A 44,751-nucleotide genomic window follows, 5' to 3' on the forward strand; every position below is an offset into this window, starting at 1 on the left:
TGATCAGCCGCAGATAAAGGGGAGCCGCTTCGGCCCGGCGTTCCAGCAGACGCAGCAGATCCGCCCGCAGCAACTGTGCCTGGGCGGAGTCGTCGGTCAGACCATCCAGGCTGGCCAGGGCCGAGTAATATTTTTCTTCATTCAGCAAGCGCCGGATCAGCGACAACTGCACCTGGGCCACATCCCGCTCCGGCTGGCACTGCTGTGCCGTAACCGGCGGTATGGACTCACCGGCGCCACAGCCCGCCAGCACCCCGCACAACAACAAGCCGCATACCTCTTTCATCCATCACCCCATGTTGCCCAGCGCCCTGGTCAGGGCCAGAAATCCCGGCCCCGCCAAGACGATCAGCAGCGCCGGGAACAAAAAAATCATCATCACCGCCGACATCCTGCCGGACAGCTTGCTTACCTTTTCCTGCAGTTGGGTACGCCGGCGGTCCTGCAACAACCGGCCGAGCCGTTGCAGCGCCTCGCTCATACCGCCGCCGCTGGCGGACACCTGCGCCAGCAGGCGCAGCATGTCCTGCCAGCCATCCGAAGGCACGATGGCCGCCAGCTCAAGCAGGGTCTGCTCCCGATCCTCGCCCGCTTCGATCCGCGCCAGCAGAATGGCGAGCTCCCTGGTACTTTCCGGCGCCATCTGGGCGAGCTCCCGGGTCAGGACCCGTAGCAGGCTTTCCATCGACATGCCGACCTCCCAGAGGATGCGCATCACCTGCAGCACCAGCAGCAACTCTTCGTCGAGGCGGGCGCGCCGGCGCTGCACCCGCAGGCGCAGTCCGATCACCACGCCATAGCCGCTGGTGCTGGCGAGCACCAGCACCAGCAGCAGGACTCGGGCCGGAGGCAGCGTCGAGAAGAAGAACATTCCACCCGCTCCCATCAGGATCAACAGCAGGCAGCCGCCCCCCGCCACACAGAGGAACCGCAGCTGCTGGTGGCTGCCGGCCATGCCCGCCCGGCGCAGCAACAGCGCAAGTTCGTTCAGGCGCCGACCCGGCCGCTTGGCCTGCAGCCAGAATGAGCGCCCCCGGTACCAGAGCCGCTGGTGATACGAATCCTGCAAGGCCCGATCGAGGTGCGCCAGCGCCTGCTGCCGCAGCTGACGCCGGGCCCGATACCACAGCAGGCCGGCCGCGAGCACCACCAGTACCAGTATCGCCGCCAGTATCTCCATACACGACTCCTAGACCGAACGCAGCATGCGCCACAGGGCCAGCATGCCGGTCAACTGCATCAGGCCGCCAGCGTACAGCAGCCGTCGTCCTCCCTCATCCAGCCAGAGGCCAAGGATGTAATCCGGGTTGATCACCAGCATGTAACACACCATCAGCAGCGGCATGGCACCCATCACCCAGGCGGTCACCCGGGTTTCCCCGGTCATGGCCCTGAGCTCCCGCTGGCTGCGCTCGCGCTGCTCAAGCAGGGTAACCAGGCCGTTGAGCGCCTCCCGCACGCTCCCGCCAAACTGGTGATTGACCGAAAACATGGTCGCCAGCAGACCGAATTCGGGCACCCCGGTCAGCCGGGCCTCCCGGCTGAAGGAATCGGCCAGCTCTTCGCCCAGCTGGATCCGCTGCACCGCCCGTTCCAGCACCAGTCCCAGGGGAGCCTGGCTGGCGGCGGCAGACTGTTGCACCGCCTTCTCCAGGGTGATGCCCACCTCAATCCGCCGGTTGACCTGGCCGATAAAACCGGGCAGTTGCCGCAACAGCTGTCGCTTGCGCGCTCCACGCTTTAGCTGGCCCAGCACTATCCTCAACATCAACCAGGCACCCGGCCCCAGCAGGGCCCAGAGTGGCTTTCCCATCAGCCAGCCCGGCAACGACGCCGAGCACATCAGGGCCAGCTCGAGCGCCACACCGCGGCGCCCGCCAGCAAACCCCAAACGAATCCACCCCTCCTGCACGGCCTCCCAGACGGCGGCAGGGCCGTCATCGCTTTCCTGCTCGCGCCGGGCGGCCACCAGCAGCAGCAGGGCGCCGGCGAGCAGCAGGGCAACGGCCAGCCAGATCATCGGGCAGCGCCTTCATCTAGCCGCGCCAAAAGCCGCTTGGACGGCTGGTCCACCAGCATGAAGTCTCCCCGCTCGGGGGCGAAGGCGTAGAGTTCGCGGGTCCGGATCACCCCGTCGGCGATCCCTTCCACCTCCAGGATGTGCGTGATCAGCCGGCGGCCATCGGGCAGGCGGCTGACCTGCACGATCAGATCGAGGGCGGTGGCGATGATTTGCTTGATCAGCAGCTCGGTGGCGCTGAAACCGGACAGGGTCACCATCATCTCCACCCGCACCAGGGCATCCCGTGCCGAGTTGGCATGCACCGTGCTCATCGAGCCCTGGTGCCCGGTATTCATCGCCTGCAGCATGTCCAGCACCTCCGCGCCCCGGCTTTCGCCGAGCACGATACGGTCAGGCCGCATCCGCAAGGCGTTTTTCACCAACTCCCGCGGCGTGACTTCGCCCCGCCCCTCGCTGTTGGGAGGCCGGGTCTCCAGCCTGACCACATGGCCGTTGCGCAGCTGCAGCTCGGCCGCATCCTCGATGGTCACCACCCGCTCCCGGTTACCGATAAACTGGCTCAGTACGTTCAGCAGGGTGGTTTTGCCGGCGCCGGTGGCACCGCTGATCAGCAGGTTGCAACGGGATCCGACGGCGCGGGACAGAAATGACAGCATGGCCGGGCTGAGGGCGCCGCCGTTGAGCAGATCCTCGGCCTTGAGGGCATCCCGCTTGAATTTGCGGATCGACAGGCAGGGGCCGTCCACCGCCAGGGGCGGGATGATGGCATTGATCCGGCTGCCGTCGGCCAGGCGGGCGTCGACGATGGGGTTGGCTTCATCAATGCGCCGCCCCAGCGGTGCCAGCATGCGCCGGATCACCCGCAGTATGTGCTGATCGTTGAAGAAACGCAGCGGTACCTGCTCCAGCCGGCCGCCCCGCTCCACGAAGATGCGATGAGCGCCGTTGATCAGGATGTCGTCGATTTCCGCATCATCCAGCAACGGCTGCAACGGTCCAAAGCCCACCATTTCATCCAGCAGATCCCGTACCAGATGCCCGGTGTCGATACCGGCAACCGGCTCCCGCTGCTCCAGCAGGTAGGCCTGCATATATTTATGGACCATCGGGGCCAGTTCGCTTCGCTCCATCTCGAACATCAGGCCGTCTTCTTCCAGTCGTTCGACGATAAAATGATGCAACCTGACCTTGAGCGCCGCCAGGCTCTCATCGGTCGCCAGTTCGAGTCGCCGCCCGGGGCGGCCGAAATCAGTCATGCCCATCCTGCCGTCCTCCCCATCAGCCGCTGCCACCAGGAGACCGGGGCCGCCCGCCCCACCATGGCCTCTATCGCCCTGAGCAAGGGCTCCAACGGGGGCCTGGGCGGCAGCAGTTGGCCGGCATTGAGCAGGGTTACCAGATCGTGGATATCGGGCAGGCAGGCCAGCACCGGCACCTCGAGACGCTCGCTGATGGCCGGCGCATCGGGGATCTGCTGTGGGTAATAGGGCGCCAGCACCAGACCCAGTGCAGCCGGCCGTATCCCCAGACGCAACAGATAATCCGCCAGCACGGCGGCGCTCCTGAGACTGATGTTCTTTTGATCTGCCAGCAGCCAGAGGTGGCTGCAATGGGCGGCCACCAGGGACACCAGGCCCGACAGACCCTGACCGGTAAGATTGAAGACGAGGTGATCATAGTGCTGCTCGAGCTGCATCAGGATCTCCCGGAAGTCCGTGCTGCCCAGTGCCGCCAGTTCCTCCCCCGGCGGCAGCGTCAGCAGATGGATGCCGCTGGCCGTCGCCAGCCGCTGCTGCAGCCAGCTACTGTCGAGCTCGTGACGATGGTGAATCAGTTCACTCAGGCTGTATTCGGCAGACACCTCCAGATAAGCCCCGACATCGCACTGGGGCAGTCCGAAGTCGAGGATCAGTACCCGACGTTCGTGCCGGGCGGTCAGGACCCAGGCGGTGACAATGGCCAGAATGGCGCCATCATAGTCATTGCGCTGGGCCAGGATGGCCAGGGCGCCGCCTTCGACCACCGGCTCGGGCTTCAGCAGCCAGCTCAGGGTGTCACCCAGCCGGTCGGTGTCGGTCAGGTGCAATGACCCCTGGCCGCCGTAACCTTGCCACTGTCCTTCCTGCGTCATGTCGAGCAGCACCACCGGCTTGGGTTGGAAGCCCTTCAGCAGGTGGTCTAGCCGGGAATCGGGCCAGCCGGTGGCGATCAGCACCAGGGCGCGCGCCTGTTGCCAGCCGGCGCCGGCGGCCAGCTCGGTGGGCCCGTCCACCCACAACAGGCGTTCCCCGGCTGGCAGGGCCCGGGCCACCTGGTGCCGGTAGCGGGGCTCCGGGCTGTAGGCCAGTATGGTCATCGCGCTCCTCCTTGTACAAACCCCATGCCCGCCGGCAGTGCCTCGCCACCGGGATCCCGGTCGAGGAACAGCAGCTCGAAAAAGGCGGGCCGATAGCTCCGATAGGCCTCTCCCGGCAGCGCCGGCAACGCGGCATCGGCCGCCAGCGGCCGTACCAGGTGGGGGGTGACTATCATCAGCAGCTCCTTGTCGCTGCTGTCGAAACGGGAGGAGCGAAAGAAGGCGCCCAGCACGGGAATGTCGCCCAGCAGCGGCAGCCGATCGGCATTGCGCTGGGTATTGCTGCTGACCAGGCCGCTGATCACGAAGCTCTCGCCGTGGCCGAGCTGTACCGTGGTATCGGTACGGCGGATCCGCAGGGAAGGCACCATGGTGCCGGCGGTTTCCACCCCGTTGGCGAAATCCAGCTCGCTGACCTCGGGGGCCACCTTGAGCAGTATCCGCTCATCGTCCAGCACCGTCGGGGTCAGATGTAACCGAACCCCGAACTCCTTGAATTCAATCCTGACCTCGCCATCGTCGTTCGAACTCGGATAGGGAAACTCCCCGCCGGCGAGAAAGGTAGCGGTTTGTCCCGACATGGTGACCAGGCTGGGTTCGGCCAGGGTGTAAGCGTAGCCGCTTTGGTTGAGCGCACTGATGGCTCCAAACAGGCCCCTGGCGGCATTGCCGGCAAAGATGTTCAGGGTACTTTCCGCCAGATTGGGGTTGTCGCCCGGGGTAAAATTAGACAGCAGGCCGCTGCCGGCATTGATGGTGGTGTTGCCCCGCACCGATAGCTTGAACAGGCCGGTACCGATGGCACGCAGGGCACTACGGCTGACCTCCACCACCTTGATGTCGGCCTGAACCTGGATATTGCCCTCGGCGATCCCGGCCGCCCTCACCCGAATGAGGCGCCGTTCGGGCTCTCCCGTCCCTCGCTGCCAGAGCAGGAGCCGGGTTTGCCCCGCCGCCTTGCCGGTGATCAGCAGGGTCCGGCTGGACAGCACCTGTACGCCCGCCACCTCCGGATCCCCCATGGCGGCTCGCACCACGGGAGCTGCCGTGGTCAACTGGTGCTGCTCTCCCTGGCGCAGTACCAGATCCTGGGCCCAGGCGCCACCGGCCAGGCCACACAACCAGAAAAACCAAAACCATGTTATTTTCATCATCCAGCTCCTAGCGCGCCGTTGTCACCACGGCTTTCTGTTCCCCGTAAAATACCTCGACCCTGGCCCCACCTGCCTGCCGTACCAGACGCGGCCGGGGCTGTGGTGTTGGCGCCGGCGCCTGCTGCATGGCCGCCAGTTCTTTCAGCCGGACCGGCATGGCCGATGGCCGAAGTTCGACCTCCTCCTGGCGGCCGACCACCGCCAGTCGCAGGCTGCCACTGCTTTCCGCCAGCAGCAGCGCCGCCGTGTCCTGCTCCGGCACCGCCAGCACCACCGATTTGGCCCGCTCCTGCCGCGCCGCCTCGTCGGTCTCCTGCCCGATCAGCTCACTACCGTGGGCCAGCACCACCACATTGGCCAGCAAGCGCCGGGCCGTGCTGTCTTGGCCGCTCTCCCGGTTCGCCTTCAGATAGAACAGCACGTCCACCCGATCACCGGTATGCAGATAGCCCCCGACCGCCGATACTTCGTCGACCCGGAGCGCCAGGGCCCGGAAACCGGGAGAGAGCGCGTCCAGCAGGGGTTGGGGATAGGCCAGCAGCCCTTCATTCAGTTCGCTCCCGGCGGCCACGTCTTCTTTCAGTATCCGGCCACTGAGTTGCCGTGGGTCAACCTGCACCAAAGGCGCCGGACCGGCTCGCCGCCGGGGCACCAGCATGCCACTGTCGAGCACCGCTCCCGCCGCCACCGGGTCCTTGAATACCCACACCTCATGGGATTCGGCCTCGGCGGGAGCCGCCGCCTCGGAGGCCGGCTCGGTGCCCCGGCTCAGGCCGTAGGCGCCGACCAATACCGCCAGGCCGAGCAGGATAAAGGCCAACAGATACAGACTCTTTCCTTTCATCTCTCTGTCCTTAATAAGCGCGGCTACAGCCGAAGGCCGGCGGTGGAAACAATCACGTCCGGTACCGGCAGCAAGGGAGGAATAAAGGGGTAATCCTGGTAGTTGTATCGAAACTGCAGCGTGCAGCAGTCTCCGGCCACGGCGGTCACCTCCAGTGCCTCCGCCCTCGGCTGGCCGAGAATCCGCGCCGGATCCGCCAGAAAGTCGCCAAACAACAGCTCCACTTCCTGATTGACATGATTTTTCAGCGCCAGCTCCGTACAACCCGGGTTGTCGGCGACGATCAGGCAGGATTCATTGACGTAGGAAACACTGCGCCGCAGTGCCTCGGCCCCGATGTGGTTGAACAGGTAGTGGATATAAAAGATAAGGCCGTAGGTCACGATGGCGTAAAAAACCAGCATGATTACGGGCAGCACCAATACGGCTTCAATACCGGCGGTACCCCGCTCTTTTATCTTACGTTTTGTTAAGCAACAACCCCGTGCATCCATAACGACACCCCAAACCCCAAGGTCAGAAAGGGGATAAAAGGATATTCCCGGCGATCCCTGTCTTTTATCAGCCACCACAACACCACACCACCAAAGGCCAGCACCAGGGCGTGCAGCAACAGGGTAAAGGGGCTGATCAAGGCCAGGATCAGGATGATTTTTATATCCGCCGCCCCCATGACCCTCAGCAGGAAGCCTGGCAACAACAGTAAAAACCAGAACACCACCAGTAGTAGCTGTTGCCAGTGCCAATCGCTGCCATCGACCCTTTTTGCTGTCAATGCAGAGACAAAGGAAACTCCCAGCAATAGCACCACAAGCCATGAAGACACTCTTCTTCCATTAATGTCTTCAATAGAAGATATTATAAGAAGAGATACGCCAAGCAGTACGATAAATGCTGACAAGTCTGGCTAAGATAGTGCGGTTTGTATACTAGTCATAATTGAAGTGACCGCTGTAGCTATTGGTCCAGAGAAAGCTGTTAAAACCACAGCCACCATTACCGCAATCAATACATATTCGATACCGCTGGCCGCCTTATCTTCCTTTATAAAGCGCAGGGAATGACTTTTGGCGCAGAGCCAAAAAGAGATGAATTTGCCCATGTTCCGATCTCCTGAGAGTGTGTTCTTTTGTTTATTTTTATTGTTCAGTTTGAGTCTAGATAAAGATTGCCTTAATGCAAGTCAGAACGTGGCCGTTTTCTCCGACGTTTTCGACATGGCGGCAGAAATAGATTCGTTAGAATCCCCAGCCCACATATAGCACCCCTTGCCCGCCCGCTTGGCCCGGTACATGGCCTGATCGGCCAGCCGCAACAGGGCCTCGGGCGTTCCGGCGTCGGCCGGATAGAGGGCGATGCCCAGGCTGGTGGAAATGCAGCAACGCTGCCCGTCCAGCCCGAAAGGCTCTTCCAGCCGATCGATAATCAGCGCCGCCACCCGGGCGGCAGCGAGCCGAGGATCCTCGTCGACCGCCAGCCAGACCACGAATTCATCTCCTCCCAGCCGGTAGACCCGGTCACATAACCGCAGGGAGTGACTCAGCCGCTCGGCCACCGCCAGCAGCAGGGCATCCCCCGCATCGTGGCCGAAATGGTCGTTGACCGCCTTGAAGCCGTCCAGATCGAGAAAAATCAGCGCCCCCGGCTGGGCCTGCCGGCAGTAGGCGGCCAGTTGTTCGGTCATGGCGCCGCGATTGGGCAGGCCGGTCAGGCGATCCTGGTATGCCTGGCGGGACATCCGGCGCAGATGACCATGCACCTTGGTCCTGTCCTGCTGCAGGCCGATCAGTCGCCAGCATCGCTGTTCGTACACCCAGGTGCCGGTGACTTCCAGTCGGCGGGAAAGTGGGGCCGGCAGGCCGAGCTCAAGCTGTACTTCCGTCGCCATACCCCGGCGCAGCAAGGCATCGAGATGTTCTCGGTCTTCGGGCATCAGACAGGCTTTCCATTGTTCGGCATCGATAGCTGTACCCGGTTCCAGTCCATAGAGTTCATAAAGGCTGGGGCTCCAGTACAGCTTACCGGTGGCCGGCAGCCATTCCCACAGCCCCAGCCCGGCCTTCGATACCGCCAGCCCGAGCCGCCTGGCCTGCCAGCCCTGACGCCGCCGGTAATGAGTAAACCGCCGCCGGTACAACGCCAATGCCAACAGCAGCAGCACGACCGACAACAGCAATAGGGCAACTATCCACTGCCAGACCCGTGCAGAGACCGTCATGTCCATATTTTCCCCCGGTACCCGCCCTGCAGGCAAAAATGTCCAGCCAGGGTGGGCGTCCCTATACTGGAGTCATTGTAGTCCTAGCAAGTAAAGATGCTTTCGGCAGGCTTTTCCAGCCCACCCAACAATGACACCAGCGGGGCAGCAGAGGGAAAAACGGTGTGGCGGTTTGTGGGAGGCGGCCATCGCCGGTATGGAAAAACGCAAAAAAAAGGCCCGACAAACGTCAGGCCTTTTCATTTTCAGCCAATGTTACTTGGTGTAACGGCCCATCTGGTCCAGACGAGAGTTAGCGCGGTCGGCAGAAGCACGAGCTTCGGCAACGTCGGCAGCCAGACGATCGATCTTGGCAGAGTTCATTTGCTGACCTTGCTGAACTGCTTGAACGTCCTGAGCCAGGCTGTCCAGTTTGCTCTCCAGAGCGGTAGTAGAGCTACAGCCAGCCAGCAACAGAGCACTAACAACACCACCTACTAACATCATTTTATTACGCATTACCTGCTCCTTATTTTTGGGAGTCAAAAAGACCACATTAGGCGCCATAAGTATGGACGAAGTTCCTCAGTTATCGCAAATTATTTTATAGGGCATGACATTCGGAATTTTTGCTTAACGTTATGATTTAGCGTTTGTTTGCTGGTTTTTTGCGCACATAGAGGGTGCGCTCTACCTCCGCGATCAACTCGCCGCTTGCATCAAGAATATTAATGCGGAAATGAGGGAAGTATTTGTCACCGTTGTCGGTAGCGCGACGGATCTCGTCGAGCCGCTCCCGACTCAAATAGATATCGGCATAGACCCTGCCCCGCCCCGGCTTGAGGAAGGTAATTTTGGCGGCCCTGTCCCACACATAATACTGTGGCCCCAGCACGGCCATCAGCAGCATGGCATAGATGGGATCCGTCATCGAGAACAGGCTGCCGCCGTATTGGGTGCGATTGGCGTTTTTATTCCACCAGCGTAACACCAGCCCGACCCGGCAGTGGCTGTAGTCGCCGCTGATGTGTTCGATACGGATACCGGCCCCCCAGAATGGCGGCCAGCAGTTGAGCAGGCGGCGCAACAGCCAGGGGCGGGAAAATACCAGCTTCATTCATCTCATCCGACCAGTTGTAGTACAAAGATACTAACAAAGATCGATCCCGATGGGCAGTCTCCTCGCCATGGGAGTGCCGGCGGTGCCTCTGCCCAGATTCGGGTTGCCTTTACCGGCGGGAACAAGCACAATAAAAGCAATACCCAAACGAAATGCGAACCTTTATTTTTATGGCTGATAACAATCAAGCACTGAAAAAAGCGGGCCTCAAGGTCACCCTGCCCCGGGTAAAGATACTGGAGCTGCTGCAGCAACCCGAAACCCAGCATGTCAGTGCGGAAGATCTGTATAAGCTACTGATCGATCAAGGTGAAGAGATCGGACTGGCGACCGTTTACCGGGTCCTCAACCAGTTCGACGATGCCGGCATCGTAACCCGCCACCACTTCGAGGGTGGCAAATCGGTGTTCGAACTGGCCACCCAGGAACATCATGATCACCTGGTTTGCCTCGACTGCGGCAAGGTCATCGAATTCCACGATGAGATCATCGAGCAGCGCCAGCGCGATATCGCCAGCCAGTACAACATCAAGCTCACCAACCACAGCCTCTACCTCTACGGTCACTGCACCAACGAGCAATGCGAACACAACGACAGCGATCATCACTGACCGTCGCGAGTCAAACGGATGCCACAAGCCGCAGCCCTTGCTGCGGCTTTTTTAATGCCGGCCCCGCCACAGCGCCAGCACGCTGAGGCCGGCTTCCAGGCATCGAACAGCCCCGGTCGCTCGCCCAACAGCTACCAGGCCGGCAGGGCACGCGATAAAAAAACCGCGACGAGCGCGGCTTTTTTCAAGGCACGGGTATGATTCAGGCGTCTTCCTTGCCCCAGGAGTCCCGCAGCGCCACGGTCAGGTTGAATACCAGCCCCTGCCCCTTGTTGTCCCGGCAGAAGTAGCCCTCGCGCTCGAACTGGAAGGCCCGACCGGGTTCGGCCCGGGCCAGGGACGGCTCGACCATGGCGTGGCTCAGCACCTGCAGCGAGTCCGGATTCAGCGCCTGCTCGAAGGATTCGGCAGCACCCGGGTTGGGCACGCTGAACAGGCGATCGTACAGCCGCACTTCGGCCGGCACGCCATGACTGGCTGACACCCAGTGGATCACGCCCTTGACCTTGCGGCCGTCGGCCGGATCCTGGCCGAGAGTATCCGGATCGTAGCTGCAGAAAATGGTGGTGATGTTGCCGTCACCGTCTTTCTCCACCCGCTCGGCCTTGATCACGTAGGCATTGCGCAGGCGCACTTCCTTGCCCAGCACCAGTCGCTTGTACTTCTTGTTGGCTTCTTCCCGGAAGTCAGCTTCGTCGATGTACAGCTCCCGGCCGAAGGGCAGGTCGCGCGTTCCCATCTCCGGCTTGTTGGGATGATTGGGCGCCTGCAGGACTTCCCGATGACCCTCGGCCAGGCTTTCGATCACCAGCCGCACCGGGCGCAGCACCGCCATGGCCCGCGGCGCATTTTCATTCAGATCGTCGCGGATGCAGGCTTCGAGCATGCTCATTTCCACGGTGTTGTCCTGCTTGGTCACGCCGATACGCAGGCAGAACTCCCGGATAGACGCCGGAGTATAACCGCGGCGGCGCAGGCCGGAGATGGTCGGCATGCGTGGATCGTCCCAGCCTTCCACGTGACCGTCGGTCACCAGCTGGTTCAGCTTGCGCTTGGACATCACCGTGTATTCCAGGTTGAGCCGGGAGAACTCGTACTGGCGCGGATGGCAGCCGATACTGATGTTGTCGAGCACCCAGTCATACAGGCGGCGATTGTCCTGGAATTCCAGGGTACAGAGCGAATGCGTAATGCCTTCGATCGCATCGGAAATACAATGGGTAAAGTCGTACATCGGATAGATGCACCACTTGTCACCGGTCTGGTGATGGTGCGCGAAGCGGACCCGGTACAGCACGGGATCACGCATCACCATAAAGGGAGAAGTCATGTCGATCTTGGCGCGCAGGCAGGCACGGCCTTCCTCGAACTCGCCGTTGCGCATGCGGGTGAAGAGCGCCAGGTTCTCTTCCACCGGGCGATCCCGGTAGGGGCTGTTGCGACCCGGTGTGGTCAGGGTGCCACGATATTCCCGGATCTGCTCGGGGGCCAGCTCATCCACATAGGCCAGGCCCTTTTCGATCAGCTCCACCGCATAACCGTACAGCTGATCGAAATAATCGGAAGAATAGTGAACGTCTCCACTCCATTCGAAACCGAGCCATTGGACATCGCGCTTGATGGATTCGACGTACTCGACACTTTCCTTTTCCGGGTTGGTGTCATCAAAACGCAGATTGCACTGCCCCTGATAGTCCCGGGCAACGCCAAAATTCAGGCAAATGGACTTGGCATGACCGATATGCAGATAGCCGTTGGGCTCCGGCGGAAAACGGGTCTGGATCGACGAATGTTTACCGCTGGCCAAATCTTCATCGATGATTTGGCGAATAAAATTGCTGGGACGAAGGTCCGCCTGACTCATTCATACACCTCGATTGGGGATGACTTAATTCCAGCGCACATGATCCATGATCTCCGTCCCCCGCTCAATAGCCAGAGCAGGAATAAGCGGCTTTGCCGATAAAAAAGCCGCCTGACGGCGGCCTCGGCTGAGAGCTGAGATCAGGCAGCCCGGTCAGGGAGTTGCCCCAAACCGGACCGGACCGCACCGACCCGGTCATTCCTCAATCGGCAAGGTCTGCTGGACATATCGGCCCGGTGCCGGCATCAGCCCCGGGCACTCTTCGCTGCCCACGCCACGTGCCGCCACCTTGTCGTCGCCTAGATAGGGCGTCACCCACTGCTGCCAGTGCGGCCACCAGGAGCCGGCTTCCCGCTTGGCGGCAGCCAGCCACTGCTCCGGTTCGTCAAAGGCTTCCGCGCTGGTCCAGTAACCGTATTTGTTTTTATTGGGCGGATTGACCACCCCGGCCACATGGCCGGATTCGCCCAATACCAGGGTGGTGTCGCTGCCCAGCAACCTGGAGCCTTTGAAGGTCGCATCCCACAGCGCAATGTGATCGTCCTTGGTGGACAGGAAGTAGCTGGGCGTCTTGACCTTGGACAAATCGATGCCGAAGTTGCCGACCTTCACTTCACCGGCCCGGCTCAGGCTGTTGTTCAGGTACAGATCCCGCAACAGGAAGCTGGCGCAGGTGGCGCTCAGGTTGGTGCTGTCGCTGTTCCAGTACAGAATGTCGAAATCGGCCGGCTCCTCGCCCTTGAGGTAGTTGTCGATGTAATAGTTCCAGTACAGGCTGTTTTCCCGCAGCAGGCTGAAGGTCACCGCCATCTGCCGGCCATCGAAGTAACCCTGGCTGTCGTTCATCAGCTCCATGGCCTTGACCACCGGCTCGTTGATAAAGACCCCCACCTCTCCCGGCTGCTTGAAATCGAGCAAGGTGGTCAGGAAAGTGGCGCTCTTGACCCGGGGCTTCATGCGCCGGGCCGCGTACAGGGCCATGGTCGAGGCCAGCAGGGTACCGCCGATGCAGTAGCCGATGGCATTGACTTCCTTTTCGCCGGTAATCTGCTCGATGACCCGGATGGCCTCCATGGTGCCGGAATGGATCAGATCCTGGAATCCGATGCTCGCCTGCTCTTTCCCCGGATTGCGCCAGGACATGATAAAGACCGTGTGGCCCTGATCCCGGAGCCAGCGCACCAGCGAATTCTGCTCTTTCAGATCGAGAATATAGAATTTGTTGATAAAGGGCGGGATCACCAACAGCGGCGTCTGGAACACGCTGTCGGTACTGGCCTGATACTGAACAAGCTCGAAAATATCGTTGCGGAATACCACCTCGCCCGGTGTGGTGGCCAGATCCTTGCCCAACTCAAAGGCCGACTGACGGGTCATGCGGATTTTCAGCAGGTTGGCGCTGGCCGCCAGATCCTCCTGGAACAGCTCAACCCCCTTCACCAGGTTGGCGCCCTTTTCTTCCAGGGTGCGCTGCAGCAACTCCGGGTTGCTCCAGATAAAATTGCTCGGCGACAGAGCGTTGATGGTCTGGCGGAAAAAGAAGCTGAGCCGCTGGCGCACCGGTTCGGGCAGGCCTTCGATGACCTCCAGCATGTCCGTCAGCGAGGTGGCGAAATGCAGGTAGGACTGGCGCAGAAAGTCGAAATTGGGATCTTCTTTCCAGGACTTGTGATGGAAACGCCGTTCACCGGGGGGATCGGAGATCAGACTCTCCGCCTTGCTGTCCAGGGTCTTTATCATGCTGTTCTGGCAAATGGCCAACTGGCCCTGCCACCATTGCATCTGCATATCGAGCAGGCGTACGGGATTGGCCGACACCACCTCGTAGAGGGTCTTCAGATCCTGTGCATTGACTTCCGATAACGCCTGGGTCACCGGATTATCCCCCAGGCTGGCACGTTGCATGTCCGACCACATCGTCTCGTTCCATTGAAAGAACTGCCGGATGGGATCGGCGCCGTTATACATGTTTTGCTGCATTGTCCCTCCCTGATACGGATAGCGCCCGCAAGAACAAGATAGCGCGACAACACCAACGGGAAGGTGGCGTATACGCCCCTTCCCTGTGTTGCATTCTTATCCCTGGACGGGCCTGTTGTTATTTCTTCTGAGCATCCGCCGCCAGGGCTTCCAGGCCAACCTTGAACTCCTGGGCCAGCTCGGCCAGTTTCTTGCCGTCCTCAATCATCTGCTGGCTGATCTTGGTCATGGTTTCCAGTTGCTTGGAGCCACTGCTGACCAGGGACTGCACGTCCTTGACCTGGCTGCTGGCCTGCAGTTGGGCCAGGCCGATATCGGCATACTGACGGGCCGCTTCCAGCTGCAGGTTGGTCAGGTCGGTGAAGTTCTTGGCGACCAGCTGGTTGTATTTCAGCATGGGGCCAAAGGTTTTTTCCGTTTGATCATTAAAGGTTTTGAACATATCGGTGTACATGGCTTGCTCCTTCGATGGAAAGAATTCCCTCTCCCGCCTCATGGCAGGAGAGGAGAGGACAGATCAGATTCGTTTCAGTACCACCGCGGTTCCCATGCCGCCGCCCACGCACAGGGACGCCAGGCCGAGGCGGCTGTCGCTGCGCTGCAGCTCGTACAGCAGGGTGACCAGAATACGGTTGCCGGACGCGCCCAGCGGGTGCCCCAAGGCGATGGCGCCGCCGTTCATGTTGGTTTTGTCCAGTAAGGTCTGCTGGGGTGTATCGTATTTGGCGGACAATTGCTTGACCACACCCAGCGCCTGGCCGGCAAAGGCTTCATTCAGCTCCAGGCGTTCGATGTCATCCAGCTTGAGTCCGGCCCGGGTCAGCGCCTGCTCAATGGCGGGCACAGGACCCAGCCCCATGATCTCCGGCGCGATACCGCCCTGACCATAGCCGACCACCTCGGCCAGCGGCGTGAGCCCAAGGCGTTCCACCGCCGATTTACTGGCCACGATAATAGCGCTGCCGCCGTCATTGATGCCGGAGGCATTACCGGCGGTCACGGAACCGTCGGGCTTGAAGGCGGGGCGCAGCTTGCCCAGGGTCTCGGTGGTGGTCCCGGCCTTGGGATACTCGTCGGTATCCACCGTCAGGGTTTCCTTGCGGCTTTTCACTTCCACCGGCACGATCTCGGCCTTGAAACGCCCCGCTTCGATGGCGGCCACCGCCTTGGCCTGGCTGGCCACGGCCAGGGCATCCTGCTCGTCACGGCTGATGCCTTCCTGGGCCACCACGTTTTCGGCGGTCACGCCCATATGGTACTTGTTGAACACATCGGTCAGGCCGTCGTTGATCAGCAGGTCGGTCAGGGTCATGTCGCCCATCTTGTTGCCACCGCGCAAGTCGCCTTTTACCGCGAAGGGGATCTGCGACATGTTCTCACAACCGGCGGCCACGACCACGTCCGCATCACCGGCCTTGATGTGAGCACAGGCATCCATCAGGGTTTTCATGCCGCTGCCACACACCATGTTCAGGCTGTAGGCGGGAACGCCGACCGGAATACCGGCGGCCAGGGCGGCCTGGCGACCAACCCCCATGCCCTGGCCGGCGCCGACGACGTTACCCACGATCACTTCATTGACTTCTTCCGCCGCCAGGCCGGCCTGGGCCAGCGCGCCTTTGATGGCGATGCCGGCAAGCTCGGCGGCGGGAATGGTTTTCAGTGCACCGCAGAAACTGCCGATGGGAGTACGTTTTGCTGCAACAATGTATACGGGTTCAGACATAAATAATGCTCACTCTTAGGTTGAGGAAGACGACAATGAACTGTCACCTTATTGCATATAGAGACCGCCATTGACCGACAGGGTTTCGCCGGTAATGTAGCCGCCGTACTCGCCCGCCAGATACAATACCGCACCGGCAACTTCCTCGGTGGTAGCGAGGCGCTTCATGGGAATGGTCGCCTTGATCGAATCCAGCACATCTTCCCGAATGGCGGTGACCATGGGGGTGGCGGTGTAGCCCGGCGCCACCGCGTTGACGCAGACACCGAAACGGGCGCCTTCGGCGGCCAGAGCCTTGGTAAAGCCAATCATGCCCGCCTTGGCCGCAGAATAGTTGACCTGGCCATACTGGCCCTTGAGGCCATTGACGGAAGAGATATTAATGATGCGCCCGCTGCCCTGTTCACACATCTGGTTGAATACGGGCTGGGTCACGCTGAACAGGCTGTTCAGGTTGGTGGCCATCACGTCCTGCCACTGCTGCCAGGACATTTTCTTGAAGGTGGCGTCCCGGGTAATACCGGCGTTGTTGACCAGTACATCGATCTGACCCAACTCCTGAATCAGTGCGGGAACGGCCTCGCCGACCGCCTGGTGATCGGTAACATCCAGTGCCAGCAGCTGTATATCTTTACCTGCCAGCTGCTCTTCCTGCAGCCAGTTCGCGGCCTGTTCTTCTTTGCCCGGGCGGTGAGTGGCAACAACTTTGTACCCATTGTTCAGAAATAAACGACACACTTCTGTTCCAATTCCGCCGGCGGCACCGGTGACCAACGCGATTTTTTTACTTGTCATCAAGTCCACTCCTTTGTTTTTACAACTTACCAGAGAACGACGGGGACTGTGCTCTCTATTACTACCCAACCGCGCTGTATAGAATTAAACGCGATAAAAAGCCTCGTCAACTCATTATTTTTATTATTCGGTGATGACTTTTAAAATTTAACTTCATCCACTATAAGCCTATTTTTATGACAAATGAATTAACTTGGTACGACTTTTTTGTTAATGAAATGTTTATTTGAAACTAAATAATGTCCGAGTGTGACGGCATCGAAAAAAAGCCATCCAAGCCGAGGCCAAACAACATAAAAAACCAGAACATGGCTCAAAAACAGAGTTACATTGCGGCTCTACCGCGATCCGGGTATTTGGATAAAAATTCAATAAGTCGCATAAAGAGGGTAAATTCGGCTTACGGTCCTTATTATGTTCCCCGATTAGCTTTCATATAAAAAAATCGATTTTTCCCCCTTTACAACATGACTACAGAATTAGTCTTTTTGCTCCATCATCAGTCAGCCGGTCTAACGGTTTGGATAAGCACGCCGGTGGTCCGACCTGGAGCAACCGACCGGCCTCCACCTCACTACTGCCAGCAGGCAGGATCATCCGGATCCCCAATGCCATTTTGCAGCTAGAAAGGCAAACAGACACAGTCATTCTTATGAAGAGTTGCCGCCTTGCAACCGGACGGTCTTGGCCCGGGCTGCCGGCTATCGCCGCCGGTCCGGCCCGCTGGCGCAGAAATCATCCGTTGTTGCACATTCTTAGAGCAAACAGCCTGATTTATCAGGGAAAGCGGCTTTGAGTGTTGACAGCCAAAGTAGCAGCCATTACCATGCGCCTCGCATTCAAGGATGCCTCTTCCCCCTTAGTTCAGTCGGTAGAACGGCGGACTGTTAATCCGTATGTCGCTGGTTCAAGTCCAGCAGGGGGAGCCAGTTTCAAAAAGTTGTTCCCCCTTAGTTCAGTCGGTAGAACGGCGGACTGTTAATCCGTATGTCGCTGGTTCAAGTCCAGCAGGGGGAGCCACATTCTCTTGTCATTTCGCATGCCTTGGCCCATCATGGTCCGACAAGATTGCGCTCTGTTCTGCTCTCACTTCAGATGTCCTGTTATCCCGTTTTTACAAGGATGATGGTTATGCGGGAAACTCGCCCCTTCGGTCATGTACTGCTGCTGGCAGCCTTTATCTCTATCCTGTTGAGTCTGCTTTTGCCTTGGTGGGCCAGCTATCGCTCGCTCATGCATCAGGAACAGCAAATTAATCTCAGCCTGCCCCGGTGGCCCTCGCCGGATATCGCTTCCCTGCCCGTACCAGGGGTGGCAGAGCTGTCCTATGGCCAACCGATAGCATCGGGCTCACGGGCCTGGTGGTTTGGCCGCCCTGCCGCCAACCACCAGTTGATGATAGGACAGACGCCCCTGTTCTTTCGCCTCGATACCCGTCCGGCTACCGCCCAGTGGCTGCTGCTGTCCCTCCCCCTGAGTCTGGCAAGCCTACTGATCTTCGGCGGTCTGTATCGGCGCTGGAGCCGCGAAAGCCGGGAAAAGGAGCACTATTTCCAGACCCTGCTGCTCGATCCCGAACAGGGCCGGCTCGGCGGCCGGGATCCGGTTGAACAGGGCATCATCGCCCTGCATCATAACTATCAGAGCCAGCTCGACAACCTGCAGCAGCAGCTCAGCGAAGCACACCAGCAAAGCCACCAGGACAGCCTGACCACCCTCGGCAACCGCTATGCCTTTCGCCGGGATCTGACCCTGATGCTGACCGACGAAAACAAGCTGGCCACCGCCACCCTGATGATAGTGCGCGCCAGTGCCCTGCAGGACATCAATACCCGGCTCGGCTTTCAGGCCGGCGACCAGTATTTGCAGAACATCGCCAAGCTGGTGCGCAAGGCCATACAGCCCTTGCTCGGGGCCAGGGCCTATCGGATCAGCGGCACCGACATCGCGGTCCTCGCCAAAGGCCAGTGCGAGCCGCTGGCCCACAGCCTGGGTACCCAGTTGCGCCAGGATCTGAATCATTATCAGCACCTGCACGAACTGGACTGTGCCGCCTACATGGGCTTTACTCAACTACTGCCGGGCCAGTCTCCCGAGCACGTGCTGGTGCGGGCCGACGCCGCCCTGGCCCAGGCCCAGGGCGGTGAGCCCAACGGCTGGCGCATCGTACAGAAAAACAACGATGATGAAGACATGGGTGAGAGCCAGTGGCGGCAACGGTTGCAGGCCATGCTGGAGGAAAACCGGATCGAACTGCTGGTACAGCCGGCCCTGATCAGCAAACCGGCCGCCCCCGGCTATAATGAAATATTTTCCCACTTTCCCAACGACAGTGGCGGCTGGTATCCGGCCACCACCGTCTTTGCCATGCTGCAGCGGCTCGATTTGTCGATGCTGTTCGAGCAGAAAATCATCGAAACCACCTTGCGGCAGATCCGGCCCAAGGAGCTGCCCGCCCAGCGCTGGGCCATTAACCTGACCCCGACCAGCCTGCAGCAGAACTCGTTTCTGATCTGGCTCGAGCGGGTGTTGCTGCGGGACATGGATGTCACCTCTTCCCTGGTTTTCGAGCTCGATGAGCATGTGCTGGAGCATCAGCTGGTGGCCGGCAAGCGCCTGATGGACATGATCCGCCGCTGCGGCGCCCGCTCCGCGGTGAGCAAGTTCGGCCACGGCTACGGCTCCTTCCGGCTGTTGAAGGAAATCAAGCCCGACTACATCAAGCTCGATGCCCAGTTGGTCAGGCACCTGGAGGACGACAGCGCCAACCAGCAATTCGTGCGTATGATTGTCGATCTGGCCCAGCGCCTGGGATGTCATGTGGTAGCCGAAGGGGTCGAAACCACGGAGCAGAAGCGGATCCTGGAAAGCATGTACGTCGATGGCATCCAGGGTTATCTGATCGCCAAACCGATGTCGCTTGCCGAGTTCAAGGGGCGGGTTGCTTGAGCTTGAGCAGGTAGTTAATAAGCTCGCCCAGGTGACGATAGCGTTCCAGCTCGTCCGGACTGTAGCGGGTAGACATGGTGGAGGGATTATGCCGGTGTTTGAGGTAGCGCATGATCTGCAGGCGGTTGAAACCGCCGATCCGATACACCAGCTCAAGCAATTTCTTGACCTGTTCGGCATCCAGCCCGCACAGTTCGGCGTAATCGGGCTCCAGCGGGCTTTTGATCTCCACCATCACCTCGGCCAGCGCGCCGCTCTCCTGCAGGTACTCCAGCCACTGCTCCAGATACATGGGTTTGGTGCCGGGCAAGAGCTCGAAATATCCCTGACCGGAGCGGCAGCCCGACAGCAGCAGCACTGCCAGCCGATCCTGGTTGCAGCGAAAAAACACCTCCCCCTGTTCGCTCCAGTCCAGCGCCTGCACGCGGAATTCCGCCTGCCCGCCCTGGTCGTCCTTTACCTTGAAAATAAACACACCATCTCCGGAATTGCGGCAAAGCATTCATCTTGGCCCAATCCGCCCGGCGAGTCAAAGCCAGGCTTCACAGTCCGTCGATATGGGTGTAAGGTCTGGCCTCGTCCGGCTTTCGTTGCCATGAATACCCGCAGGAGTCATTGATAATGCCCAATAAGGAAGTTACCTACACCATTTCTGAATTGGCCGATGAATTTGACATCACTGCTCGCACCCTCCGTCATTATGAAGATCAGGGCCTGCTGATGCCGAAACGCAAGGGCAATACCCGGATCTACAGCCATAAAGACAGGATCAGGCTGGCGCTAACCCTGCGGGGCAAACGTCTGGGGTTCAGCCTGGCGGAAATCCGCGAGCTGTTTGATCTCTACGATGCTGAACACAGCAGCCGGCCCCAGCTACACTCGATGATTGCGATGATTGCGGAAAAACGCGCCAGCCTGCAACAGCAGCAGGAAGACATCGAGAAGGTGCTGGCCGAGCTGGACGGCGCCGATATCAAGGCGCGGGAAACGCTGGAAAAGATGAAACATCACTAAAGCCGGAAGCCGGAAGCCGGAAGCTGTAGGGAACGATGAAGCCCCGCGATGCGGGGCTTCAAGGTTTATTTCGACTGGCTGATGCTGGCCAGCTTGTCGAAATAGTCCGGGAAGGTCTTGGAGGTGCACTTAGGATCCAGGATCACCACCGGGGTGTCGCTCAGGGCCACCAGCGAGAAGCACATGGCGATACGGTGATCGTTGTAGGTGGCGATTTCCGCTTCCTGCAACTGTGCCGCCGGCGTCACCACCAGGTAATCCTCCCCCTCGTCCACCTCGACCCCGAGCTTGGCCAGCTCGGTGGCCATGGCATAGAGCCGGTCGGTTTCCTTCACCCGCCAGTTGTAGATATTGCGGATCCGGGTGGTGCCTTCGGCGAACAAGGCGGTGGTGGCGATGGTCATGGCCGCATCGGGGATGTGGTTCATGTCCATGTCCACCGCCTTCAGCGGAGCCACATGTTGGGCCTCGATAAAGTCGTCACCCCAGGTGATACGCGCCCCCATGGCCTCCAGCACATCGGCGAAACGGATATCTCCCTGGATGCTGTCACGGCCGATGCCGGTCACCCGCACCTTGCCCTTGATGGCGCCGGCCGCCAGGAAGTAGGAGGCGGAGGAAGCATCCCCCTCCACCAGAAAGGTGCCCGGGGCGATGTAACTCTGGTTGCCCTGGATATAGAAGATCTGGTAGTCGTCGTGCTCCACCGTCACCCCGAACTGCTTCATGATATGCAGGGTGATGTCGATATAGGGCTTGGACACCAGCTCGCCCTTGATATGAATGCGGGTATCGCCGGAGGCCATGGGCGCCGCCATCAGGAAGGCGGTGAGAAACTGGCTGGAAACGGAGCCGTCGATATGCACGTCACCGCCCCACAGACCCTTGCCGTTGATAAACACCGGCGGATAACCGTCGGTCTTGAGATAGCTGATATCGGCCCCCGCTTCGCGCAGTGCATCCACCAGATGGCCGATGGGCCGCTCCCACATACGTGGTTCGCCGGTCAGGGTGAATTCGCCGGTGCCCAGGCACAGGGCGGCGCACAGGGGACGCATGGCGGTACCGGCATTGCCGAGAAACAACGAGACCGGCTCGGTGACACTGAACGGCCGGCCCAGGCCGTGCACCACGCATTCGGTTTTGTCTTCCGACAACTCGTACTTGACCCCCAGGGTCTTGAGCGCATCCAGCATGTGACGGATATCATCGCTGTCGAGCAGGTTGGTCAGGCGGGTAGTACCCTGGGCCAGGGCGGCAAGCAGCAGGGCACGATTGGAAACCGACTTGGAGCCGGGCAGGTTGACGGTGCCCTCCACGCGGGCGATAGGCAATAACTTGAGGCTTTCCATAACATTCCTGGAGATACGGGATGAACAAAAACTGCAGCTGTCTAGACGTTAACAGGGCTGGTGCATCAGGGCAAGATAAACAAAAGGCCGGTTTGCACCGGCCTTCGCTCAACCCAGAACCTTGGCCAGCGCCTCGAGGCAACGCCGGTTTTCCTGCTCCAGGCCGATGCTGATACGCAGGCAGGTCGGCAGGCCGTAGCCGGCGATGGGCCGTACTATCACCCCTTCCCGCAGCAGCGCCTGATACACGGCTCCCGCATCCTGCTGCAGATCCAGGGTGATGAAGTTGGCACGGGACGGGATGTATTTCAGGCCCTTCTCCTTGAAGAAGGCTTCATACAAGGCCATCCCCTCCCGGTTGAGGCTGACCGCCTCGCCGAGGTAGGCTTCATCGTCCAGCGCCGCTTCCGCCGCCGCCAGCGCCAGGCTATTGCAGTTGAAGGGCTCGCGCACCCGGTTGAGCACCTCGACCAGCTCCGGATGGCAGACCATGTAGCCCACCCGCAAGCCGGCCAGGCCATAGGCCTTGGAGAAGGTGCGCGACACGATCAGGTTCGGGTAGCGGGCCAGCCAGTCGATGGACGGGATCCGCTCGTCTTCCGCCACGTACTCGGTATAGGCCTCGTCCAGCACCACCAGTACCTCGGCCGGCACCTTGTCCATAAAGGCTTCGATCTCGGCCGCACCGACGAAGGTGCCGGTCGGGTTGTTGGGGTTGGTGATGCACACCAGCCGGGTCGCCGGGGTAATAGCTGCCGCCATGGCGTCCAGATCATGGCCGAAATCCCTGGCCGGCACCACCACCGCCTCGGCGCCGTGAGCCTGGGTCGCCAGAGCATAGACGATAAAGGTGTATTGGGAATACACCACCTGCTGCCCGGGCGACACGAAGGTGTGGAACACCAGATCGATCAGCTCGTTGGAGCCGTTACCCAGGATCAGCTGGCCGGCGTCTACCCCCAGCTTTTGCGCCAGCTTCGCCTTCAGGGCGAAACCATTGGCATCCGGATAGCGGGCCAGATCCGGCAGGGCACGTTCGATGGCGGCCCGGGCCTTGGGGCCCAGCCCCAACGGATTTTCGTTTGACGCCAGTTTCACGCTGTTGCTGATGCCGAGCTCACGCTCCAGCTCTTCCACCGGCTTGCCCGGCTGATAAGGATGCAGACCCGGAACTCCCGGGTTGGCCAGGGCCAGAAAATCAATACTCACAATGGCTCCTTGTATATGTTCTGCTGACCTGTTTCTTGGTCAGAATTTTTGCCGCTTGCTGAACGTGCACGTCCGTCGGACAAAGGGCACTGCTTCTCCGGCACGCCGTGAATACCTCCCTGTAGGCTCCGCTGCGCCATCCATGGCGCAGAGGGCGCGGCGAAGCAGACACCATTTACCCTCCTTAGTTCAGCACGGTGTTGTCTGCCGATCTTAATCAGCCAACACCAAAGCTTCACGAAGCAGCAGTGGGGATTGCCGGAGCCGACCATAAAATGCCATGGATGGCATTTTCGAGCGCCCCATGGAGGGGCTTGAAGCGTGTCGGCGTAGCGCAACCGCGCTGCTGCTTCGCAGTAGAGGGGCCAGCGAGCTCAGCTGTTGCGCTTGGCGAACTTGTCCATAAAGGCGACCAGCGCCTGCACCCCTTCGATGGGCATGGCGTTGTACAGGCTGGCACGCATGCCGCCCACGATGCGGTGGCCCTTGAGCGCCAGCAGCCCTTCGGCCTTGGCCTCTTTCAGGAAGGCGTCGTTCAGGCCGTCGTCCTTCAACTGGAAGGGAATGTTCATCCAGGAGCGGGCGCTGGGATGCACTTCGTTGCGGTAAAAATCGCTGGCGTCCACGTAGTTGTACAGCAACTCGGCCTTGGTCTTGTTGCGCTCGCCCATGACCTCCAGCCCGCCCTGGCGTTTCAGCCACTGGAACACCAGGCCGGCCAGGTACCAGGCGTAGGTGGGTGGGGTGTTGAGCATGGAGTCGGCCTTGGCCATGGCCGCGTAGTCCATGATCGCCGGTACCTGGGGGCAGGCCTGGTTGAGCAGGTCTTCGCGCACGATGACCACCGCCAGCCCGGAGGGGCCGATGTTCTTCTGGGCACCGGCATAAATGATGCCGAATTTGCTGACGTCGATGGGCCGGGAGAGGATGGTGGACGACATGTCCGCCACCAGGGGCACGTCACCGGTGTCGGGCACGAAGTGGTATTCCAGACCTTCGATGGTTTCGTTCGGGCAGTAATGCACATAGGCGGCGGTGGAGTCGAGTGCCCAGCTCGTGGCCAGGCCCTGGCGGCCGTCTGCGGCGGTCGTGAGCCCGTCCAGTATCCGTACATCGCCCACCTTCTCCGCTTCGGACACCGCGGACTTGGACCACTGACCGGTAGTGATATAGTCGGCCTTGGCGTTGATGCCCATCAGGTTGAGCGCCACGGCGGAGAACTGCCCGCGACCGCCGCCCTGCAGGAACAGCACCTTGTAGTTGTCGGGGATCCGCATCAGATCCCGCAGATCCTGCTCGGCCTGGGCCGCCACCGCCATGTAGTCGGCGCCGCGGTGGCTGAGCTCCATCACCGACACGCCCAGTCCGTGGAAGTCACGAAACTCGGCCTGGGCCTGCTGCATTACCTCTACCGGCAACATGGCCGGGCCTGCGCTGAAGTTATAAACCATCGTCTCCATTTTCCCCTGAATTATCCCCATTCTAAATAACCGATAACAAACGGCCAAACAGCGTCCGGGCCGAAAACACGGCCCGGCCCCTGCGACGCGATCAAAACAGTGATTGAATAGCTTTTACACGGCAGCAGGCTGCCAAGTCAAAGTGATTTTGTGCCATTTTCCCGGGCTGAACAAAAGGGGCCCGGGGGCCCCTTGCGGTTTATTCGCCGGCGATATCGTCCTGTGCCTCTACCAGCTCATCGACTTCGGTTTCCTCGATACGCTGCAGGCCCACCACCTGTTCGTCTTCTCCGGTGCGGATCAGGCGGACACCGGCGGTGTTGCGGCTGATCAGGCTGACCTCGGACACCCGGGTGCGTACCAGGGTTCCGCCGTTGGTGATCAGCATGATTTCGTTGCTGTCTTCCACCTGGATGGCGCCCACCACGGGGCCGTTGCGGTCACTTACCTTGATGGAGACCACCCCCAGGGTAGCGCGGCTCTTGGTCGGGTATTCCTCGAGCGCGGTGCGCTTGCCGTAACCGTTGGCGGTGGCGGTGAGGATGGCGCCATCGCCTCGCGGCACGATCAGCGACACCACCCTGTCCCCCTCGGCCAGCCGGATGCCGCGCACCCCGGAGGCGGTACGGCCCATGGGGCGCACGCCCTTGAAGCTACCCGTGCCGGCGGCGTCTTCACCCTGCTCCTCGCCCTCTTCGGCCCCCTCGGCCTCGGCACGACCGCTGCCTTCGGCAAAGCGCACCACCTTGCCGGCATCGGAGAACAGCATGATCTCGTTGCTGCCGTCGGTGATGTCGACGCCGATCAGCTCGTCTCCCTCTTTCAGGTTGATGGCACGAATGCCGGAGGCCAGCGGCCGGCTGAAGGCGGACAGGCTGGTCTTCTTGACGGTGCCGTCGGCGGTGGCGAAAAACACGTACTTGTCGTCGGAATACTCCTGCACCGGCAGGATGGCGGTGATCCGCTCCCCCTGATCCAGCGGCAGCAGGTTGACGATGGGCCGGCCACGGGCGGCACGGCTGGCTTCCGGCAGTTGGTACACCTTGAGCCAGTACACCTTGCCGGCGGTGGAGAAGCACAGAATGGTGTCGTGGGTATTGGCCACCAGCAGCCGTTCGACGAAGTCCTCTTCTTTGATGCTGGTCGCCGACTTGCCGCGCCCCCCCCGGCGCTGGGCCTCGTAATCGGTCAGCGGCTGGTACTTCACATAGCCCTGGTGGGACAGGGTGACCACCACGTCTTCCTGGGTGATCAGGTCTTCGATATTGATCTCGGCGCTGGAGGTGGTGATCTCGGTACGGCGGGCATCGCCGAACTGCACCTTGAGCGCTTCCAGCTCCTCGCGGATCACCTCCATCAGCCGCACCGTGCTGTTGAGGATGTGCAGCAGCTCGGCTATCTGATCGAGCAGGTTCTGGTATTCCTCGAGGATCTTCTCGTGCTCGAGGCCGGTCAGGCGATGCAGGCGCAGATCCAGGATGGCCTGGGCCTGCTGCTCGGTCAGATGATAGTTGCCGTCACGGATGCCGTATTCCGGCTCCAGCCACTCGGGGCGAGCGGCGTCGTCACCGGCCCGCTCCAGCATGCCGGCCACGTTGCCCAGCGCCCAGCCCTGGGCCAGCAGCCCGGCCTTGGCCTCCGCCGGGGTCGGCGAACGGCGGATCAGTTCGATAATGGGATCGATGTTGGCCAGGGCGATGGCCAGGCCTTCCAGGATATGGGCCCGGTCCCGCGCCTTGCGCAGCTCGAACACGGTACGGCGGGTGACCACTTCGCGTCGGTGCTGGATAAAGCACTCCAGCATATCCTTCAGGTTAAAGATACGCGGCTGATTGTTGTCCAGCGCCACCATATTGATGCCGAACACCGTCTGCATCTGGGTCTGGGCATAGAGGTTGTTGAGGATGACTTCGCCGACTTCGCCCCGGCGTACCTCGATCACGATGCGCATGCCGTCCTTGTCGGACTCGTCACGCAGGGCGCTGATGCCCTCGATGCGCTTTTCCTTGACCAGCTCGGCGATCTTCTCGATAAGCCTCGCCTTGTTCACCTGGTAGGGCAGCTCGGAGACGATGATGGTCTCGCGGCCGCTCTTCTCGTCGGTCTCGATGTCGGCCAGGGCGCGCACATAGATCTTGCCGCGGCCGGTGCGGTAGGCATCGATGATGCCGGACTTGCCGTTGATGATGCCGCCGGTGGGAAAGTCCGGTCCCGGGATCAGTTCGATCAGTTGATCGACCGTGATGTGCTCGTCGTCGATCAGCGCCAGGCAACCGTCCACCACTTCATTCAGGTTATGGGGAGGAATGTTGGTGGCCATGCCCACGGCGATGCCGGAAGAACCGTTGACCAGCAGGTTGGGCACCTTGGTCGGCATCACCGCCGGAATCATCTCGGTGCCGTCGTAGTTGGGCACCCAGTCGACGGTTTCCTTGTCCAGATCCGCCAGCAGCTCGTGGGCGATCTTGTCCATGCGCACTTCGGTGTAACGCATGGCGGCAGCGGAATCGCCGTCCACCGAACCGAAGTTGCCCTGGCCGTCGACCAGGGTGTAGCGCATGGAAAAATCCTGCGCCATCCGCACTATGGTATCGTACACCGCACTGTCGCCATGGGGGTGGTATTTACCTATTACGTCACCCACCACCCGGGCTGATTTCTTGTAGGGCTTGTTCCAGTCGTTGCCGAGCTCGTTCATGGCGAACAGCACGCGGCGATGCACCGGCTTCAAACCATCTCGCACATCCGGAAGCGCCCGCCCTACGATCACGCTCATGGCGTAATCCAGATAGGAGCGTTTCAGCTCTTCCTCGATGTTTATCGGCATGATTTCTCGGGCCAGATCGGTCATAGCAAGCCTTGTCCCCAAATTTTATTGATTATATGGCTTTGAAAAACGCGCCATTCTATCACAGTTCCCGCCCGACGGGAGCAGTGATGCTGGCGGGAGCGGGCCGCTAGGCTATAATGGCCGCCTCAGTTTGCCCGGCTTTAAGGCTTGACCATGAACGTAGATCAACAGGAAATCGACAAATTCGAGGCCATGGCCTCCCGCTGGTGGGATCTGGAGGGCGACTTCAAGCCCCTGCATCAGATAAACCCCCTGCGCCTGGGCTGGATTGCCGACAAGGCCGGCGGCCTGTTCGGCAGGCAAGTGATCGACATCGGCTGTGGCGGCGGTATTTTAAGCGAGAGCATGGCCCGGGAAGGGGCCGAGGTGACCGGCGTGGACATGGGCCGCGAGCCGCTGGCCGTGGCCCGGTTGCATGCCCTGGAAGCCGGGGTAATCGTCAATTATCGCCAGGGTACCGCCGAGCAGTTCGCCGCCGAGCATCCGGGGCAGTTCGAACTGGTGACCTGCATGGAAATGCTGGAGCATGTGCCCGAGCCCGCTTCCGTGGTGCAGGCCTGCGCCGAGCTCGCCCGACCCGGCGCCAACCTGGTGTTTTCCACCATCAACCGCAACCCCAAGGCCTGGCTGCTGATGATAGGGGTGGCGGAGCACCTGCTCAAAATGGTGCCGAAGGGCACCCACGATCACCGCAAGTTCATCACCCCGGCGGAACTGTGCTCCTATATAGAACGGGCCGGCTTGGTGGTGAAAGACATCAGCGGCGTGGTCTACCGGCCCCTCTCCGGCGGCTTCAAGCTGAGCCGGGATGCGGACGTCAATTACATGGTCCATGCCACCAAACCGGAGTAATCATGCCCTTTCAAGCGGTGTTGTTCGATCTCGACGGCACCCTGCTGGACACAGCGGGTGACATGGGCGCGGCCGCCAACCATGTGATAGCCAGCTTGGGGCTGCCCCCACTCTCCGACGAAGTGCTGAGCTGCACCACCTCGGACGGCTCCTACGCCCTGCTCCGTGCCGGCATCCACCCGGCGCTTATCGAGCAGCATGGGCTGGAGCAATTGCGCCGGCAGATGCTGGCCTTTTACGGAGCCAACCTCTGCCGCCATACCCGCCCCTACGACGGCGTGGAGGAGCTGCTCGGCTGGCTCGACCGGCGCCGAATTCCCTGGGGGGTGGTCACCAACAAACCCGCCGCCCTGACCCAGCCGTTGCTGGCGGGCATGTCGCTGTTCACCCGCTGCGGCGTCACCGTCAGCGCCGATACCCTGCCCCAGAAAAAGCCGCACCCGGCGCCCCTGCTGTTCGCCGCCGAGCGGCTGGCGGTGGCTGCGGCGCACTGCATCTATATCGGTGATCACCGGCGCGATATCGAGGCCGGGCGGGCGGCGGGCATGACCACGGTGGCCGCGACCTGGGGTTATATCTCGACCGGAGAGAACCCGGACGACTGGCAGGCCGACCACCGGCTCGGCTCGGTCCGGGCGCTGGCAGACTGGTTAAAAGACGCATTCAGCACTCATTGCTGAAAGATCCGGCGGGATCGCCAATCCCCTTTTTTTGCAAGCCAAATTTTTCAAAAAAAGTTTCCCGCCGCCCATAAAAACACCAGCCTTCTGCCAGTGCCAGACTCCCAGCGGGGCAGAAGTTAGTGAGTGCAAACCTCGGCCGTCAGATCACAGATTATCCACAAGATTTGCTTGTGGCGGCCGGCTTGAGAAATGAGGGGCAACCCACTATATTGTGCCCATCCTCAATAAGACAAACTAGATGTTGTGCTTCCTCCGGTTGCCGACCACACTATATAGGGTGGCTGGTTGCACGGGTTTTGCCGGAGCAAACACGACAGCACTGGGAGAAGGTCCGCCTCATGAATAAACATCTGCTGGTTACCAAACGTTCTGGCGCCAAGGAGCCCATCGACCTGGACAAGATCCACCGGGTGATCACCTGGGCCGCCGAAGGCCTGGATAACGTCTCCGTTTCCCAGGTGGAGCTGCGCTCCCATATCCAGTTCTACGATGGTATCCGCACCGAAGACATCCATGAGACCATCATCAAGGCCGCCGCCGATCTGATCTCCGAGCAGACGCCGGACTACCAGTACCTGGCCGCCCGCCTGGCCATGTTCCATCTGCGCAAGAAGGCCTATGGCCAGTTCGAGCCGCCCCATTTCCACGACCACGTGGTCAGGCTCACCGAGATGGGCAAATACGATCAGCACATCCTGGCCGACTACAGCCGCGACGAGTTCGAGACCCTGAACGCCCATTTGCACCACGAGCGGGACATGAATTTCTCCTACGCCGCGGTCAAGCAGCTCGAAGGCAAGTACCTGGTGCAGAACCGGGTCACCGGCGCCATCTACGAAAGCCCCCAGTTCCTGTACATGCTGGTGGCCGCCTGCCTGTTCTCCAAGTATCCCAAGGCAACCCGGCTGGGCTACATTACTCGCTTCTATGATGCGGTGTCCCAGTTCAAGATCTCCCTACCCACGCCCATCATGTCCGGCGTGCGCACCCCGACCCGCCAGTTCAGTTCCTGTGTGCTGATCGAGTGCGGTGACAGCCTAGACTCCATCAACGCCACCTCCGGCGCCATCGTGCGCTATGTGTCCCAGCGCGCCGGCATCGGCATCAACGCCGGCCGCATCCGGGCCCTCGGCAGCCCCATCCGTGGCGGCGAGGCCTTCCACACCGGCTGTATTCCCTTCTACAAGCACTTCCAGACCGCGGTCAAATGCTGCTCCCAGGGTGGCGTGCGCGGCGGTGCCGCCACCCTGTTCTACCCCATGTGGCACCTGGAAGTGGAATCCCTGCTGGTGTTGAAGAACAACCGCGGCGTGGAGGAGAACCGGGTCCGCCATATGGACTACGGCGTGCAGATCAACCGGCTGATGTACCAGCGCCTGATCAAGGGCGGCGACATCACCCTGTTCAGCCCCTCCGACGTGCCCGGCCTGTACGACGCCTTCTTCGAGGATCAGGCGAAATTCGAAGAACTGTACGTCAAGTACGAAGCCGAGCCGGCCATCCGCAAACGCACCGTCAAGGCGCTGGAGCTGTTCTCGCTGATGATGCAGGAGCGCGCCGGCACCGGCCGCATCTACATCCAGAACGTGGATCACTGCAACACCCACAGCCCCTTCGACCCGGCGGTGGCTCCGGTGCGCCAGAGCAACCTGTGCCTGGAGATCGCCCTGCCCACCAAGCCGCTGATGGACATCAACGACGAGAACGGCGAAATCGCCTTATGCACCCTGTCCGCCTTCAACCTGGGCGCCATCGACAGCCTGGATGATCTGGAAGAACTGGCTGAGCTGGCGGTACGCGCCCTCGACGCCCTGCTCGACTACCAGGACTACCCGCTGCTGGCCGCCCACAAGGGCTCCATGAACCGCCGGACCCTGGGGATAGGCGTGATCAACTACGCCTACTACCTGGCCAAGCATGGCGTGAAATACTCAGACGGCAGCGCCATCGGCCTGACTCACAAAACCTTCGAAGCCATCCAGTACTATCTGCTGAAGGCCTCGGTGCAACTGGCCAAGGAATTCGGCCCCTGCCCGGCCTTCAATGAGACCACCTACGCCCAGGGTGTGCTGCCGATAGACACCTACAAGAAGGATCTGGACAGCGTCTGCAGCGAGCAGCTGCACCAGGACTGGGAAAGCCTGCGCGAGGAGATCAAGACCGTGGGCCTGCGCAACAGCACCCTGACCGCGCTGATGCCGTCCGAGACCTCCAGCCAGATCTCCAACGCCACCAACGGCATAGAGCCGCCCCGTGGCCTGGTGTCGGTCAAGGCCTCCAAGGACGGCATCCTCAAGCAGGTGGTGCCCGAGTACGAACGGCTCAAGGGCCAGTACGAGCTGCTGTGGCAGATGCCCTCCAACGACGGCTACCTGCAGCTGGTGGGGGTAATGCAAAAGTTCGTGGATCAGGCCATTTCCGCCAACACCAATTACGATCCGGCCCGCTTCGAGGGCGGCCGGGTGCCGATGAAGCAGTTGCTGAAAGACCTGCTCACCGCCTACAAGTTCGGGCTCAAGACCCTGTATTACCACAACACCCGTGACGGCGCGGCAGACGCCCAGAACGATATGCAAGAAGACGACGGCTGTGCCGGCGGTGCCTGTAAAATTTAAGTCATTATGGCGGGGCTGGTTCCCCGCCTTTATGCGCGGAATAAACACATGTCTTACACTACCTTCAGTCAAGTTCGGAACGACCAACTCAAAGAGCCGATGTTCCTCGGCAACCCGGTAAACGTGGCCCGTTATGATCAGCAGAAATACGATATCTTTGAAAAGTTGATCGAAAAGCAGTTGTCCTTCTTCTGGCGCCCGGAAGAAGTGGACGTGTCCCAGGACCGTATCGACTACCAAGCCCTGCCGGAGCACGAGAAGCACATCTTTATCAGCAACCTGAAATACCAGACCCTGCTCGACTCCATTCAGGGCCGCAGCCCCAACGTGGCGCTGCTGCCGCTGGTCTCGATCCCCGAGCTGGAAACCTGGATTGAAACCTGGGCCTTTTCCGAGACCATCCACTCGCGCTCTTACACCCACATCATCCGCAATATCGTCAACAACCCGGCCACGGTGTTCGACGACATCGTGGCCAACGAGCATATCCTCAAGCGGGCGCGGGACATCGCCGGCTATTATGACGAGCTTATCGAATACACCAACTTCTATCATCTCTATGGCGAAGGCGAGCACGAGATCAAGGGCCAGAAGGTCACCATCAACCGCTACGAGCTGAAGAAGAAGCTCTACCTGTGCCTGATGTGCGTCAACGCCCTGGAGGCGATCCGCTTCTATGTCAGCTTCGCCTGTTCCTTTGCCTTCGCCGAGCGCGAGCTGATGGAAGGCAACGCCAAGATCATCAAGCTGATCGCCCGGGACGAGGCCCTGCACCTGACCGGCACCCAGCACATGCTCAACATACTGCGCGCCGGCGACGACGATCCGGAGATGGCGCAGGTGGCCCGCGACTGCGAGCAGCAGTGTTTCGAGCTGTTCAAGGCCGCCGCCATCCAGGAGAAGGAATGGGCCGAATACCTGTTCAAGGACGGCTCCATGATCGGCCTGAACAAGGATATCCTGTGCCAGTACGTGGAATACATCACCAACCTGCGCATGCAGTCGGTGGGCCTGGCCCCGGCCTTCGACGGCGCCAAGCAGAACCCCATCCCCTGGATCAACGCCTGGCTGTCTTCCGACAACGTGCAGGTCGCCCCCCAGGAAGTGGAAGTCAGCTCCTACCTGGTGGGTCAGATAGACTCCCAGATGAGCCACGACGACCTGGGTGATTTCGAGCTGTGAGCCGAGTCCGTACCCGGGATCTCAGTTTCGACCTGCGGGCGGGGGAAACCCTGCTCGAGGGGCTGGAGCGCACCGGTCACGCGGTGGAATACCAGTGCCGCAGCGGCTACTGCGGCGCCTGCCGCACTCCCCTGCTGGCCGGCCGGGTCGAATACCCGCACCCCCCCCTCGCCTATGTGCCCGAGGGGGAGATCCTGCCCTGCTGCTGCCGGCCGGCCGAGCCGGTCAGCCTGGATATCCCCGTGCTGGAAATAAAGAGGCAGGCCTAGGGCCTGTCTTCCTCCTTCAACGGAAAGGGGTGCCAGCTTAGCCGGCCGTTCTGCTCGAACGACTTCTCCCGTTCACAGACAAGCAACTGCTCGCCCACTTCGATCACCGAGCCCTTCGAATAGCGCTGATCCGCATAGAAGCACACCGGCTCCAGCCCCGATGAAATGTTCAGCTCCACCGGCGGCCGGGTGCTGATGGTATTGGCCGCGGCCACCGCGCTCAGACACCAGCATCCCCAGATAACGATCCTCATTCCCAGATTCCTCTTTACCCCGTTGAGGCCACATGGTAACACCGTCTGAAGATGTCCAAACAAGGCCCACTATGAAAAAAAGATACTGGCTGATCGGGGCTGTCCTGCTGACGATCCTCGGCTCCCTGCTGTTCATGCTCAGGCCGGTATCGGCGCCGCCGGTGGCGGTGACGCTGCCCGAATCCCAGGCCGTCTCCGCTATCGATTACCAGCGGGATGTCAGGCCCATCTTCGAACAAAAGTGTATCGCCTGCCATGCCTGTTACGACGCCCCCTGCCAGTTGAAGCTCTCCAGCCACGCGGGCGTTGCCCGGGGAGCCAGCAAGCAGCTGGTTTATGACGGCACCCGCACCGAGGACGCCGAGCCCAACCGGCTTTACACCGATGCGGACACCGAACAGGGCTGGCGGCAGCGCGGCTTTTACAGCGTGCTCGACAGCCAGCATCCGCAGGCGGCGCTGATGGCACGCATGCTGGCACTGGGCCGGCAAGAGCCCTGGGAGGCCAACGCGCGGTTGCCGGACAGCCTGGATATCTCCATCAAACGCGACAACCAGTGCGCGGGCCCCGATGAGTTTGACACCTTCGCCGCCAGGCATCCCGCCGCCGGCATGCCCTTCGCCGTCACCGGCCTGACCGACGACGAATACCGGATCCTGCTCGACTGGCTGGCCCAGGGCGCCTCCGTGCCGGAGCAGCAAGCTCCCCTCTCCGCCAGCCTGGAGCGAAAGGTGCGCCGGTGGGAACACTGGCTCAACCGCAGTGACAACCGGCACCGGCTGGTAGCCCGCTACCTTTATGAACACTGGTTTCTCGCCCACCTCTATTTCGAAGATGACCAGGATCAGATGTTCTTTGAGCTGGTCCGCTCCCGCACCCCCAGCGGCGAACCGGTGGACGTCATTGCCACCGTACGTCCCACCGACGGCATCGACGGGGATTTCTACTACCGGCTGCGGCCTCGGCTGGAAAGCCGGGTGCACAAGACCCATATCACCTATCCCCTGAGCCAGACGAAGATGAAACGCCTGGAGCGGCTGTTTTTAGAGCCGGACTGGGCGGTCACCACCCTGCCCGGCTACGGGCCGGCCCAGTCCGCCAACCCCTTCGTCACCTTTGCCGCCATCCCCGCCCGGGCCCGCTACCAGTACCTGCTGGACAATGCCGAATACTTCGTGCGCACCTTTATCCGCGGCCCGGTGTGCCGGGGCCAGATCGCCACCGACGTGATCCGGGATCAGTTCTGGGTCAGCTTCCAGGCTCCCGGGCACGACCTCTTCGTGACCGACGCCACCCACCGTAACCAGGTGCAGGAGTGGCTGTCCCTGCCCGGGCTGAAGTCGGATCTGCTGAGCCTGGGCCCGGACTGGCTAGCCCACCGGGAGGCCCGCAATCGCTACCTGGCCGCCCGCCAGCAGGATTACGCCCGGATCTATCCCGAAGGCCCGGCGCTCGATCACCTGTGGAACGGGGACGGCCACAACCGGGATGCCCTGCTCACCATCTTCCGCCACCACGACAGTGCCAGCGTGGTCCGCGGCTGGCAAGGCGATGTCCCCACCACCCTGTGGGTGATGGACTACCCGCTGCTGGAGCGGACCTACTATGCGCTGGTGGCCAACTTCAACGTTTACGGCAGCGTCTCGCACCAGGCCCAGACCCGGCTGTATTTCGATCTGATCCGCAACGGCGCCGAGGCCAACCTGCTGCGCTTCCTGCCGGCCGAAGTACGCAACAGGTTGCTGCACCACTGGTATGACAACAGCGCCCGCATCAAGCTGTTCACCACCTATGCGGATGTGGACGAAACCACCCCAAGCCGCATTGCCGTAGCCACCCAGGCTCCCCTGGCCGACTTCAGCCGCCAGGTACTGGCCGCCCTGGCGTCGGTTGCCGGCCCGCCCGAGCGGCTCAACCGTTGCCAACGACAAACCTGCGCCCAAGCAGAGTATCCGGTCGAGCAAGAAGCCGACGCCCAGCTGCGCCGCCTGACCGGTGTCACGGCCGCCGCCCTGCCCTCCATCAAATGGTTGCCGGAAGTCAGTCTGCTGCGCATCGAGGCCGGTGATCGGCGGCTGGTGTACAGCCTGCTGCATAACCGGGATCATTCCAACGTGGCCTTTATGCTGGGCGAGGATCTGCGCCTGCGGCCCCACAACGATACCCTGACGGTACTGCCCGGGATCGTCGGCAGCTACCCCAACTTTATCTTCAACGTCAAACTGGAAGAGCTGGACGACTTCGTGGCGGCGCTGATGGCCATGGCCCGGGCCGAGGACATTCATACCCTGGCGCGCCACTTCGGTATTCGCCGCACCCACCCCGAGTTCTGGTCCTATTTTCACGACATGCACCGCTACCTGCAGGAAACGACCCCGCTGGAAGCCGGCCTGCTGGATATGAACCGCTATCTGAATCTTTGATGGCCGAGAGGCGAGAGGCAGGAATTTTGATGATTGGGCAGATAAAAGCCAGGGGCGCCGCGGCGCCCCTGGTTCAGTCTGGCAAGCTTGCGCTTATTCCCACTCTATTATCAATTATGATAAAATATGCTTACATAACAGGTAGTTAGAAACACACCATCTCTCGATACCATCATCTATACCATGCTCAGAATTTTTTTGATTTTTTGCTGCTCGTCGACGTTTTAGCTCGGCCTTAGCCCAGGCTGAAGATTCCGTCATATCACGACGAAGCTCTTGTTTCTCTTCTGCAGTAAGCAAGCGCAGACCAGATTTAGTTCTAGCCATCATATGTCTCCCACTTGTCGCTGGGCATTTTAAATGCTGCACCAAAACGTGAGTTGCTAGCAAGAAACCTTAAGAATATTTTTAGATTATTTTTCATACACACCTTGAAAGCCATCAGTATTTCCCCAAGATCATGTATGAGGGGTGTCCTCATTAAAGAGAAGGATTAAATCATGGGTTTGAAACCAGAACCAAAACCAATAGCCAAGTCGACTGGCAAGCCAGATCAGCGTCGACGTGACAATAAAAAAACACTAGGAAACACTCCAGGCCTAAAGCCGAGTAAATCCTCGAACCAGTAACGCTACCTCAATGTTGAGTCAAAGTAAGTGGTACTGACTCTTGTTCTAAAACCTATAATATATTTTTGTCCCTTTACTGGTTAGGGTAAGTACTCATGCATGTACGATTCATGAACGCTTACCCTACCAGAAGTTATCCTAACTCTACACAACATCTAGAAATTATATTTAATTGGTCAGCTTTATGATTTTTCGGTACGAGTAACCATTATGTAGTGGTCAGTTACACCTGATCACTACAGTTCACTAATAGTATTAAGCGCTAACCTATTTTTCATCAAGATCAATCTTGTCGGGCAGCTTGAAATTACGCATGTGATACATATTATTTGCGTAAAGGCGAGCTTGTTCATTAACACTTAAGAAATCTATCCGTCCGTTTGGGAGCTTTCTTACTTTAAGTAACCCATCCATAGAGATATTTGCATTTACGTGAAGCTTTCCTTGTTTCATAATGTTCTGCAGATAGTGAAATCGTAATTCGAACTCCGATCTAGTATCTGGTGTCTCCATCGTCTCAAATTTCATATATCCTCCATTATCGCCCTAATGAAATTAATCCAACAGGCTCTAGATCTAACTCAAATACCCAAGTCAAACTGAACCCATATGGCAACCTGAGAGCATTTGAGTTAATAGACAAGAAGCATCCTTCATGGGCTGGAGCTCCTTCATATTTCTCTTTTACTCGCCCTGACTTCCACCAACCTCGGTTAATATCTGAGTTGCTTATTCCGGTTAATCTCATAAAGTGGGTAGTTGGTATAGCTGGTGTAAAACTACCAAAGTAAGCAGGTAAAGCTTCAACATTAACACAGGTATCAATCAGAATAGTGCTATCTGGTGAAGGCTTATTTGTTGATAAGAAGCGCCCAGAAGGAAGAGGAAGATTTTCTGGGCTATCTGTTATATATGCCGTCAGTCGAACTAGTCTCAGTTCATCATCTAACCAAACCCTTTCACAATAATCTAAATAAATATTATCTCCATGCACCGGTTTTAGTTTATGAGAGTTAATCCAACTTTTAGCGTGCGACTCGAAATTTGTGATTCTAAGATTTTCTATGCGAGATGGATTGTGCTTTCGGAATATAGCTTCAATATTTTTAGATACTGATTCATCTGCAACATCCTGTAATGCGACTTGAAATGCGTAACAAACCTTATCAGACCAGCGATTTGGTCGCTTTGCATTTCCATAATAACCTTCAGCTAATAGCTGTTCTAACTCTAAGCTATCTTCGATTGATAATGGAGAGCATACTTCTTGCAATATCGTCTCTGCCCTATTCACTACACTATTTTTTGTTAAGCCCAGTTTCTCTAATTTAGTCCATTGAACTTGGTTACTTTCAGCCCATCTAGGCAATCTGGTATTATCCTCTGAGCTTATATCTTTTACGCTATTGAATCGGGCCGTCAATACATTCAAAGCATCTTCAGCAGATTCCGAGCCCCTCACAGCAGCTTGCCTAGAAAGGTGCACCAAAGCTGAATATCTACCGACATGCATGCAGTTATTTTTTATGAATTCAAAATCAATATCTTGAGCTAAAGCTTCCCAAGCATTCAGTGTTGTAAATGTTTTTTCAAGTGCACCACAAATTAAGTCTGGGTGAACTCCACTATCCATCGAGAAAGCTCTCGCTCCAAAATTCCGAACGAAATGTGGGTAGCTTTTTGATAGCCACATCAGCATTTCTGATGCTTTTTCTCGCCTTATCCAGATTGGGTGCTCGATAGCATGAAGAATAAGCTTAGTCAGGCAGTGAGTTAAATCACCCTCATTATCTAGAAGCGCATAACTATCTATTTCTTCTAAGCTCCCGACCATCAAGCTAGTGTGTTCATTTGCTAGATTTAAGAGTTGAACTTGCTCTTCATATGGGCATTGAATAGATAGCCATGTTATTAAACTTTCTGCGATTCGCCAGTTCTCAGTATAACGTTTATCTACAATTAAAGGTGAAAGAAGCTTAACTAAATCAGAAACAGAGCTGTCAGTTTGCAAAAGCAATGACTTTCCTTGCTCAACAACCGAAGAAGAGCCAAACCATAAAGGCCATCCACCATCCTGAATAGCATTCATTGCTGAGATTATTTCTTTTTTAGCTTCTGAATTATTTCTGCGGCGCAAGTGCCTGGATGCATTAGACAAGGCTATATTAGCCTCATCAATCGAACGGTTAGAACCAAAAGTTCCAGGTAAAAGAATCGTGTCTACGTCTTTTGTTTCAGTTTTCCGACTATCTGATTTTGAACTTTTATGCGGAAATGTTTCACATGAGTTTTTTTCCGGTTGAATGGTGTAATCTGGAAATCTTATTGAAAATATTTCTATGAGACATTCATCTAAGTAGGATATTACTGAGGCTACAAAGTCTGAACGGTCTTTAAAGTTATTAAATTCAGACTCACATATAATCTCTATCCGATCAAGAGCCAGATCCAGAGAAGCTCTATCGTTTGCTATTTTTTCAATTAATAGGCTATACGCTCGTGTGAAGCGGTCTATATGGCGAGAGTCACCAAACTGGAAACACTCCAATAGAGCCCAACAGAGCTGCCAATCAGCATGCGGAATAAGAGGGGTAATAAGAGATAGAATCGAATCTTGCTCATCCAAAGCAGTTCCAGGGAAACGAGGACCTCTCAAAGCTGAAACGCGATCTATATCTCCTCGAGTTACGTCTTGATACATCTGCTTAAGGGTGCCGTAAGTTTGGCGAATAAAATAATTTACAGCACTACTAAAGGCTCCTCTTTGGCACAAGGCTCCGATGAAATCTCGCTTAGCATACCGAACAAAACGTTGGAAAGTCATTTCACCACCCGCAGCATCTAATAGTCCTGCAATTTGGTTAAGAACTTCTGATTCAATTGTGGATACTTTGTTAATGGACTCCAGTGCTGTAATGCTTAAGCCAAGCTGATCTTCCTTGTACCAACTCGGCCCCATTGAGAATGATAAAACTAGCTGATAAGTTTTCTGAGCTTCGTCCGAGGCATCTAATCGGGCATAAAGTGGAACTAAACCCAACAACTCTGGCACAAGCTCATATCTATTTTTAAGGTTTGAACTAACATAGTTTTTCCAACGTTGCAGCAATAGAAATGCTTGATCCTCCACCTCTACGTCTATTGGATGACCAACAACAATTGTTAGAACTTGCTTAAGAATGCGTCTAAAACCTTCCGAATAAAGGCCACATTGTGAGTTAAATTGTTCATCGATAAAACTTAGTAAGTCACTAATTTTATGAGGGTACAACTCAGCCGTTAAGTTTGTAATTGATTGATATAAATGGGGGACAATACTCTCTGGCAAACCATAGGAATCTTCCCATTGAACACGCTGTGCCAGGCTGAATCTGAAGTGGTTTAGAACATCTTGCGATAGGAGCTTCCATACAATGTCTAACCCTATTTCGTCTTCATTTTCTTTGAATCTCCTTGCGGCACCATCACACCAAGCGATGGTTCTACATATTGATTCTATTCCATTTAACCATGTGTCTGGTGATAGGGAGGATAAACTAGGGCAGGTAAATTCATGATCAATAAACGCTTTATGCTTCCATGCTGCCATACCATTTTCTAATTCAGAATAATCAATAGTGACATTGTCATCAGCAATAAATGATATGGGTAAAGGTACGTCATTAGCATGCTCTCCTAGCGCCAAAACAATGCTTCTAGGCGCACCCAGGGATATATAGCAATCAACTATACTCGGATGTACTTTATTCTGTTCATCCCACGCATCTGAAACTAAAATTCCTACATCAGAAAAAACTTGGCCAAGTAATTCTTTGTCATAACTCACGTCATATCTTTCGCATAAGCCCTGATATAACGGAGCTGCAAATACTATTGGTTCTGCTATCTCATTTAACGGTCCGGAGTAAAACTTTCGCAATTGAGAAATGGACATGTAACTGCTAGTTAAGCACATCGACGCAGCCTGCATGTAAGTTGTCATTTCACTTCGAATAAGTTTGCTTGCTTCCTTATCTATTGCAGTTTTGTCGATAGCTTTCATCCAATAGAACTGGAATTTAGCAAGCAATAATCGCGAGTTATCATCCCCTGCGCGAATTTTTAGAAGGAACTGCTGTATTTGAAGGTCATAGATATCAAGGAACTCTCTATAAGAAAGTCCATTTTCGTTAGACACCTGTTCAAGAGCTTCTGTTAAGTACTTCTCTACGATACCTAACAACTCTAGAGCTTCCTCATGGCTGTTTGAGTCTACAAGTTTCAATGCAACGATAAGTGTCTCTTCTAACGGTATAATTAACTGGCCATATCGACTTACATGCTGCAAAGCTTCCTGTTCTCTCCCAATAGAGATCAAAGCATTCGCCGTTAAATCAGCAGATTGAGCAAATAGTGTGTTGTACCGAAATTGAATTCTTTGGCAAAGTAGAAGGATTCGAACTGTTTCAACTAAACTACCTAGCTCAGTTGCTGCTTTTAAAACACCCTTAAGATCTTCTAGGAGAGTATCGGGCTCAACCCCTTGATAAACGCAATTGTCAACCCAGTTTTGAGTACACAAAGCTAGCACGCGTGCTTTGTCTGACTCTTCTGCTTTGAGCCCATGGTAGATTAAGTTGAGCAAGCAGTACTTTTCTTTGATTTGTTTTTCACAGTAGTCAGCTAGTCGTGACTGAACGTCACGTTCCCGTAATGCTGTCTTCTCAAGTAAAAACTCAGAAAAAGAAGAGTGATAAATTTTAGTTTCATTTGGATTTACTAGTAAGTGCTGTATTCTTCCAAGAGTGCTAACCAATATGCTCTTTTCATTTTGAGTCAAAATGTTAGTGAACTGGTCGATGGGAATCCCCCAACGTAAACGAGCAGCTATTGCTAGTAAATTTACAGCATCATTATCTTCCTTAAGTTTAAGCCACAGAAGATCATAGTATTTTCGGATGCTTCCATCAATTAACGGTAAATCTTTTAGTTCATCATTGCTCGTACCTGAGTTTACGAGGTCGATTAAATAACGAAGGTATAGTGGGTGGCCTTGGGCTCGTTCGCAGATCAAGTTAACAGTTTTTGAATTAGCATACTCCACAGTAAGAGTGCTGAAGCAAAACTCTTTAACAGCACTGTCTATAAGAGAGGGCATAGAAATACATGCATCACCTGCAAGCCTGTTGCCTAGTCGAGTTGCAAATTGCTCATAGCTAGGTGCCGAGAGAACAATCACAAACCCAGTAGGCAACACCATGGGTAATAGCCCCATGAACTTGTTCAGAGTTTCTGCGTCCTGACGCTCTACTTCATCCAAACCATCAACGAACAATATCCCTTTTACGTTTCTTGAGGAGTAAGCCGCACTGACTTTCTTAAAGAGTTGTTCTGTCTTAGCTATTAACTCTGGATAATCACAAGTTTCTTCACGTCCAGGTGTACCACTAATGAACATTGAAACCTGCATGTTTAACCAGTTGAAAAACTCTTGAGGTTGAGCTAATTGGGTTGCGTTTTTGGAGCTTTTGGGAGGAGTAAAGCTATATGTACCAAAATGTTCTAAAGAAGAGTTTGTCGGGATGTATGTTTCACAAAATGTTGACTTACCTATTCCATGGGCTCCATTGATAAAGAGGTAGCTGTTGTCTTGACCCAAAGCAAGTTTATCAAATTGTTTATTAAATGATTTTCTAGAAGCCAATTTTTGATGATTAAAAGCATCGTCATTAGATTCGACACTGATTCCACAGCTTCCCAAAAAGTTTCGCAAACTAGATATAGAAACGACACCAATGGTTTTTTCAACTGAAACCCTAATAACACCGACACAAGTCCCATTACTGACAACAGCAGCCCCAGAAAGTCCTTGATAGTCATTTAAAGAAAATGGTTCGTCTATACTGATCTCTATATCAGAGCCTAACTTAGGGGTTTTGAACGTTTGGTTAATGATTCCTTCCAAACGGTGGCCCATAGTCAGCTTGCTTACAGGCCACCCATAAGAATAGAAGCGACTACCCTCTATAGGTAATAAACTACTGAGGCTTATCGGAGATACATTAACTTCAGCTTCCAATTCCAATAGAGCTATGTCTAAGCTTGTGTCATGAGCACGAATACTAGCTTTCAATACAGAAGGGGTAGAGTCTGGGTTAAAAATAACACTAATTTCTGCATCATTATCTAGTGCGTCTCTCACACAGTGGCCAGCAGTTAATACGATGTTTGATGTGATTAGTGCCCCACTACCTGACTCATTACCGCATTCAATTTTACAAGTAGCCACTTTCATTTCTGCATCTAACATGATTATTCCTTGGCAATCGTTATCCAGTCAGTAGCATTTTCTTCTACAACAAAATTAGCGCCTGTAGCTGTTTGGAATTCTTTAATCTCCCTGGATTCTTTAGTTGAGTAGTTAAAATATAGAGTTCGTGTAAAACTAGCCTGTCTATCGACTATCGCGCGAAGAAGCTCAATATCAGGATGGTTGTGTTTGCTGCCGTCTGAGGAAATGAAATATTTTGGAGCATCCACAACGCTAAGCAATTCCGGGCTAGTGTTGTAGTTACTACCATGATGAGATATTTTGATTGCATCAAACATCATGGATTCCCCTAGAGATTCCATCTTACGAAGCTCTCTTAAAATATCCTCTGCAAATGCATCTGCAAGCATTAGCAATCGAATACCCTTTAGTTCGATAATAGTTGCAATAGAACTTCCATTTGCGGTTGAGTTGTCTGGTTTGTATACGTCTGCAAGGCTTTTTGTACGTCCTGCAGAGATAAGCTGATTTTTGGTTGTTTGACTATCAGTTTTATGCTCAAAGCTGAGTTCAAAAGCATCGTCGATGGCTTGACTTGAACCTATAGAGCCAATAAGACCAAGGCGCCTTAAATCTCGCTTCCATAACGTAACTAGGTTCTCTAGTCGCTCTCTCGAGGGTGCCAACACCTTTACAAAACCATCTCTGAATCGCTTCTCTCGTACAGAATCAGTACATATGCTCTGAGTTCCATCACTTTCGTTCCAAACGTACTCCCCATCATTAAGCAAAGCTGCTACTGTTGAGCCCTGCCGCGCGCTGATTTCGTTATAGCCTGATGTTGGATTAAGCTCTTTGGGGTGGCCTCGCTTGTTAATTGCATCAATCACTTCAAGGTCTTGATGTGATAGTCCTACCTCTTTTTTTACAGAGGTCAGACTACGAAGGCTGTTGTGCCAAAAATCTTTGATAGAGATTATATTTTTTGTTCTTGAATCACCGTTTAAAACCAGAAAGCGAATAACTCCACCAATGTGATCAGCGTCAATATGAGTTACGATAGCTAAATCTAAACATTCTTCTCTAGTTGCGAGATCTTCAAGATCTTTTTTTATGTATGTATCAAAAGTTCTGGCATATCCACCATCTATAAGGATGTTAGTTTTGTCGGTACTTAGCAGAAAAGCATCGCCATTTTGAGCTGGGTACATTTTGATTCGCACGTTACATCCTTAGTGCTGTCGTTGTGTATAAAGGTCTAACAAGTAGCCAGGCAAATAGTTTCTATAGTGTTCATTCTACGTAACTTAAGATTTTTCTTCTAACTATTTGTGAGGCGAAAACTCAACTCCGAAGTGCGACACCCGTCTATGCAGCCTGAATATGCTCGTGGAACACGACTTCCGGCTGTTTGAACCCGAGGCATCTGCGAGGCCTCAGGTTTAACTGTTTTTCTGTATGGCGGACATCCTCGTCCGTGATCGTCCACAGGTCCGTACCTTTCGGGATGTACTGGCGTAGCAGGCCGTAAAGTTCTCGTTCAGCCCACGCTCCCATGACGAATACGGGTGGGCAAAATAAACCTCCGCGCTCAGCGCCTGTGCGATAGCCTTGTGCTCAACGAATTCGCTCCCGTTATCCGCCGTGATCGTATGCACATGTGCGGCATAGGGCTGAAGCATATCGATGATGGCACCCCGCACATCGGTGGCCCTCTTGGCTGACACCTTACGCACCAGGTACAGCCGGCTTTTGCGCTCGGCCAGGGTCACCAGAGCACCGCTACCATGCTTGCCCAGCACTATATCAACCTCCCAGTCACCGAAGAGAAAGTACCGGACCTGGCGCTATACCTAACCATCGATGCCCGAAATCACGAAGTCATCGCCGCAGAAGTGAGCCTGGAAAACGTAGCAGATAGTGGGGTCTTGCAGACCTTGCATGAGGGCTACCGGGAAGAAGTGCGTATTCCGGCGAAGATGAACACCGATTCCGGACGAACGTGAACACCTGATTTCTCAACGCATCACGTCCTGGTGTTTTTAGCCCAGGTGTTCATCTTCGGTCAACTGCCCAAGCATTTTCCTCA

General features: G+C 57.0%; 36 protein-coding genes, 2 tRNA genes and 3 pseudogenes (1 of these 41 cut by a window edge). 12 read left to right on the forward strand and 29 right to left on the reverse strand.

Annotated features, from left to right (window positions below; translation table 11 throughout):
- From C7H85_RS04935 to C7H85_RS04995, 13 genes are all read right to left on the reverse strand, one after another.
- Positions 1 to 286, reverse strand: the 5' portion of a protein-coding gene (locus C7H85_RS04935; RefSeq protein ID WP_106728545.1) for a tetratricopeptide repeat protein. 377 nt of this gene lie to the left of the window's left edge; 286 of the gene's 663 nt are visible here — the first part of the coding sequence; its start codon is at positions 284 to 286; the stop codon falls past the left edge of the window.
- A gap of 3 nt (positions 287 to 289) precedes the next feature.
- Positions 290 to 1,180 (reverse strand): type II secretion system F family protein, encoded by an 891-nt coding sequence (locus tag C7H85_RS04940; protein WP_106728546.1) that lies wholly within the window; start codon positions 1,178 to 1,180, stop codon positions 290 to 292.
- Positions 1,181 to 1,189: 9 nt separating this feature from the next.
- A complete protein-coding gene (locus tag C7H85_RS04945) occupies positions 1,190 to 2,020 on the reverse strand; it encodes a type II secretion system F family protein (protein ID WP_106728547.1) in 831 nt (276 codons plus the stop codon).
- Positions 2,017 to 3,285, reverse strand: a complete 1,269-nt coding sequence (locus C7H85_RS04950; protein ID WP_210433558.1) for a TadA family conjugal transfer-associated ATPase — start codon at positions 3,283 to 3,285, stop codon at positions 2,017 to 2,019. Before C7H85_RS04950 ends, C7H85_RS04945 begins: the two co-directional genes overlap by 4 nt.
- Positions 3,276 to 4,379, reverse strand: a complete 1,104-nt coding sequence (locus tag C7H85_RS04955) for a CpaE/TadZ family protein (RefSeq protein ID WP_106728548.1) — start codon at positions 4,377 to 4,379, stop codon at positions 3,276 to 3,278. Before C7H85_RS04955 ends, C7H85_RS04950 begins: the two co-directional genes overlap by 10 nt.
- Positions 4,376 to 5,530 carry a type II and III secretion system protein family protein gene (locus tag C7H85_RS04960; RefSeq protein WP_106728549.1) on the reverse strand — a complete coding sequence of 385 codons (1,155 nt, stop codon included), beginning with the start codon at positions 5,528 to 5,530 and terminating at the stop codon, positions 4,376 to 4,378. Before C7H85_RS04960 ends, C7H85_RS04955 begins: the two co-directional genes overlap by 4 nt.
- A gap of 10 nt (positions 5,531 to 5,540) precedes the next feature.
- Positions 5,541 to 6,377 carry a Flp pilus assembly protein CpaB gene (cpaB, locus tag C7H85_RS04965; RefSeq protein WP_106728550.1) on the reverse strand — a complete coding sequence of 279 codons (837 nt, stop codon included), beginning with the start codon at positions 6,375 to 6,377 and terminating at the stop codon, positions 5,541 to 5,543.
- Between the two features lie 23 nt (positions 6,378 to 6,400).
- Positions 6,401 to 6,871, reverse strand: coding sequence for a TadE/TadG family type IV pilus assembly protein (locus tag C7H85_RS04970; protein ID WP_146140424.1), 471 nt, complete (start codon positions 6,869 to 6,871; stop codon positions 6,401 to 6,403).
- The gene (locus C7H85_RS04975) at positions 6,847 to 7,278 is read right to left on the reverse strand and encodes a prepilin peptidase (RefSeq protein WP_106728552.1); all 432 of its coding nucleotides are present in this window, start codon (positions 7,276 to 7,278) and stop codon (positions 6,847 to 6,849) included. The genes C7H85_RS04970 and C7H85_RS04975 overlap by 25 nt, the downstream gene beginning before the upstream one ends.
- A 6-nt stretch (positions 7,279 to 7,284) precedes the next feature.
- Positions 7,285 to 7,479 (reverse strand): Flp family type IVb pilin, encoded by a 195-nt coding sequence (locus tag C7H85_RS04980; RefSeq protein ID WP_106728553.1) that lies wholly within the window; start codon positions 7,477 to 7,479, stop codon positions 7,285 to 7,287.
- Between the two features lie 81 nt (positions 7,480 to 7,560).
- Positions 7,561 to 8,595, reverse strand: coding sequence for a GGDEF domain-containing protein (locus C7H85_RS04985; RefSeq protein ID WP_158260064.1), 1,035 nt, complete (start codon positions 8,593 to 8,595; stop codon positions 7,561 to 7,563).
- Between the two features lie 255 nt (positions 8,596 to 8,850).
- A complete protein-coding gene (locus tag C7H85_RS04990) occupies positions 8,851 to 9,093 on the reverse strand; it encodes an LPP leucine zipper domain-containing protein (protein WP_094038658.1) in 243 nt (80 codons plus the stop codon).
- A 127-nt stretch (positions 9,094 to 9,220) separates the two neighbouring features.
- Positions 9,221 to 9,691 (reverse strand): DUF4442 domain-containing protein, encoded by a 471-nt coding sequence (locus C7H85_RS04995; protein ID WP_106728555.1) that lies wholly within the window; start codon positions 9,689 to 9,691, stop codon positions 9,221 to 9,223.
- Between the two features lie 173 nt (positions 9,692 to 9,864).
- On the opposite strand from C7H85_RS04995, the gene fur reads away from it, so the two are divergent.
- Positions 9,865 to 10,305 (forward strand): ferric iron uptake transcriptional regulator, encoded by a 441-nt coding sequence (gene fur, locus C7H85_RS05000; RefSeq protein WP_106728649.1) that lies wholly within the window; start codon positions 9,865 to 9,867, stop codon positions 10,303 to 10,305.
- A gap of 202 nt (positions 10,306 to 10,507) precedes the next feature.
- Here the strand turns inward: fur and glnS are convergent, their stop codons facing one another.
- The 5 genes from glnS to phbB form a co-directional block, all read right to left on the reverse strand.
- A complete protein-coding gene (gene glnS, locus C7H85_RS05005; protein ID WP_106728556.1) occupies positions 10,508 to 12,169 on the reverse strand; it encodes a glutamine--tRNA ligase in 1,662 nt (553 codons plus the stop codon).
- A 195-nt stretch (positions 12,170 to 12,364) separates the two neighbouring features.
- Positions 12,365 to 14,149, reverse strand: a complete 1,785-nt coding sequence (gene phaC / locus C7H85_RS05010) for a class I poly(R)-hydroxyalkanoic acid synthase (RefSeq protein ID WP_106728557.1) — start codon at positions 14,147 to 14,149, stop codon at positions 12,365 to 12,367.
- 118 nt (positions 14,150 to 14,267) lie between these two features.
- Complete coding sequence (locus C7H85_RS05015; protein ID WP_106728558.1) at positions 14,268 to 14,603, reverse strand: phasin family protein; 336 nt, start codon at positions 14,601 to 14,603, stop codon at positions 14,268 to 14,270.
- A gap of 63 nt (positions 14,604 to 14,666) precedes the next feature.
- A complete protein-coding gene (locus tag C7H85_RS05020; RefSeq protein WP_106728559.1) occupies positions 14,667 to 15,875 on the reverse strand; it encodes an acetyl-CoA C-acetyltransferase in 1,209 nt (402 codons plus the stop codon).
- A 48-nt stretch (positions 15,876 to 15,923) separates the two neighbouring features.
- A complete protein-coding gene (phbB, locus tag C7H85_RS05025) occupies positions 15,924 to 16,670 on the reverse strand; it encodes an acetoacetyl-CoA reductase (protein ID WP_106728560.1) in 747 nt (248 codons plus the stop codon).
- A gap of 853 nt (positions 16,671 to 17,523) precedes the next feature.
- On the opposite strand from phbB, the gene C7H85_RS05030 reads away from it, so the two are divergent.
- The 3 genes from C7H85_RS05030 to C7H85_RS05040 all read left to right on the forward strand — a co-directional run bounded on the left by C7H85_RS05030 (position 17,524) and on the right by C7H85_RS05040 (position 19,619).
- Positions 17,524 to 17,599 (forward strand) — tRNA-Asn (locus tag C7H85_RS05030).
- A gap of 15 nt (positions 17,600 to 17,614) precedes the next feature.
- Positions 17,615 to 17,690, forward strand: a tRNA-Asn gene (locus C7H85_RS05035).
- Positions 17,691 to 17,801: 111 nt separating this feature from the next.
- Positions 17,802 to 19,619 carry an EAL domain-containing protein gene (locus C7H85_RS05040; protein WP_106728561.1) on the forward strand — a complete coding sequence of 606 codons (1,818 nt, stop codon included), beginning with the start codon at positions 17,802 to 17,804 and terminating at the stop codon, positions 19,617 to 19,619.
- On the opposite strand, the gene C7H85_RS05045 is transcribed toward C7H85_RS05040, so the two are convergent.
- On the reverse strand, positions 19,600 to 20,094 hold the full coding sequence (locus C7H85_RS05045; RefSeq protein ID WP_106728562.1) for a hypothetical protein: 495 nt from the start codon (positions 20,092 to 20,094) through the stop codon (positions 19,600 to 19,602). The genes C7H85_RS05040 and C7H85_RS05045 overlap by 20 nt on opposite strands.
- A gap of 146 nt (positions 20,095 to 20,240) precedes the next feature.
- Between C7H85_RS05045 and C7H85_RS05050 the strand changes: the two genes are divergently transcribed.
- Positions 20,241 to 20,633, forward strand: coding sequence for a MerR family transcriptional regulator (locus C7H85_RS05050; RefSeq protein ID WP_210433559.1), 393 nt, complete (start codon positions 20,241 to 20,243; stop codon positions 20,631 to 20,633).
- 65 nt (positions 20,634 to 20,698) lie between these two features.
- Here the strand turns inward: C7H85_RS05050 and aroA are convergent, their stop codons facing one another.
- The 4 genes and pseudogenes from aroA to gyrA all read right to left on the reverse strand — a co-directional run.
- Entirely contained in the window at positions 20,699 to 21,985 is a 1,287-nt protein-coding gene (aroA, locus tag C7H85_RS05055) for a 3-phosphoshikimate 1-carboxyvinyltransferase (RefSeq protein ID WP_106728563.1), read from the reverse strand.
- Between the two features lie 108 nt (positions 21,986 to 22,093).
- A complete protein-coding gene (hisC, locus tag C7H85_RS05060; protein WP_106728564.1) occupies positions 22,094 to 23,194 on the reverse strand; it encodes a histidinol-phosphate transaminase in 1,101 nt (366 codons plus the stop codon).
- A 374-nt stretch (positions 23,195 to 23,568) separates the two neighbouring features.
- Positions 23,569 to 24,654, reverse strand: a complete 1,086-nt coding sequence (gene serC, locus C7H85_RS05065) for a 3-phosphoserine/phosphohydroxythreonine transaminase (RefSeq protein WP_106728565.1) — start codon at positions 24,652 to 24,654, stop codon at positions 23,569 to 23,571.
- A gap of 235 nt (positions 24,655 to 24,889) precedes the next feature.
- Positions 24,890 to 27,505, reverse strand: a pseudogene (gene gyrA, locus C7H85_RS05070) (DNA topoisomerase (ATP-hydrolyzing) subunit A); the annotation flags it as partial.
- Positions 27,506 to 27,658: 153 nt separating this feature from the next.
- On the opposite strand from gyrA, the gene ubiG reads away from it, so the two are divergent.
- The 5 genes from ubiG to yfaE all read left to right on the forward strand — a co-directional run bounded on the left by ubiG (position 27,659) and on the right by yfaE (position 33,106).
- Positions 27,659 to 28,357 carry a bifunctional 2-polyprenyl-6-hydroxyphenol methylase/3-demethylubiquinol 3-O-methyltransferase UbiG gene (ubiG, locus tag C7H85_RS05075; RefSeq protein WP_106728567.1) on the forward strand — a complete coding sequence of 233 codons (699 nt, stop codon included), beginning with the start codon at positions 27,659 to 27,661 and terminating at the stop codon, positions 28,355 to 28,357.
- Between the two features lie 2 nt (positions 28,358 to 28,359).
- Positions 28,360 to 29,037, forward strand: a complete 678-nt coding sequence (locus C7H85_RS05080; protein WP_106728568.1) for an HAD family hydrolase — start codon at positions 28,360 to 28,362, stop codon at positions 29,035 to 29,037.
- 341 nt (positions 29,038 to 29,378) lie between these two features.
- Positions 29,379 to 31,655, forward strand: coding sequence for a class 1a ribonucleoside-diphosphate reductase subunit alpha (gene nrdA / locus C7H85_RS05085; RefSeq protein ID WP_106728569.1), 2,277 nt, complete (start codon positions 29,379 to 29,381; stop codon positions 31,653 to 31,655).
- Between the two features lie 48 nt (positions 31,656 to 31,703).
- Positions 31,704 to 32,837 carry a class Ia ribonucleoside-diphosphate reductase subunit beta gene (gene nrdB, locus C7H85_RS05090; protein ID WP_106728570.1) on the forward strand — a complete coding sequence of 378 codons (1,134 nt, stop codon included), beginning with the start codon at positions 31,704 to 31,706 and terminating at the stop codon, positions 32,835 to 32,837.
- Complete coding sequence (yfaE, locus tag C7H85_RS05095; protein WP_106728571.1) at positions 32,834 to 33,106, forward strand: class I ribonucleotide reductase maintenance protein YfaE; 273 nt, start codon at positions 32,834 to 32,836, stop codon at positions 33,104 to 33,106. Before nrdB ends, yfaE begins: the two co-directional genes overlap by 4 nt.
- On the opposite strand, the gene C7H85_RS05100 is transcribed toward yfaE, so the two are convergent.
- The gene (locus tag C7H85_RS05100; RefSeq protein WP_168388231.1) at positions 33,103 to 33,360 is read right to left on the reverse strand and encodes a DUF1496 domain-containing protein; all 258 of its coding nucleotides are present in this window, start codon (positions 33,358 to 33,360) and stop codon (positions 33,103 to 33,105) included. The two genes, yfaE and C7H85_RS05100, sit on opposite strands and share 4 nt — an antisense overlap.
- Before the next feature lie 71 nt (positions 33,361 to 33,431).
- On the opposite strand from C7H85_RS05100, the gene C7H85_RS05105 reads away from it, so the two are divergent.
- Entirely contained in the window at positions 33,432 to 35,783 is a 2,352-nt protein-coding gene (locus C7H85_RS05105; RefSeq protein ID WP_210433560.1) for a fatty acid cis/trans isomerase, read from the forward strand.
- Positions 35,784 to 35,897: 114 nt separating this feature from the next.
- On the opposite strand, the gene C7H85_RS05110 is transcribed toward C7H85_RS05105, so the two are convergent.
- The 5 genes and pseudogenes from C7H85_RS05110 to C7H85_RS05130 form a co-directional block, all read right to left on the reverse strand.
- A complete protein-coding gene (locus C7H85_RS05110) occupies positions 35,898 to 36,110 on the reverse strand; it encodes a hypothetical protein (protein ID WP_168388232.1) in 213 nt (70 codons plus the stop codon).
- Positions 36,111 to 36,679: 569 nt separating this feature from the next.
- Positions 36,680 to 36,940 carry an AVAST type 1 anti-phage system protein Avs1c gene (gene avs1c, locus C7H85_RS05115; protein WP_106728572.1) on the reverse strand — a complete coding sequence of 87 codons (261 nt, stop codon included), beginning with the start codon at positions 36,938 to 36,940 and terminating at the stop codon, positions 36,680 to 36,682.
- 10 nt (positions 36,941 to 36,950) lie between these two features.
- Positions 36,951 to 42,701, reverse strand: coding sequence for an AVAST type 1 anti-phage system protease Avs1b (gene avs1b / locus C7H85_RS05120; RefSeq protein ID WP_106728654.1), 5,751 nt, complete (start codon positions 42,699 to 42,701; stop codon positions 36,951 to 36,953).
- 2 nt (positions 42,702 to 42,703) lie between these two features.
- The gene (avs1a, locus tag C7H85_RS05125) at positions 42,704 to 43,885 is read right to left on the reverse strand and encodes an AVAST type 1 anti-phage system MBL fold metallo-hydrolase Avs1a (protein WP_106728573.1); all 1,182 of its coding nucleotides are present in this window, start codon (positions 43,883 to 43,885) and stop codon (positions 42,704 to 42,706) included.
- Positions 43,886 to 44,030: 145 nt separating this feature from the next.
- Positions 44,031 to 44,485 (reverse strand): annotated as a pseudogene (locus tag C7H85_RS05130) (IS30 family transposase); the annotation flags it as partial.
- A 24-nt stretch (positions 44,486 to 44,509) separates the two neighbouring features.
- Here C7H85_RS05130 and C7H85_RS05135 point away from each other — a divergent pair.
- Positions 44,510 to 44,629 (forward strand): annotated as a pseudogene (locus C7H85_RS05135) (IS5/IS1182 family transposase); the annotation flags it as partial.
- Positions 44,630 to 44,751 lie beyond the last annotated feature (122 nt).

Origin of the sequence: Zobellella endophytica (assembly GCF_003012775.1) — a bacterium.
GTDB classification, from domain to species: Bacteria; Pseudomonadota; Gammaproteobacteria; order Enterobacterales; family Aeromonadaceae; genus Oceanimonas; species Oceanimonas endophytica.

Bases quoted from the DNA above. Each gene is read 5' to 3' on its own strand.
- C7H85_RS05020 (WP_106728559.1), bottom strand. From the start codon at position 15,875: ATGTCTGAACCCGTATACATTGTTGCAGCAAAACGTACTCCCATCGGC.
- ubiG (WP_106728567.1), top strand. From the start codon at position 27,659: ATGAACGTAGATCAACAGGAAATCGACAAATTCGAGGCCATGGCCTCC.
- C7H85_RS05105 (WP_210433560.1), top strand. From the start codon at position 33,432: ATGAAAAAAAGATACTGGCTGATCGGGGCTGTCCTGCTGACGATCCTC.
- C7H85_RS04940 (WP_106728546.1), bottom strand. From the start codon at position 1,180: ATGGAGATACTGGCGGCGATACTGGTACTGGTGGTGCTCGCGGCCGGC.
- avs1b (WP_106728654.1), bottom strand. From the start codon at position 42,701: ATGTTAGATGCAGAAATGAAAGTGGCTACTTGTAAAATTGAATGCGGT.
- C7H85_RS04995 (WP_106728555.1), bottom strand. From the start codon at position 9,691: ATGAAGCTGGTATTTTCCCGCCCCTGGCTGTTGCGCCGCCTGCTCAAC.
- C7H85_RS05040 (WP_106728561.1), top strand. From the start codon at position 17,802: ATGCGGGAAACTCGCCCCTTCGGTCATGTACTGCTGCTGGCAGCCTTT.
- C7H85_RS04985 (WP_158260064.1), bottom strand. From the start codon at position 8,595: ATGACGGTCTCTGCACGGGTCTGGCAGTGGATAGTTGCCCTATTGCTG.
- C7H85_RS04950 (WP_210433558.1), bottom strand. From the start codon at position 3,285: ATGGGCATGACTGATTTCGGCCGCCCCGGGCGGCGACTCGAACTGGCG.
- C7H85_RS05015 (WP_106728558.1), bottom strand. From the start codon at position 14,603: ATGTACACCGATATGTTCAAAACCTTTAATGATCAAACGGAAAAAACC.
- cpaB (WP_106728550.1), bottom strand. From the start codon at position 6,377: ATGAAAGGAAAGAGTCTGTATCTGTTGGCCTTTATCCTGCTCGGCCTG.
- aroA (WP_106728563.1), bottom strand. From the start codon at position 21,985: ATGGAAAGCCTCAAGTTATTGCCTATCGCCCGCGTGGAGGGCACCGTC.
- C7H85_RS04955 (WP_106728548.1), bottom strand. From the start codon at position 4,379: ATGACCATACTGGCCTACAGCCCGGAGCCCCGCTACCGGCACCAGGTG.
- C7H85_RS04980 (WP_106728553.1), bottom strand. From the start codon at position 7,479: ATGGGCAAATTCATCTCTTTTTGGCTCTGCGCCAAAAGTCATTCCCTG.
- C7H85_RS05110 (WP_168388232.1), bottom strand. From the start codon at position 36,110: ATGGCTAGAACTAAATCTGGTCTGCGCTTGCTTACTGCAGAAGAGAAA.
- C7H85_RS05100 (WP_168388231.1), bottom strand. From the start codon at position 33,360: ATGAGGATCGTTATCTGGGGATGCTGGTGTCTGAGCGCGGTGGCCGCG.
- nrdB (WP_106728570.1), top strand. From the start codon at position 31,704: ATGTCTTACACTACCTTCAGTCAAGTTCGGAACGACCAACTCAAAGAG.
- glnS (WP_106728556.1), bottom strand. From the start codon at position 12,169: ATGAGTCAGGCGGACCTTCGTCCCAGCAATTTTATTCGCCAAATCATC.
- C7H85_RS04960 (WP_106728549.1), bottom strand. From the start codon at position 5,530: ATGAAAATAACATGGTTTTGGTTTTTCTGGTTGTGTGGCCTGGCCGGT.
- fur (WP_106728649.1), top strand. From the start codon at position 9,865: ATGGCTGATAACAATCAAGCACTGAAAAAAGCGGGCCTCAAGGTCACC.
- avs1c (WP_106728572.1), bottom strand. From the start codon at position 36,940: ATGAAATTTGAGACGATGGAGACACCAGATACTAGATCGGAGTTCGAA.
- nrdA (WP_106728569.1), top strand. From the start codon at position 29,379: ATGAATAAACATCTGCTGGTTACCAAACGTTCTGGCGCCAAGGAGCCC.
- C7H85_RS04970 (WP_146140424.1), bottom strand. From the start codon at position 6,871: ATGGATGCACGGGGTTGTTGCTTAACAAAACGTAAGATAAAAGAGCGG.
- C7H85_RS05050 (WP_210433559.1), top strand. From the start codon at position 20,241: ATGCCCAATAAGGAAGTTACCTACACCATTTCTGAATTGGCCGATGAA.
- C7H85_RS05080 (WP_106728568.1), top strand. From the start codon at position 28,360: ATGCCCTTTCAAGCGGTGTTGTTCGATCTCGACGGCACCCTGCTGGAC.
- serC (WP_106728565.1), bottom strand. From the start codon at position 24,654: ATGGAGACGATGGTTTATAACTTCAGCGCAGGCCCGGCCATGTTGCCG.
- C7H85_RS04990 (WP_094038658.1), bottom strand. From the start codon at position 9,093: ATGCGTAATAAAATGATGTTAGTAGGTGGTGTTGTTAGTGCTCTGTTG.
- phbB (WP_106728560.1), bottom strand. From the start codon at position 16,670: ATGACAAGTAAAAAAATCGCGTTGGTCACCGGTGCCGCCGGCGGAATT.
- phaC (WP_106728557.1), bottom strand. From the start codon at position 14,149: ATGCAGCAAAACATGTATAACGGCGCCGATCCCATCCGGCAGTTCTTT.
- C7H85_RS04945 (WP_106728547.1), bottom strand. From the start codon at position 2,020: ATGATCTGGCTGGCCGTTGCCCTGCTGCTCGCCGGCGCCCTGCTGCTG.